This window comes from Janthinobacterium sp., assembly GCF_031995485.1.
Classification (GTDB): Bacteria; Pseudomonadota; Gammaproteobacteria; order Burkholderiales; family Burkholderiaceae_D; genus Janthinobacterium.
The window spans coordinates 1-55,026 of sequence record NZ_DAMAGB010000029.1; the positions used below are offsets into that span (position 1 = coordinate 1).

56 protein-coding genes and 1 pseudogene (1 of these 57 only partly in view) are annotated in these 55,026 nt (G+C 63.4%); 34 read left to right on the plus strand and 23 right to left on the minus strand.

Going from position 1 to position 55,026, the window contains the following annotated elements:
* Positions 1 to 266: 266 nt before the first annotated feature.
* Entirely contained in the window at positions 267 to 971 is a 705-nt protein-coding gene (locus RTQ46_RS16145; RefSeq protein WP_312438095.1) for an energy transducer TonB, read from the minus strand.
* A gap of 21 nt (positions 972 to 992) precedes the next feature.
* Entirely contained in the window at positions 993 to 1,217 is a 225-nt protein-coding gene (locus RTQ46_RS16150; protein ID WP_312438096.1) for a (2Fe-2S)-binding protein, read from the minus strand.
* 351 nt (positions 1,218 to 1,568) lie between these two features.
* On the opposite strand from RTQ46_RS16150, the gene RTQ46_RS16155 reads away from it, so the two are divergent.
* From RTQ46_RS16155 to RTQ46_RS16170, 4 genes are all read left to right on the plus strand, one after another.
* The gene (locus RTQ46_RS16155; protein ID WP_312438097.1) at positions 1,569 to 1,844 is read left to right on the plus strand and encodes a FeoA family protein; all 276 of its coding nucleotides are present in this window, start codon (positions 1,569 to 1,571) and stop codon (positions 1,842 to 1,844) included.
* Between the two features lie 11 nt (positions 1,845 to 1,855).
* Positions 1,856 to 3,757, plus strand: a complete 1,902-nt coding sequence (locus RTQ46_RS16160; protein ID WP_312438099.1) for a ferrous iron transporter B — start codon at positions 1,856 to 1,858, stop codon at positions 3,755 to 3,757.
* Between the two features lie 10 nt (positions 3,758 to 3,767).
* Positions 3,768 to 4,046, plus strand: coding sequence for a DUF6587 family protein (locus tag RTQ46_RS16165; protein ID WP_312438100.1), 279 nt, complete (start codon positions 3,768 to 3,770; stop codon positions 4,044 to 4,046).
* Positions 4,047 to 4,118: 72 nt separating this feature from the next.
* Positions 4,119 to 4,280, plus strand: a complete 162-nt coding sequence (locus RTQ46_RS16170) for a hypothetical protein (RefSeq protein WP_312438102.1) — start codon at positions 4,119 to 4,121, stop codon at positions 4,278 to 4,280.
* Between the two features lie 186 nt (positions 4,281 to 4,466).
* Here the strand turns inward: RTQ46_RS16170 and nagZ are convergent, their stop codons facing one another.
* From nagZ to RTQ46_RS16190, 4 genes are all read right to left on the minus strand, one after another.
* Positions 4,467 to 5,996, minus strand: a complete 1,530-nt coding sequence (gene nagZ / locus RTQ46_RS16175; RefSeq protein WP_312438103.1) for a beta-N-acetylhexosaminidase — start codon at positions 5,994 to 5,996, stop codon at positions 4,467 to 4,469.
* A 105-nt stretch (positions 5,997 to 6,101) separates the two neighbouring features.
* Complete coding sequence (locus RTQ46_RS16180) at positions 6,102 to 7,712, minus strand: FMN-binding glutamate synthase family protein (protein WP_312438105.1); 1,611 nt, start codon at positions 7,710 to 7,712, stop codon at positions 6,102 to 6,104.
* Between the two features lie 87 nt (positions 7,713 to 7,799).
* On the minus strand, positions 7,800 to 8,786 hold the full coding sequence (locus RTQ46_RS16185) for a M48 family metallopeptidase (protein ID WP_312438107.1): 987 nt from the start codon (positions 8,784 to 8,786) through the stop codon (positions 7,800 to 7,802).
* Positions 8,786 to 9,838, minus strand: coding sequence for a YjgN family protein (locus tag RTQ46_RS16190; RefSeq protein ID WP_312438108.1), 1,053 nt, complete (start codon positions 9,836 to 9,838; stop codon positions 8,786 to 8,788). The genes RTQ46_RS16185 and RTQ46_RS16190 overlap by 1 nt, the downstream gene beginning before the upstream one ends.
* Positions 9,839 to 10,002: 164 nt before the next feature.
* Between RTQ46_RS16190 and RTQ46_RS16195 the strand changes: the two genes are divergently transcribed.
* The 3 genes from RTQ46_RS16195 to RTQ46_RS16205 are packed head-to-tail and all read left to right on the plus strand — an operon-like array spanning position 10,003 to position 11,965.
* On the plus strand, positions 10,003 to 10,674 hold the full coding sequence (locus RTQ46_RS16195; RefSeq protein ID WP_312438110.1) for a glutathione S-transferase: 672 nt from the start codon (positions 10,003 to 10,005) through the stop codon (positions 10,672 to 10,674).
* A gap of 60 nt (positions 10,675 to 10,734) precedes the next feature.
* The gene (locus RTQ46_RS16200; RefSeq protein WP_312438111.1) at positions 10,735 to 11,508 is read left to right on the plus strand and encodes a 5'-3' exonuclease H3TH domain-containing protein; all 774 of its coding nucleotides are present in this window, start codon (positions 10,735 to 10,737) and stop codon (positions 11,506 to 11,508) included.
* Between the two features lie 43 nt (positions 11,509 to 11,551).
* Positions 11,552 to 11,965, plus strand: a complete 414-nt coding sequence (locus RTQ46_RS16205) for a response regulator (protein WP_312438197.1) — start codon at positions 11,552 to 11,554, stop codon at positions 11,963 to 11,965.
* On the opposite strand, the gene mnmA is transcribed toward RTQ46_RS16205, so the two are convergent.
* Complete coding sequence (gene mnmA / locus RTQ46_RS16210; RefSeq protein ID WP_312438113.1) at positions 11,948 to 13,063, minus strand: tRNA 2-thiouridine(34) synthase MnmA; 1,116 nt, start codon at positions 13,061 to 13,063, stop codon at positions 11,948 to 11,950. The two genes, RTQ46_RS16205 and mnmA, sit on opposite strands and share 18 nt — an antisense overlap.
* A 29-nt stretch (positions 13,064 to 13,092) precedes the next feature.
* Positions 13,093 to 13,578, minus strand: a complete 486-nt coding sequence (locus tag RTQ46_RS16215) for an NUDIX hydrolase (RefSeq protein WP_312438116.1) — start codon at positions 13,576 to 13,578, stop codon at positions 13,093 to 13,095.
* Positions 13,579 to 13,988: 410 nt separating this feature from the next.
* On the opposite strand from RTQ46_RS16215, the gene RTQ46_RS16220 reads away from it, so the two are divergent.
* The 3 genes from RTQ46_RS16220 to RTQ46_RS16230 are packed head-to-tail and all read left to right on the plus strand — an operon-like array spanning position 13,989 to position 16,939.
* Positions 13,989 to 15,101 carry a Re/Si-specific NAD(P)(+) transhydrogenase subunit alpha gene (locus RTQ46_RS16220; RefSeq protein WP_312438118.1) on the plus strand — a complete coding sequence of 371 codons (1,113 nt, stop codon included), beginning with the start codon at positions 13,989 to 13,991 and terminating at the stop codon, positions 15,099 to 15,101.
* Positions 15,102 to 15,149: 48 nt separating this feature from the next.
* Positions 15,150 to 15,473, plus strand: coding sequence for an NAD(P) transhydrogenase subunit alpha (locus RTQ46_RS16225; RefSeq protein WP_312438119.1), 324 nt, complete (start codon positions 15,150 to 15,152; stop codon positions 15,471 to 15,473).
* A gap of 11 nt (positions 15,474 to 15,484) precedes the next feature.
* Complete coding sequence (locus tag RTQ46_RS16230; RefSeq protein WP_312438120.1) at positions 15,485 to 16,939, plus strand: NAD(P)(+) transhydrogenase (Re/Si-specific) subunit beta; 1,455 nt, start codon at positions 15,485 to 15,487, stop codon at positions 16,937 to 16,939.
* A 192-nt stretch (positions 16,940 to 17,131) separates the two neighbouring features.
* On the opposite strand, the gene RTQ46_RS16235 is transcribed toward RTQ46_RS16230, so the two are convergent.
* From RTQ46_RS16235 to RTQ46_RS16255, 5 genes are all read right to left on the minus strand, one after another.
* Positions 17,132 to 18,073 carry a sensor domain-containing diguanylate cyclase gene (locus tag RTQ46_RS16235; protein WP_312438122.1) on the minus strand — a complete coding sequence of 314 codons (942 nt, stop codon included), beginning with the start codon at positions 18,071 to 18,073 and terminating at the stop codon, positions 17,132 to 17,134.
* A gap of 199 nt (positions 18,074 to 18,272) precedes the next feature.
* Positions 18,273 to 19,415, minus strand: a complete 1,143-nt coding sequence (locus tag RTQ46_RS16240) for an FAD-dependent monooxygenase (RefSeq protein ID WP_312438124.1) — start codon at positions 19,413 to 19,415, stop codon at positions 18,273 to 18,275.
* Positions 19,416 to 19,424: 9 nt separating this feature from the next.
* Complete coding sequence (locus tag RTQ46_RS16245; RefSeq protein ID WP_312438126.1) at positions 19,425 to 20,750, minus strand: aminopeptidase P N-terminal domain-containing protein; 1,326 nt, start codon at positions 20,748 to 20,750, stop codon at positions 19,425 to 19,427.
* Complete coding sequence (gene murU, locus RTQ46_RS16250) at positions 20,747 to 21,466, minus strand: N-acetylmuramate alpha-1-phosphate uridylyltransferase MurU (RefSeq protein WP_312438128.1); 720 nt, start codon at positions 21,464 to 21,466, stop codon at positions 20,747 to 20,749. The genes RTQ46_RS16245 and murU overlap by 4 nt, the downstream gene beginning before the upstream one ends.
* A gap of 31 nt (positions 21,467 to 21,497) precedes the next feature.
* The gene (locus RTQ46_RS16255; protein WP_312438130.1) at positions 21,498 to 22,565 is read right to left on the minus strand and encodes a phosphotransferase; all 1,068 of its coding nucleotides are present in this window, start codon (positions 22,563 to 22,565) and stop codon (positions 21,498 to 21,500) included.
* A gap of 99 nt (positions 22,566 to 22,664) precedes the next feature.
* On the opposite strand from RTQ46_RS16255, the gene RTQ46_RS16260 reads away from it, so the two are divergent.
* The 4 genes from RTQ46_RS16260 to rsmA all read left to right on the plus strand — a co-directional run bounded on the left by RTQ46_RS16260 (position 22,665) and on the right by rsmA (position 28,381).
* Positions 22,665 to 24,956 (plus strand): LPS-assembly protein LptD, encoded by a 2,292-nt coding sequence (locus tag RTQ46_RS16260; RefSeq protein ID WP_312438131.1) that lies wholly within the window; start codon positions 22,665 to 22,667, stop codon positions 24,954 to 24,956.
* Between the two features lie 103 nt (positions 24,957 to 25,059).
* Entirely contained in the window at positions 25,060 to 26,451 is a 1,392-nt protein-coding gene (locus RTQ46_RS16265; RefSeq protein ID WP_312438133.1) for a peptidylprolyl isomerase, read from the plus strand.
* Positions 26,451 to 27,503 (plus strand): 4-hydroxythreonine-4-phosphate dehydrogenase PdxA, encoded by a 1,053-nt coding sequence (gene pdxA, locus RTQ46_RS16270; RefSeq protein WP_312438134.1) that lies wholly within the window; start codon positions 26,451 to 26,453, stop codon positions 27,501 to 27,503. Before RTQ46_RS16265 ends, pdxA begins: the two co-directional genes overlap by 1 nt.
* Positions 27,504 to 27,595: 92 nt before the next feature.
* Positions 27,596 to 28,381, plus strand: coding sequence for a 16S rRNA (adenine(1518)-N(6)/adenine(1519)-N(6))-dimethyltransferase RsmA (gene rsmA, locus RTQ46_RS16275; protein ID WP_312438136.1), 786 nt, complete (start codon positions 27,596 to 27,598; stop codon positions 28,379 to 28,381).
* 181 nt (positions 28,382 to 28,562) lie between these two features.
* Here the strand turns inward: rsmA and RTQ46_RS16280 are convergent, their stop codons facing one another.
* Positions 28,563 to 29,216, minus strand: a complete 654-nt coding sequence (locus RTQ46_RS16280) for a LysR family transcriptional regulator substrate-binding protein (protein ID WP_409518346.1) — start codon at positions 29,214 to 29,216, stop codon at positions 28,563 to 28,565.
* On the opposite strand from RTQ46_RS16280, the gene RTQ46_RS27140 reads away from it, so the two are divergent.
* Positions 29,176 to 29,262 carry a hypothetical protein gene (locus tag RTQ46_RS27140; RefSeq protein ID WP_409518347.1) on the plus strand — a complete coding sequence of 29 codons (87 nt, stop codon included), beginning with the start codon at positions 29,176 to 29,178 and terminating at the stop codon, positions 29,260 to 29,262. The genes RTQ46_RS16280 and RTQ46_RS27140 overlap by 41 nt on opposite strands.
* A 71-nt stretch (positions 29,263 to 29,333) precedes the next feature.
* On the opposite strand, the pseudogene RTQ46_RS27145 reads toward RTQ46_RS27140, so the two are convergent.
* Positions 29,334 to 29,480: pseudogene (locus tag RTQ46_RS27145) on the minus strand (LysR family transcriptional regulator); the annotation flags it as partial.
* A gap of 225 nt (positions 29,481 to 29,705) precedes the next feature.
* On the opposite strand from RTQ46_RS27145, the gene RTQ46_RS16285 reads away from it, so the two are divergent.
* Genes RTQ46_RS16285 through RTQ46_RS16315 form a run of 7 tightly spaced genes read left to right on the plus strand, consistent with a single transcriptional unit; the run spans position 29,706 to position 36,598 of the window.
* Entirely contained in the window at positions 29,706 to 30,821 is a 1,116-nt protein-coding gene (locus RTQ46_RS16285) for a porin (protein ID WP_312438139.1), read from the plus strand.
* 58 nt (positions 30,822 to 30,879) lie between these two features.
* Positions 30,880 to 31,902, plus strand: coding sequence for an ABC transporter substrate-binding protein (locus RTQ46_RS16290; protein ID WP_312438140.1), 1,023 nt, complete (start codon positions 30,880 to 30,882; stop codon positions 31,900 to 31,902).
* Positions 31,878 to 32,741 (plus strand): ABC transporter permease, encoded by an 864-nt coding sequence (locus RTQ46_RS16295; RefSeq protein ID WP_312438141.1) that lies wholly within the window; start codon positions 31,878 to 31,880, stop codon positions 32,739 to 32,741. Before RTQ46_RS16290 ends, RTQ46_RS16295 begins: the two co-directional genes overlap by 25 nt.
* Entirely contained in the window at positions 32,738 to 33,517 is a 780-nt protein-coding gene (locus RTQ46_RS16300; RefSeq protein ID WP_312438142.1) for an ABC transporter permease, read from the plus strand. The genes RTQ46_RS16295 and RTQ46_RS16300 overlap by 4 nt, the downstream gene beginning before the upstream one ends.
* Before the next feature lie 10 nt (positions 33,518 to 33,527).
* A complete protein-coding gene (locus RTQ46_RS16305) occupies positions 33,528 to 34,559 on the plus strand; it encodes an ABC transporter ATP-binding protein (protein WP_312438143.1) in 1,032 nt (343 codons plus the stop codon).
* Between the two features lie 11 nt (positions 34,560 to 34,570).
* Positions 34,571 to 35,515 carry a nucleoside hydrolase gene (locus tag RTQ46_RS16310; RefSeq protein WP_312438144.1) on the plus strand — a complete coding sequence of 315 codons (945 nt, stop codon included), beginning with the start codon at positions 34,571 to 34,573 and terminating at the stop codon, positions 35,513 to 35,515.
* 27 nt (positions 35,516 to 35,542) lie between these two features.
* Entirely contained in the window at positions 35,543 to 36,598 is a 1,056-nt protein-coding gene (locus RTQ46_RS16315) for an adenosine deaminase (RefSeq protein WP_312438145.1), read from the plus strand.
* A gap of 331 nt (positions 36,599 to 36,929) precedes the next feature.
* Here RTQ46_RS16315 and RTQ46_RS16320 read toward each other — a convergent pair whose 3' ends face one another.
* Positions 36,930 to 38,321, minus strand: coding sequence for a short-chain fatty acyl-CoA regulator family protein (locus RTQ46_RS16320; RefSeq protein WP_312438147.1), 1,392 nt, complete (start codon positions 38,319 to 38,321; stop codon positions 36,930 to 36,932).
* A 147-nt stretch (positions 38,322 to 38,468) separates the two neighbouring features.
* Here RTQ46_RS16320 and RTQ46_RS16325 point away from each other — a divergent pair, with 147 nt between their 5' ends.
* Genes RTQ46_RS16325 through mmsB form a run of 5 tightly spaced genes read left to right on the plus strand, consistent with a single transcriptional unit; the run spans position 38,469 to position 43,999 of the window.
* Positions 38,469 to 39,986 (plus strand): CoA-acylating methylmalonate-semialdehyde dehydrogenase, encoded by a 1,518-nt coding sequence (locus tag RTQ46_RS16325; protein WP_312438149.1) that lies wholly within the window; start codon positions 38,469 to 38,471, stop codon positions 39,984 to 39,986.
* A gap of 10 nt (positions 39,987 to 39,996) precedes the next feature.
* Positions 39,997 to 41,157: an acyl-CoA dehydrogenase family protein gene (locus RTQ46_RS16330; RefSeq protein WP_312438150.1), complete on the plus strand. Its 1,161-nt coding sequence runs from the start codon at positions 39,997 to 39,999 to the stop codon at positions 41,155 to 41,157.
* Positions 41,154 to 41,951 carry an enoyl-CoA hydratase gene (locus RTQ46_RS16335; RefSeq protein ID WP_312438151.1) on the plus strand — a complete coding sequence of 266 codons (798 nt, stop codon included), beginning with the start codon at positions 41,154 to 41,156 and terminating at the stop codon, positions 41,949 to 41,951. Before RTQ46_RS16330 ends, RTQ46_RS16335 begins: the two co-directional genes overlap by 4 nt.
* Positions 41,944 to 43,074, plus strand: a complete 1,131-nt coding sequence (locus tag RTQ46_RS16340; RefSeq protein WP_312438152.1) for an enoyl-CoA hydratase/isomerase family protein — start codon at positions 41,944 to 41,946, stop codon at positions 43,072 to 43,074. Before RTQ46_RS16335 ends, RTQ46_RS16340 begins: the two co-directional genes overlap by 8 nt.
* Entirely contained in the window at positions 43,052 to 43,999 is a 948-nt protein-coding gene (gene mmsB, locus RTQ46_RS16345; protein ID WP_409518348.1) for a 3-hydroxyisobutyrate dehydrogenase, read from the plus strand. The genes RTQ46_RS16340 and mmsB overlap by 23 nt, the downstream gene beginning before the upstream one ends.
* A gap of 180 nt (positions 44,000 to 44,179) precedes the next feature.
* On the opposite strand, the gene RTQ46_RS16350 is transcribed toward mmsB, so the two are convergent.
* Positions 44,180 to 44,794 (minus strand): hypothetical protein, encoded by a 615-nt coding sequence (locus tag RTQ46_RS16350; RefSeq protein WP_312438154.1) that lies wholly within the window; start codon positions 44,792 to 44,794, stop codon positions 44,180 to 44,182.
* A 36-nt stretch (positions 44,795 to 44,830) separates the two neighbouring features.
* On the minus strand, positions 44,831 to 45,409 hold the full coding sequence (locus tag RTQ46_RS16355; RefSeq protein WP_312438156.1) for a hypothetical protein: 579 nt from the start codon (positions 45,407 to 45,409) through the stop codon (positions 44,831 to 44,833).
* A gap of 233 nt (positions 45,410 to 45,642) precedes the next feature.
* Between RTQ46_RS16355 and RTQ46_RS16360 the strand changes: the two genes are divergently transcribed.
* Positions 45,643 to 46,368, plus strand: coding sequence for an HAD family hydrolase (locus RTQ46_RS16360; RefSeq protein WP_312438157.1), 726 nt, complete (start codon positions 45,643 to 45,645; stop codon positions 46,366 to 46,368).
* 103 nt (positions 46,369 to 46,471) lie between these two features.
* Entirely contained in the window at positions 46,472 to 47,488 is a 1,017-nt protein-coding gene (gene hrcA / locus RTQ46_RS16365) for a heat-inducible transcriptional repressor HrcA (protein WP_312438159.1), read from the plus strand.
* 18 nt (positions 47,489 to 47,506) lie between these two features.
* Here hrcA and fur read toward each other — a convergent pair whose 3' ends face one another.
* A complete protein-coding gene (fur, locus tag RTQ46_RS16370) occupies positions 47,507 to 47,938 on the minus strand; it encodes a ferric iron uptake transcriptional regulator (protein ID WP_308924116.1) in 432 nt (143 codons plus the stop codon).
* 214 nt (positions 47,939 to 48,152) lie between these two features.
* Here fur and bamE point away from each other — a divergent pair, with 214 nt between their 5' ends.
* From bamE to RTQ46_RS16385, 3 genes are read left to right on the plus strand one after another with little or no spacing between them, the layout of a single operon-like run.
* Positions 48,153 to 48,746, plus strand: a complete 594-nt coding sequence (gene bamE / locus RTQ46_RS16375; protein WP_409518344.1) for an outer membrane protein assembly factor BamE — start codon at positions 48,153 to 48,155, stop codon at positions 48,744 to 48,746.
* A 19-nt stretch (positions 48,747 to 48,765) separates the two neighbouring features.
* Positions 48,766 to 49,575: a 4-hydroxy-tetrahydrodipicolinate reductase gene (dapB, locus tag RTQ46_RS16380; RefSeq protein ID WP_312438161.1), complete on the plus strand. Its 810-nt coding sequence runs from the start codon at positions 48,766 to 48,768 to the stop codon at positions 49,573 to 49,575.
* Between the two features lie 7 nt (positions 49,576 to 49,582).
* Complete coding sequence (locus tag RTQ46_RS16385) at positions 49,583 to 49,909, plus strand: barstar family protein (protein ID WP_312438163.1); 327 nt, start codon at positions 49,583 to 49,585, stop codon at positions 49,907 to 49,909.
* A gap of 79 nt (positions 49,910 to 49,988) precedes the next feature.
* Here the strand turns inward: RTQ46_RS16385 and RTQ46_RS16390 are convergent, their stop codons facing one another.
* Both RTQ46_RS16390 and RTQ46_RS16395 read right to left on the minus strand, forming a co-directional pair.
* Complete coding sequence (locus tag RTQ46_RS16390) at positions 49,989 to 51,236, minus strand: CaiB/BaiF CoA-transferase family protein (protein ID WP_312438164.1); 1,248 nt, start codon at positions 51,234 to 51,236, stop codon at positions 49,989 to 49,991.
* Complete coding sequence (locus tag RTQ46_RS16395; RefSeq protein WP_312438166.1) at positions 51,236 to 52,417, minus strand: acyl-CoA dehydrogenase; 1,182 nt, start codon at positions 52,415 to 52,417, stop codon at positions 51,236 to 51,238. Before RTQ46_RS16395 ends, RTQ46_RS16390 begins: the two co-directional genes overlap by 1 nt.
* A 165-nt stretch (positions 52,418 to 52,582) precedes the next feature.
* Between RTQ46_RS16395 and RTQ46_RS16400 the strand changes: the two genes are divergently transcribed.
* Positions 52,583 to 53,476 carry a LysR substrate-binding domain-containing protein gene (locus tag RTQ46_RS16400; protein WP_312438168.1) on the plus strand — a complete coding sequence of 298 codons (894 nt, stop codon included), beginning with the start codon at positions 52,583 to 52,585 and terminating at the stop codon, positions 53,474 to 53,476.
* Between the two features lie 5 nt (positions 53,477 to 53,481).
* Here RTQ46_RS16400 and RTQ46_RS16405 read toward each other — a convergent pair whose 3' ends face one another.
* Positions 53,482 to 53,847: a VOC family protein gene (locus RTQ46_RS16405; protein WP_312438169.1), complete on the minus strand. Its 366-nt coding sequence runs from the start codon at positions 53,845 to 53,847 to the stop codon at positions 53,482 to 53,484.
* A 76-nt stretch (positions 53,848 to 53,923) separates the two neighbouring features.
* Positions 53,924 to 54,688 carry a helix-turn-helix domain-containing protein gene (locus RTQ46_RS16410; protein ID WP_312438171.1) on the minus strand — a complete coding sequence of 255 codons (765 nt, stop codon included), beginning with the start codon at positions 54,686 to 54,688 and terminating at the stop codon, positions 53,924 to 53,926.
* Positions 54,689 to 54,852: 164 nt separating this feature from the next.
* Between RTQ46_RS16410 and leuS the strand changes: the two genes are divergently transcribed.
* Positions 54,853 to 55,026, plus strand: the 5' end (the start) of a protein-coding gene (leuS, locus tag RTQ46_RS16415; protein WP_312438173.1) for a leucine--tRNA ligase. 2,466 nt of this gene lie beyond the right edge of the window; the window shows 174 of its 2,640 coding nt (coding positions 1-174); the start codon lies at positions 54,853 to 54,855; its stop codon lies beyond the right edge, outside the window.

Genomic DNA, 55,026 nt, shown 5'->3' on the forward strand with positions numbered 1-55,026 from the left:
CTGTCTTCGTCGCTGCGCCTTGCCCTCGACATTTTTCAGGCTCGCTTGGCCCGTAGCGCCTGTGCTGAGGACGGGAGTTTTAATACGCTTACTGGCGTTCTGGGCCAAAAAAAAGTCTGCCGGGCCCGGGGATGTAGGCTGGCAGACTCAACAAGCAAATCGCTTGATTAAAAAGGGGCGCAAAAAAGCAAGCAGAGCACGGCGTGCGATGCTTGCCTGGCTGGCGGCGGCATGACGCCGCAGGATGCTGGCTCGGTTGGCTCAGGTCAGCTGAGTTGGAAGGTCAGGGGCACCAGTACATACACCGGCACCGGCTTGCCGTTTTCGATCATCGGCTTGAACAGCGCGCGCATGGCGGCCTGGCGGCCCGCTTCATCGAGGTTGCTGTAGCCGGTCGACTTGTGCACGAGGATCTGCTCGGGCAGGCCTTTTTCATTGATCAGGATGCGCAGCACCACGGTGCCGCTTTCGCCCAGGCGGCGCGACATGTTCGGATACACCAGCTGCGGCGCCTTGATGTATTCGACGCTGCTGACGGTGCGCGGCGTGGCTGGCGCCGGTGGCGACGGGGCCGGTGTCGATGGCGCGGTCGGCGCGCTGGTCGCCACCTGTGGCGCCGCTTCGGCGCGGGTCGGCTGGGGCGGCGTGATGGTCGGTTCGGTCGGCGCCACGGCGATCAGCGGCAGCGGCGGGATCACGGCGCGCGGCATCGGCGCGCTCAGCTCCACGGTTTTCGGCACGGACGGCGTCGGCGGTTTCGGCGGCGCCGGCGGAGCGATGATGCTGACGGTCATGATGGCCGGCATGGCAGCGGTCACGACACGGCTCAGCAGGCCGCTCTGGATCGCATAGAAAGCGCCCAGATGCAACACGAGGATGAGCGTCAGCGGCACGAATTTGCTGCGCTTCTTCTCGAAGACGGCAAATTGTTCCACAGCCTGCACCGTAATGGGCGGGGGCATCATCGTCATGGCGTTCATCGCTTTCTTGTTTTAGTTGGTAAAGGCCGGGACCTCGGTACGCGAGATGACGGTTTCACGCATGGAGGCAGTGGCGTCCAGGTGCGTGCTCAGCACTTCGCGTGCGCAGGTATGGCATTTGCCGCAGCAGGTGGCGACGCCCAGGTCACGGCGCAGTTCGGCCATGGTGGACAGGCCGAGGTCGACGGCTTGACGGATTTCACGATCAGATATGTTGTTGCAGACACATACAATCATTGATGCACCTTCTGGCTAGATGGACTGAAAGAGTTAGTGCCGCTGGACACTGTTGCTAACGTTTTAATGAGAATCATTATCATTAAGTTTCAATTGTCTCGCAATGGCGCAAACTTTGCAAGCGATTTGATGCAGAGTGTTGACCTGGGCGGCGTGGCGCCTGGCCGCTGTCCGCTGGCTTGCCATGGCGCGCAAGGCCTCCCCAAGGGCTAAATAAAAACAATTCGCATTCATGCTTATAATGCTGGTATTGTCTCGGACGGTCGGCGCCTGCCCTCTTTTTCAGGCCCCGGTTGTCGGCATTTCACAACATACGTGTGATCTGCCTTACTACTAGAACGGAATTTGCTCATGACCTTAGTTCCACCCCTGATGACGCTCGATGCGCTGGCAGTCGGCCAGAGCGGTACTGTGTTGCATATCACGCCCTTGCCGGCCGACGAGATGGAGGACGGCATCGACCTTGCCCGCCGACTGATGGAGCTGGGCTTCGTGCCCGGCGAACGGATCCGCATGCTCAAGCGCGGCATGCCCGGCGGCGATCCGCTGGCCATCAAGGTGGGTAACGCCACGTTCGCCCTGCGCCGCTTCGAAGCCGCGCTGATCACGATTCAACCGCTGACCTGACCGGAATAACCATGGGTGCCGTAGAAAACATCACCGGCGCCGGCTTGCACAAGCCGGCCCACCAGCCTCAAATCGCCCTGCTGGGCAATCCGAACTGCGGCAAGACTGCCCTGTTCAACCGTCTGACCGGCTCGCGCCAGAAAGTGGCGAACTACGCCGGCGTGACCATCGAACGCAAGGAAGGCCATTTCACTTCGCCTGCCGGCAAGCCGGTGCGCATTCTCGATTTGCCGGGGGCTTACAGCCTGTCGCCGACCACCCCCGACGAAGCCATCACGCGCGACGTGGTCGGCGGCCTGCGCCCGGGCGACCCGCGGCCGGACGCCATCATCTGCGTGGTCGACGCCACCAATCTGCGCCTTAACCTGCGGCTGGTACTGGAAGTCAAGCGCCTGGGCCTGCCGATGCTGCTGTCGCTGAACATGACCGACGTGGCGAAAAAGCGCGGCATGCTGATCGACGCGGCGAAGCTGTCGCAAGAACTGGGCATGCCGGTGGTCGAAACCATCGCCGTGCAGCAGGACGGCGAACGCGCGCTGCTCGACGCGATCGACGCCATGCTGCCGCTGCCGGCCGCCACGCCGCAGCCGTTATCCAACATCGACAGCGTGTCGGTGGAAGAGACCCAGCGCGAAGTGCGCCGTATCCTGGCCGCCGTCTGCAACGACACCGGCGACAGCGGCAACCTGACGGAAAAAATCGACAACGTGGTGCTGCACCCGGTGTTCGGCCCGATCATCCTGGCCGTGCTGATGTTTTTGATCTTCCAGGCCGTGTTTGCCTGGGCCGCCACGCCGATGGAAATGATCACCGGCGGCGTCGAGCAGCTGGGCGCCTTGCTGACGGCGAACATGCCCGATGGCCACCTGAAAAGCCTGCTGGTCGAAGGCGTGATCGGCGGCGTTGGCAGCGTGCTGGTCTTCTTGCCGCAGATCCTGATCCTGTTCTTCTTCATCCTCAGCCTGGAAGACTGCGGCTACCTGCCGCGCGCGGCATTTTTGCTCGACCGCATGATGGGCGGCGTGGGTCTGTCGGGCCGCGCCTTCATTCCGCTGCTGTCGAGCTTTGCCTGCGCGATTCCCGGCGTGATGGCGGCACGCACCATCCAGAATCCGCGCGACCGCCTGGTCACCATCATGATCGCGCCGCTGATGACGTGCTCGGCGCGCCTGCCCGTGTATGCGCTGATTATCGCCGCCTTCATTCCCGAGCAGCAGGTATGGGGCATCCTCAGCCTGCAGGGCCTGGTGCTGTTTACGCTGTACTTTGCCGGCATCATCTCGGCCATGATCGTGGCCTGGGTCATGAAGCGCGGCATGGGCGTGAAAAGCAAGCAGGCGCTGTTGCTGGAGCTGCCAAGCTATCACTGGCCGCACCTGCGCAACCTGGCCGTCAGCCTGTGGGAGCGCGCCAAGATCTTCCTGACCCGCGTCGGTACCATCATCCTGACGCTGATGATCATCCTGTGGTTCCTCAGCACCTTCCCCGGCCCGCCGGACAACGCGATCCATCCGCCGATCTACTACAGCCTGGCCGGCATCCTGGGCCGCGGCCTGGAAGTGATCTTCGCGCCGATCGGCTTCAACTGGCAGATCTGCATCGCGCTGGTGCCGGGCATGGCCGCGCGTGAAGTGGCTGTCGGCGCGCTGGGCACCGTGTACGCACTGTCGCAAAGCGGCGATGCGCTGGCTTCGACGCTGGAGCCCCTGATCGCCCATTCATGGTCGATGGCGACCGCGCTGTCGCTGCTGGCCTGGTATGTGTTCGCGCCGCAGTGCCTGTCCACCCTGTCGGTGGTCAAACGCGAAACGGGCGGCTGGCGCTATCCGCTGCTGATGGCCGGCTACATGTTCGCGCTGGCCTATATCGCATCGTTCATCACCTACCGCGTTGCCCTGTTGCTGGGGGCTTGAGGAGAGTCACATGTGGCAAACCATTATCGTCGCCCTGATTGTCGCCGCCGCCGTGCTGCACTTTTCGACCCGCTACCTGCCGGCCGCCATGCGCCGCGCCATCGTGCGTGGCCTGGTGCGCTGCGGCCTGAGTGAAGAAAAGATGGCGAAGGTATTCAAGGTCGCGCCGGGCTGCGGCAGCGGCTGCGGTTCCTGCGGCTCGTGCGACACGCCCGCGCCGCCATCGAACACGCCGCCGGCCGACGGCAGCGGCACCAAGCGCGTGATCATGATGCAGGTGCAGCGCTAGGCACGCGGTGGTGGCGCAGGCTTGTTGCCTGTGCTACCTTCAGGCTGGTCAACCTGGTGAGAGGAACGGCAAATGGCAATCCTGTTGATGTTCATGTTCCTGTTTGCGCTGGCCACCTGGCAGCTGGCCAGCCGGCGCGGCCGCCACGGCGGCCTGTGGTTCGGCATCGGCCTGTTCCTCGGGCCATTTGCCTTGCTGGCGGTGGCGGCGTTGCCGCCGGTGCCCCGACAATGAGCAAGCAACCCGCGCCTCGCGGGTTTTTTTACGTCCACAGGAATGACGCAGGTCGGATTGGCGCTCAAGCGCGTAATCCGACAACATTGTTGGCGTCGGTGGTGTTGTCGGATTACGCATGTGCGCAATCGGCAGGTCGGGTTAGCCGGAATGGCGTAACCCGAGATGCAACGCAAGATAAGACCATCAAGCCTTGCCGGCCAGTTTGTCCACCACCGGCGCCAGCGCGGCCGGGCGGCAGCCAAACGCCGCCAGGCGGCCCTGCGCCTCTGGTACCAGGTCCAGGTCGTACGGCAGGCGCCCCGCCACCAGCCACAGCCTGTCGTGCGGCAGCGCGGCGGCCAGGCGGCGCTGGCCGTCGACGAACAGCGCGTTATAGGTCTGCAACACGATCTGCTGCGCGCCTTGCGCAAAGGCGATGGCGGCATCGACTTCCTCTTCCTCGGCCTGGGCCGACAGCGCATATTCGCGCACGTCGAAACCGGCCGCCAGCAGCGCCGGCAGCATCGAGCTGCGCGCTTCCTTGTTGCGGCCCAGCGCCACTTCATCGATCTCGCTGCGCGAGCGCACTTCCACCGTGATCAGGGTCACCGGCAGGCTGGCGGCTAGCGGGCGAAATGGCCCGTCCACGCGCAGCGCGGCCTGCTGCACCTGCCGCGCCAGCGCCATGCTTGCCGGCTGCATCAGCGAGGCCGGCTCCACCGCGCGTTCGCGCCAGTCCTGCACCGCGCGCACGCGCTTGAGGGCCGCCACGCGCGCCACCGCTTCATCGATGCGCGCCATGGGAATTGCGCCGTATTCCACTGCGGCCACTACCGCCTCGATGGCGGCATGCTGCTGCGCCTCGCGGTGCGAGATCAGCACGATGTCGGCGCCCGCCTGCAGGGTGGCGATCGCGCCCTGCGTGATGCCGATGCCGTCGGCAATCGCCGCCATCTCCAGGCAGTCGGAAATGACCACGCCGTCGTATTTCATTTCACCGCGCAGCAGATCGGTCAGCACGCCTTTCGACAAGGTGGCCGGCACGCTGGTGTCGCTCTCGAAGGCGGGGAACACCACATGCGCCGTCATGATGGCGTCCACGCCGGCCGCGATCGCGGCGCGGAACGGCGCCAGTTCCACCGCGTGCAGACGCTCCTTGTCGTGGGCTACCTTCGCCATCGCGTAATGGGTGTCGGTGGCCGTGTCGCCATGGCCGGGGAAGTGCTTGGCGGTGACCGCCACGCCGCTCGACTGCTGGCCGCGCATGGCCGCCATGCCGTAGCTGATCACGGTATCGGCGTCTTCGCCATACGCACGAACGCCGATCACCGGATTGCTGCGGTTGTTGTTTACGTCCAGCACGGGCGCGAGCAGCATGTTGATGCCAACCTGGCGCATTTCGCCGCCGCTGACCCGGTTCAGGCGTTCGCAGTCTTCCACCGAGCCGGCCGCCTGGAACGCCATCGCGGCGGGAATCGGTGTCACGCCCTGTTCGATGCGCATCACCATGCCGCCTTCCTGGTCGATCGAGATCAGCAGCGGAATATCGGACACTTCGGCATTGATGTCCTGCAGTTCGCGGCACAGGCGCGACACCTGCGCCGGCGTATGCACGTTGCGGCGAAACAGGATCACGCCGCCGACTTTTTTCTGCCGGATCAGGGTCCTGATATGGTCGTTGGCTTCCAGGGCGTCGAAGCCCACCATGAACAGCTGTCCTATTTTCTCGCGCAAGCCCTGCTCCATTGCCATTCTCCGGTCGTGATTGTGCTGGTGGTACATCGTCTGGTTGGTATTGTATTGGATTCGAAATAATCTGCAAGTGGTTATTAATTGGTATTAGTCCAGTGATTTGAACGATTCCGCCTGTGCCTTCGGCCAGTACAGGCCGAATACGGGCGGCAGTTTCGACAGCTGGTCCGGGTCCAGCAACTGGCCCGGTTCCAGGAACGGCAGCAGGGCCGACGCGAGGCGCACCTGGTTCGGCGAGATGCGCCGCACCAGGTGATGCGGGCGCAGTTCCTGCGGGTGCGCCAGGCCGGCCGCGGCGATCAGTTCGGCCAGCGCCTTCAGGGTGTTCTGATGGAAGTGCGCCACGCGTTCGATCTTGTCGGGCACCACCAGCGCGCGCTGGCGCTGAGGATCTTGCGTCGCCACGCCGGTCGGGCAGCGGTCGGTATGGCAGCTTTGCGACTGGATGCAGCCCAGCGCAAACATGAAGCCGCGCGCCGAGTTGCACCAGTCGGCACCCAGCGCCAGCAGGCGCGCGATGTCGAAGGCCGTGATGATCTTGCCCGAGCAGCCGATCTTGATTTTCTCGCGCAGGTTGGCGCCGACCAGCGTGTTATGCACCAGTACCAGCGCTTCCTGCAGGGGCGTGCCGACATGGTCGGTAAATTCCAGCGGCGCCGCGCCCGTGCCCCCTTCGCTGCCATCGACCACGATGAAGTCGGGCGTGATGCCGGTGGCCAGCATGGCCTTGACGATGGCGAAGAACTCCCACGGATGGCCGATGGCCAGCTTGAAGCCGGTCGGCTTGCCGCCCGACAGATTGCGCAGGCGCTCGATGAAAAGCAGCATCTCGACCGGCGTGGAAAAGGCGCTGTGGCTGGCCGGCGAAATGCAGTCCTCGCCGACCGCCACGCCGCGCGTGACGGCGATTTCGATCGTCACTTTCGGCCCCGGCAGCACGCCGCCATGGCCCGGCTTGGCGCCCTGCGACATTTTGAGCTCGATCATCTTTACCTGCTCCGAGCTGGCATTGGCGACAAAGCGCTCTTCCGAAAAGGTGCCGTCCGGATTGCGGCAGCCGAAATAGCCGGAGCCGATTTCCCATACCAGGTCGCCGCCGTTGGCGCGGTGATGGGGGCTGATGCTGCCTTCGCCCGTATCGTGCATGAAGCCGCCGCGGCGCGCGCCGCCGTTCAGGGCCAGGATGGCGTTGGCCGACAGCGCGCCAAAGCTCATCGCCGAGATATTGAACACGCTGGCCGAATACGGCTGGGCGCGCGGGCAATCGGGGTGGTTGCCGATCTCGATGCGGAAATCGTGGCCGTTGACGGCGGCCGGCGCGATCGAGTGGTTGATCCACTCATAGCCGGCCTGGTACATGTCGAGCTGGGTGCCGAACGGGCGCTTGTCGGTTTCCTGCTTGGCCCGCTGGTAGACGATGCTGCGCTGGTTGCGCGAGAACGGCGTTGCCTCGCTGTCGCTTTCCAGGAAATACTGGCGGATCTCGGGACGCACGCTTTCGAAGGTATAGCGGAAGTGCGCGAGGATAGGATAGTTGCGGCGCAGCGCGTGCTTCGTCTGCAGCAGGTCGCTGATGCCCAGCAAAGTCAGCGCGCCGGCCAGCAGCGGCAGCCAGTAGTGATCGTAGAAAAACAGGGACAACGCAAAAATGGCTGCTGCCACAAACAAGGTCAGGTAGCGGATGGAAACGAGCTGCATGGGCACTCCGGTGGGATCGCGAATAGCCGCAGAGTGTACCGGTGATTTGAAAAGGCCGTGGCGAGGCTGCCGCCACGGCCGGTCAGGCTATTGCGCGGCGCGGATGCGTGCCACGCGTTCGGCGCTGGCCGGATGGCTCGACAGATACGGCGTGCCGTGATCGAGCTTGCCCAATGCGACGAATACCTGCGCCAGGTGTTCCAGCGCGATGCCGTTATGGCGCAGCATGGCGATCGCATAATCGTCCGCTTCGCGCTCGACGTCGCGCGAGTATTTGAGGTCCAGCAGCAGCGGCGGCAGGGCCGCCACGGCGGTCGAGACGTCGCCGAACAGCAACGCCGCGCCGGCACCCACGGCCGAGGTCTGGATGATGCGGCGCGTCAGGTGGCGCCGCTGCAAATGGCCCAGCTCATGCGCCAGCACGCCCATGACGGCCTGGTCGTCGGGCATCAGCTCCACCATCTCGTCGGTCAGCACGATATCGCCCGAAGGCAGGGCAAATGCGTTCGGCCCGATCTTGCTTTTCCTGAAGATGATGCGGTGTTCGAGCCGGTTGCCATCCGGCGTGGCCAGGCGGGCGAACTGCGCGCGCAGGCCATCCTGGCGCGCGGCGGCCAGCTCGCTGGGGTCGAATACATGGCTGTCCAGCAGGTCGAGCACGCCCTGGCCCAGCTGCCGCTCGACGGCCGGCGGCAGCGCGTAGGCCAGGGCCTTGGCGGCCAGCGGCAGCACGTACTGGTAGCACAGGAACAGCGCCAGCACCGTGGCGACAGTGGCCAGCAGGGCACCGCGCCAGCTTTGCTGCAGCTTGACCACCCAGGTGTCGCGGTGGCCGCTGGCATGCAGCAGCTGGTTGAAGGCCGCCTGGTCGGCGATCTCCAGGTAGGCGCCGTCGGGAAAGCTGACCTTGCGCACGGCGTGGCTGCTGCGCTCGGACACATGCAGCTCGGCCAATGGACAGCGCCGTTCGATATCGCCGGCCAGCACTGCCTGGTCGCCGTCCACGCCGAGCGTGACGTGGTACAGGCGCGAAGTCTGGCCGTCGAAATAGCGCGCGGAGACAGTGTCGGTCATTACATCGACAGGTCGAAATCCAGCAGGTCGACCATGCCTTCGCCGGTGGCCGAGACCTGCTCGCCGGTGGCGGCGACGAATTCGTCCAGGCTGCCATGCGCCAGCAGCGCGGTCGCTTCCAGGCGGTATTTCAGCCAGCGCACGTGGGCGAATGGCGTAAACAAACCCAGCGTGATGACGATGCCCAGCAGGTTGGTCAGCATGATGAAAGTGGTGCGTCCCCAGGTCAGCTGGGACTGGAACTGGTGCTGCTGCAAACGCGTATGGTTCCAGATCAGGTTCTGGATCATGGTCAGGAACAGCGGCAGCACGGTAAACATCCACAGGTAGATCGCGCCGATGGCCAGCAGTATGCTGCCGACCTTCGATGGGTCATTGGCGTTGGCGGCAAACGAGGCGAACACGCTGCCAAAGCCGACCACGATCAGCGCCACCAGGCCGGCCACCAGGATCGCAAAGAACAGCAAATAGGTCTTGTAGAAGCTGCCGACACTGGCGTCAAAACTGAAGTGGGCGCTGCCGAAACGGCTTTCCGTATGCTGGAAGCGCTTCAGGCGCTGGTGCAGGAATGGCGTCATCAGGCCGCCCGTGAAGGCATTCAGGATCGGCAGCCACAGGAAGTATTTGTAGGCCTGTTTCGCGCTGCCGTCAAAGCCGAAGCGAATGCCGCGGTAGCTGGTGTTGTACAGCTTGAACTGCAGGCTTTTCCATACCAGCCAGGGCAGGATGGCGGCCATCAGCAGGAACATGATGAAGCCGATGAAGGGCGAGATCTGGAAGGCGATGTTGTAGCCGGCGATCAGCACCACCGCGGCGATGCGGCCTTTCAGGATGGCGATGGCGTTGCCATGGTATTCAAAGCTGCTGCCCGCCAGATGGGTGCTGGAATAAAAATAGCGGTTGCGGCGCACCTTGGCCCAGGCCGAGTAGATGCCGAGCGTCACGATGCTCAGCAGCAGGTTGACGATCCAGATGCGGAAGTATTCGCTGCCGGTGGCGCTGAAGGTAATGGCTTCGCGCTTGATGCCAGGGGGAGTGGGGTCGGTATGCACGCCAGGGTTCCTTGCTATTAAAAAATAAACAAGATGCCGCAGTAGCAAGATATTGTCAATTGAAATATTGTTCATTTGCAATAAATTTATGCCCGCAAGCGTGCGCGGCCATGCCAGCGCGCGGCGGCTATACTGGCAGTTACCTTATCGCTGACGGGAATACCATGATCGTTGTCCACCATCTCAATAACTCGCGCTCGCAGCGCGTGCTCTGGCTGCTCGAAGAACTGGGCCTGGAATATGAAGTCAAGCGCTACCAGCGCGACCCGAAAACCATGCTGGCGCCGGCCGCGCTGAAAGCCGTGCATCCACTGGGCAAGTCGCCCGTGATCACCGACGGCGCCAATACGGTGGCCGAATCGGGCGCCATCATCGACTACCTGGTCGAGCGCTACGGCAATGGCCGCCTGGTACCGGCCGCCGGCGCGCCCGAGAAGCTGCGCTGGACCTACTGGCTGCACTTCGCGGAAGGCTCGGCCATGTCGCCGCTGCTGATGAAACTGGTATTCGACAAGGTCGAGTCCGGGCCAATGCCGTTTTTCGTCAAACCGATCGCGCGCGGGATTGCGCAAAAAGTCAAAAGCACCTTCGTGCAGCCGAATATCGACAGCCAGCTGGCCTATATGGAAGCGGAACTGGAGAAGACCAAATGGTTTGCCGGCAATGAATTCTCGGCCGCCGATATCCAGATGAGCTTCCCGCTGGAAGCGGCCGCCTCGCGCGGCGGGCTCGACGCGCGCTTTCCGAAACTGACGGCATTCCTGCAGCGCATCCATGCGCGGCCGGCGTACCAGCGTGCGCTTGAGAAGGGCGGGCCTTACGCCTACGCCAAGTAATCGGTCTGCCCGGGCCACGCTACGGTAAAATGATCGATTCAACCAGCATCAACTTACCGCATGGCCCGACTCCTCGCTATCGACGGCTTGAATATCGTACGCCGCGTCTACGAAGCCAGTCCCGAACCCGATTCCGACCTCAAGGCGGAGATCGCGCTGCGCCATGCGCTATCGTCGTTCCGTACCCTGATCAACGACCACGAACCGACGCACATCCTGCCCGCCTTCGACTATGGCGGCCCGACCTGGCGCCATGCGCTGTATGCGGGCTACCGCGAAGGGCGCCAGCCGATGCCGCAGGTGCTGCGCGACGCCTTGCCCGGCTTTTACAATACGCTGGCCGGCTTCGGCCTGCATGTGGTCAGCATTCCCGAAGTGGAGGCCGACGATGTGATCGGCACGGCCGTCATGCGCTGGCTGAACGAAGGGCGTGGTGCGGCCGTCATTGCCACCACCGACAAGGACTTGCACGGCCTGATCGCGCACGGCGCGCTGGTGTGGGACCATTTCAAGGGCGTCTGGCACGACCATGCCTGGGTCGAGAAGAAATTCGGCGTGCCGCCCGAACTGCTGCCCGACCTGCTGGCGCTGATGGGCGACGTCACCGACTCGATCCCCGGCGTGGCGAAGATCGGCCTGAAAACCGGCGCCAAGCTGTTGCGCGCTTACGGCAATATCGACGCGGTGATGGCCGGCGCCGGCATTTTGCCGGGCACGCTGGGTGAAAGCCTGCGGAAGGAGCGCGAAATACTGTATCTTTCAAGAAAGCTCGTGGAACTGAAAACCGACGTCAGGCTCGGTGTGACATGGAATATGCTGGCCTGGGACAAATAGCCGCAGGCCAGGCAAGAACAATCAAGCAAGGGAAGCAATCATGATGTTAAAGGCAGTCCTGATCGACAGCAGCGCCGTGGCGCGCGGCCTGCTCAATACGGTCCTGACCGATGGCGGCTACGATGTGTGCGGCCAGACCCATACCAGCGCGCTGGGGCTGGCGCTGCTGGTCAAGCACCGCCCGCACTTCGTGTGCATCGCGCGCGAACAGGTGGAAGACGGCAGCGACGTGGTGCAGACCATCCGCGAGCAGTATCCGAAAACGCTGATCTTCATGATCTCGGGCGGCATCGACGCCGCCTCGCTGCAAAAGGCGCACGCGATGGGCGTGTCGGGCTTTATCGTGAAACCCTTCATGGCCGACACGGTGCTCAAAACCGTGCGCAACACGGTCATTGCCATGGTGCGCAAGCAGCAGGCCTTGGCCGCCGCGCAGGCGTCAAGCCAGGCCGGTTGAGCTGGCGATAATCCCGCCGCCCAGGCACACGTCGCCGTCATACAGCACCGCCGACTGGCCCGGCGTGACGGCCCATTGGGCCTGGTCGAAGGCCAGGCCGAACAGCTCATTCCCGTCCGGCAGCAGCTGGCAGGCCACGTCGGCCTGGCGATAGCGTGTCTTGGCGGACAGCGCGCCCGCTTGCGGCGCGCTGCCGGCGATCCAGCTGGCCTGGTCGGCCGACAGGGCCGGCGACAGCAGCCACGGATGATCGTGGCCCTGCACCACGTACAGGGTGTTGCTGGCGATATCCTTGCGCGCCACATACCAGGCGTCGCTGCTGCCGTCGGCGTTCTGGTACGACTTCACGCCGCCGATGCCGATGCCCTTGCGCTGGCCCAGCGTATAAAAACTCAGGCCCACATGTTCGCCCACGGTCTTGCCATCGGCCGTCTTCATCGGCCCCGGCTTGTATGACAGGTAGCGGTTCAAAAATTCGCGGAACGGGCGCTCGCCGATAAAGCAGATGCCGGTCGAATCCTTCTTCTGCGCGTTCGGCAGCGCCAGCTTTTCGGCGATCTTGCGCACTTCCGTCTTCGGGATTTCGCCCAGCGGGAACAGGGTTTTCGACAACTGCGCCTGGTTCAGGCGGTGCAGGAAATAGCTTTGGTCCTTGCTGGCATCGACCGCTTTCATCAGCTCGTAGCGGCCGGCGTCCGTGGGGGCCTGGCGCACGCGCGCATAGTGGCCGGTGGCGATCAGGTCGGCGCCCAGCGTCATCGCGTGGTCGAGGAAAGCCTTGAACTTGATCTCGGCGTTGCACAGCACGTCGGGGTTCGGCGTGCGGCCGGCCTGGTATTCGCGCAGGAAGTCGGCGAACACGCGGTCCTTGTATTCGGAGGCAAAATTGACGGCCTCGATATCGACGCCGATCACGTCGGCCACGCTGGCCGCGTCGATCCAGTCCTGGCGCGTCGAGCAGTATTCCGAATCGTCGTCGTCTTCCCAGTTTTTCATGAACAGGCCGATCACTTCATAGCCCTGTTCCTTCAGCATCCATGCGGCGACCGAGGAATCGACCCCGCCGGACATGCCGATCACGACTTTCTTCTTGCTCATCTTGCTTTCCAATTACTTAAATAAGCACGCTACGCCTTGTCTCCATTGAAGACCGAGGCATGCGTGTGCAGCAGGGCCAGCGGCGCGCGCCGGCCTTCCAGGTATTCGTCGACGCATTGCAGCACCAGCGGGCTGCGGTGGCGCTCCTGGCAGGCCGCCAGTTCGTCGCGCGTCATCCACATGGTGCGGATGATGCCTTCGTCGAGCGGACGGTCATGCTCGGCGCCGGCGGTGCCGCAAAACGTGAAGCGCAGATACGTGACGTCCTCGCCGGTGCGCACCGACTGGTAGCGCGACATGTACATGCCGACCAGGCCCGTGGGGATGAAATCGTACGCCGCTTCTTCCAGCGTTTCGCGGATCACCGCCTGTTCCAGCGACTCGAACGGGTCGAGGTGGCCGGCCGGTTGATTGATCTTGATGCCTTCGCTGGTCTCTTCTTCAATCAGTAAAAACAGGCCGTCGCGCTCGACGATGGCGGCAACGGTGACAGAGGGTTTCCAGATTCTCGGCATGGTTCCATCCTTGAAAGAGCCGACATTTTATCTTGTTCTGCGCGCGCGGTTTGAACCCGGCCTTCTTTGCGCGGACATATTGATAAAAGACAACGTTTTAGTAAATAGCAGGGAGAGGCACTTACATCATGCCGGTGGCGCGCACTAGCATGGGCAAGTTGACGGCAGGTTGACGGCAAGGCGCCCGGTGCGCCCGTCAATATAGGCGCTCTGCCGGGCCAAAACAAGCGCGCACGCATGGTTTCTTGTGGCGAAATTGACACAAATTTCCTGTCTCGCTGTTCCTGCCCGATGGTGCGGGGCAAGGCCATGAATTAGTGCCATGCGCCTAGAAGTTGCTGGATCACAAATGTTTAAGGCCAAGGTTTCCGTGTTAGATTCTAGTCAGTTTAATAATTTCTGGAGGCATCATGAGGATAGGCATCCCGGCCGAAACGCGGCCAGGCGAGACCCGGGTGGCGGCAACGCCCGAGACCGTCAAGAAACTGGCGGCCAAGCACCAGATCGTCGTGCAGGCGGGCGCCGGCATGCAGGCGTCGATTCCCGACGAGGCTTATGCCGCCGCCGGCGCGCAGATCGGCAGCGCCCAGGAAGCCCATGGCTGCGCCATCATATTGAAAGTGCGCGCGCCCGATGCCGCCGAACGCGCCTTGATGACCAGTGGCACGGTGCTGATCGGCATGCTCAACCCTTTCGACGCCGACAATATCGCCGCCATGGCGGGCGCCGGCCTGTCCGCGTTTGCGCTCGAGGCCGTGCCGCGCATCACGCGCGCGCAATCGATGGACGTGCTGTCGTCGCAGGCCAATATCGCCGGCTACAAGGCGGTGCTGGTGGCGGCCAACACCTATCAGCGCTTCATGCCGATGCTGATGACGGCCGCCGGCACCGTCAAGGCGGCGCGCGTGCTGATCATGGGGGTCGGCGTAGCCGGCCTGCAGGCGATCGCCACGGCCAAGCGCCTGGGCGCCGTGATCGAGGCGTCCGACGTGCGCCCGCCCGTCAAGGAGCAGGTCGAATCGCTGGGCGCCAAATTCCTCGACGTGCCGTTCCTGACCGACGAAGAAAAGGAAATCGCCAAAGGCTCCGGCGGCTATGCGCGCGCGATGCCGGCCGACTGGATGCGGCGCCAGGCCGAACTGGTGCACGAACGGGCGAAACTGGCCGACATCATCATCACCACCGCGCTGATCCCGGGCCGTCCGGCGCCGGTGCTCATTTCCGAAGAGACGGTGAAAGCCATGAAGCCCGGTTCCGTGATCGTCGACCTGGCGGTGGAGCAGGGCGGCAACTGCCCGCTGTCGGAACTGGGCAAGACGGTGGTCAAGCACGGCGTGCATATCGTCGGCGAACCGAACCTGGCCACGCTGGTGGCGGCCGATGCCTCGGCCCTGTATGCGCGCAACGTGCTCGACTTCCTGAAGCTGATCTTCGACAAGGACGACCAGCTGCTGATCGACCGCGAGGATGAAATCATCAAGGCCAGCCTGGTGTGCTCGGGTGGCGAAGTGCTACGCAAATAAACTGCGCAAACAAGTTCAAAAATAACCGGGATCTGGGAGAACGGCATCATGGATATCAGTCACACCATCACCAACCTTATCATCTTCGTGCTGGCCATTTACGTGGGCTACCACGTGGTCTGGACCGTCACGCCGGCGCTGCATACGCCGCTCATGGCCGTCACCAACGCCATTTCCGCCATCATCATCGTCGGCGCCATGCTGGCTGCGGGCCTGACGCAAGGTCCGCTGGCGCAGGCGGCCGGCACGCTGGCCGTGGCGCTGGCGGCAGTCAATGTGTTCGGCGGCTTCATGGTCACCCAGCGCATGCTCGAGATGTTCCGCAAAAAGGAACCGAAGGCCAGGCCGGCTGACAAGCAGGGGGACAAATAATGAATCACGCCATGAGCTTCGTTACCATGAACCTGGTGACGATGATGTACCTGATCGCCTCGGTGTGCTTTATCCAGGCCCTGAAGGGGCTGTCGTCGCCGGCCACGGCACGCCGCGGCAATGCCTTCGGCATTTCCGGCATGGCGATCGCCGCCGTCACCACCGTGGCATTGATCCTGAAACTGAAGGAGCAGCAGACCGGCGGCATGGGCCTGACCCTGGTCATCATCGGCATCGTGACGGGCGGCGCGATCGGCGCCTACCTGGCGAAAACTGTGGAAATGACCAAGATGCCGGAACTGGTGGCGGCCATGCATTCGCTGATCGGTCTTGCCGCTGTCTGCATCGCGGTGGCCGCCGTGTCGGAACCTTGGGCCTTCAATATCGCCGAGCAGGGCCAGGCGCTGCCGATCGGTAACCGCTTCGAGCTGTTTATCGGCACCTTTGTCGGCGCGATCACGTTTTCCGGTTCCGTCATTGCGTTCGGCAAGCTGTCGGGCAAATACAAATTCCGCCTGTTCCAGGGCGCGCCCGTCAGCTTCAAGGGCCAGCACCTGCTCAACCTGGTGCTGGCGCTGGTGATGATCGGCCTGGGCCTGGCCTTCTGCTTTGCCGATGGTGTCGAGCCGGCCTGGACGCCGTTCGTCATCATGGCCGCCATCGCGTTTGTGCTTGGCGTATTGATCATTATCCCGATCGGCGGCGCCGACATGCCGGTGGTAGTGTCGATGCTGAACAGTTATTCCGGCTGGGCCGCGGCCGGCATCGGCTTTTCGCTGAATAACTCGATGCTGATCATCGCGGGCTCCCTGGTCGGTTCGTCGGGCGCGATCCTGTCGTACATCATGTGCAAGGCGATGAACCGCTCGTTCTTCAACGTGATTTTGGGCGGCTTCGGCGGCGATGCGTCGGCGGCAGGCAGCGCAGGCGCGCAGGAGCAGCGGCCCGTAAAATCGGGGTCGGCCGACGACGCCGCCTTTATCATGGGCAATGCGGAAACCGTGATCATCGTGCCCGGCTACGGCCTGGCCGTGGCGCGCGCCCAGCATTCGCTGAAGGAGCTGGTGGAAAAGCTGACCCACAAGGGCGTCACCGTCAAGTATGCGATCCACCCGGTGGCCGGACGCATGCCGGGCCACATGAACGTGCTGCTGGCCGAAGCGGAAGTGCCGTACGACCAGGTGTTCGAGATGGAGGACATCAACGGCGAATTCGGCCAGACCGACGTGGTGCTGGTGCTGGGCGCGAACGACGTGGTCAACCCGGCGGCAAAAGATCCGAAGTCGCCGATCGCCGGCATGCCGATCCTGGAAGCGTATAAAGCCAAGAGCATCATCGTCAACAAGCGTTCGATGGCCTCCGGCTATGCGGGCCTGGACAACGACCTGTTCTACCAGGCCAATACGATGATGGTGTTTGGCGATGCGAAGAAGGTGATCGAGGATATGCTGAAAGCGGTGGAATAAACCGGTGCCAACCATGCTGTCGGCTTGCGGCCCCGGCTGATCCGACCTGCATGTATTGCCAGCGTAGGTCGGATTGGCGCGCAAGCGCGTAATCCGACACCATCGTTCACGCCAACCATGTGGTCGGATTACGGCCTTCGGCCTGATCCGACCTGCATGTTACGCATGTGTTGCGTGAATGCGCCACCACCATTACGCGGCCACCACCTGGTTGCGGCCCTGGTGCTTGGCCTGGTACAGCGCGCGGTCGGCGTCCGACATGGCCGCGTCGAGCGTGGCGCCGGGGGCCAGCATGGCCACGCCGATGCTCATCGTCACGTGCAGGTCCGTGCCGCCGGGCAGCCGGGTCGGCGCGGCAGCGACTGCCACGCGGATGCGCTCGGCCACCTTGGCTGCCTGCGCCAGCGTGGCGTCAGGGAACAGCAGGCCGAATTCCTCGCCGCCCAGGCGCGCCGCGACGTCGGTCACGCGGCCCGTGTCGCACAGCACCTGCGCCACCGTGCGCAACACGGCGTCGCCGACGGCATGTCCGTGGCGGTCGTTGATTTTCTTGAAGTGATCGAGGTCGGCCACGCCGACTGCCAGCATGCCGCCGCTGCGCGCTGCGCGCGCCATCGCCTGTTCGGCCTGCGCTTCATAGGCCCGCCGGTTCGGCAGCGACGTCAGCGCATCCTGCAGCGCCTGCTGTTCCAGCTGCGCCAGCAGGCTGGCGTTTTTTGCCGCCAGCTCGCGCCGTTCGCGCACGTCGAGCAGGAAGGCGCCGAAGTAGCGCATGCCGTCGACCATGCCCAGGTCCAGCGCCTTCATTTCGATCGGGATCATCTGCGCATTGCGGTGGCGGATGGCAAACTCGCGTATCTTGCCCAGCACGCTTGAGGTGCGCGAGCTGCGGATATAGGCAAGCACCATGTCGTCGTGCTGCGCCGCCACTGCATCGGGCAGCAGGCCGTTCAGGGTCTGGCCCAGCAGCTCGCCGCTGGCATAGCCCGACAGAGTTTGCATGGCGCCATTGATGTAGCAGATGCGGCATTGCTCGTCGATGATGATGACGGCGTCGAGCGCGTCTTCCAGCAGGCGGGAAAACAGCACTTCGGGAAGTGCGGCAGGGGGAACAGCGGGCAATGCTTCTGTCATGGCGACTGGGATCCGGTTGAACCCCATTGTCGCATCGACCGGCGGTTTACTCCATGCCGGAGTTGCCGGCTGTTACTTTTTCGCCCGTCCCCGTAATTTACCGGGGGAGGCACAAAAGTTCAGGGCCAGGCGCCTTGCCGAAGACAGTACACATGGTACGGCGAGGCAAGGCAACGCCGCCATGGGCTTTTGTGCGCCCTCAGCGGCGGCCGTACATCATCAGTTGTGCCAGCGACTTCCTTGCCGGATTGATCATGTCCAGCACGCCCAGCGACAGCCCCAGCACGCCCTGCAGCGGCGCCGATCCCGTAAAGATGCGCGCCATGGTGTCGGTCACGCGCACGGTGGTGCCGCGGTCGGCCTGGCGCAGTTTCGCGTATTGGATCAAGCCTGCGGGACTGCTGTCCTGCGCCAGCACGCGCGCCAGCACGGCGGCGTCGCGCAGGCCCAGGTTCAGGCCCTGGCCAGCTACCGGGTGCAGCGTTTGCGCCGCATTGCCGATGGCCACCGTGCGCGCGGTTCCAGGCGCTTGCGCGTTCAGTCCCAGCGGATAAGCCAAACGCGCCGTGGTGTGCGTAAAGCGCCCCAGGCGGCCGCCAAAAGCGTCGCCCAGGCGTGCCAGAAAAGCCCCATCGTCCAGCGCCAGCAGCTGTTCGGCGCGCGTCGGCGGCACGCACCACACCAGCGCATAGCCGTCGTCCTGGGGCAGCAGCGCCAGCGGGCCGTCGTCGGTAAAGCGTTCATAGGCGCGGTGCGCGACCGGCGCATCCACCGTGACCCAGGAAATAATGGCGCTTTGGCCATAGTCGCGGCTGACGGCGCGCTCCAGCTGCTGGCCAAACAAGCCGCCTTCGGCCTGCACCAGCAGCTGCGCCCGGATATCGGACACCACGCCATTCTGTTCCAGTGCCACGCTCACGCCGTCGCCATCTTCGGCGCTGCCGGTGACCAGTGCCGGGCGCAAGGTAGCGATGCCCAGGCGCTGGCAGAGCTCCGACAGCACGGCCACCACATCGCCGTAGCGGGCCACGTAGCCGAGCGCATCGACGCCATGCTCGCTGCGCTCCATCAGGCTGCGCCCAAACCGGCCGCGGCGCGACACATGGATTTCATGGATGGGCGTGGCGGCCACCGGCCAGGCACCTGCCTCTTCGAGGATCTGCCGGCTGCCGTACGACAGCGCGATGGTGCGCGGGTCGCGCCTGGCCTGCTCGATCGACTTGGCGTCGACCAGGGCGATGCCGGAGGAGGAAACGCCGCGTTGCACCAGCAGCGCGGCCAGCGCCATGCCGACCGGGCCGGCGCCACAGATGGCGAGATCAAACGAAGGCGGTGTATGCATGCGGTAGCTTCAATCCTGTGACATCAGTTGTTCGATTTCAGCCACGCTTTTCGGCGCCGTGCTGAAGATTTCATGGCCTTGCGGCGTGACCAGCACGTCGTCCTCGATGCGGATGCCCGTATTCCAGAACTGTTCCGGCACGCCAGGGCCCGGACGCACGTAGATGCCCGGTTCCACCGTCAGCACCATGCCCGCTTCGAGCTGCCGCCATGGCTTGCCGTCGGCCTGCGTGTCGCGGTAGGCGCCCACGTCGTGCACGTCCATGCCCAGCCAGTGGCTGGTGCCGTGCATGTAGAACGGCATGTAGGCCTTGTCGGCGATCACGTCCTGCAGGCTGCCGCACTGTTGCCGGTCCAGCAGCTTCAGGTCCAGCATGCCCTGCGCCAGCACCTGCAGCGCCGCTTCGTGGATCAGGCTTTGCTGCAGGCCGGGGCGCACCATGTCGAGCGAGGCCTGCTGCGCCGCCAGCACCAATTCATACAGGGCGCGCTGGGGCGCGGAAAAGCGCCCGCTGACGGGCCAGGTGCGCGTGATGTCGGACGCATAGCCATCGAGTTCGCAGCCGGCGTCGACCAGGAGCAAGTCGCCATCGTTCAGTATCGCGTCGTTGGCGCTGTAGTGCAGGATGCAGGCGTTGGCGCCGCCGGCCACGATGGACGAATAGGCAGGGAACTGCGCGCCGCTGCGGCGAAACTCGTACAGCAGTTCCGCCTCGATCGCGTATTCGTGCAGGCCGGGGCGCGTGGCGCGCATGGCGCGCACATGGGCCGCGCTGGAGATGGCGGCGGCGCGCCGCATCACGTCCTGTTCTTGCGGGTCTTTCAGCAGGCGCATGGCGTCGAGCATGCCGGTGATGTCGTGCGCGCTGGCCGGCGGCGTGACGCCGCTGCGCGCTTTTTGCCGCACATTGTGGCGCCACAGCCTGACCTGCGTATCGAGGCTGCCACCCATGGGGTAATAGATGGCCGGGACGTCCGTCAGCAGGCGCGTCATCTCGACGTCCAGTTCCTCGATCGGGAAGGCCGCATCGAAACCGAAAGCGGCGCGTGCCGCCTCGGGGCCATGGCGAAAGCCGTCCCAGATTTCGCGCTCGGTATTCTTGGCGCGGCAAAACAGGATGGCGCGCGCCGGGCCCGTGCTGCTCCCTGCCACCAGCGCCACCGCGCTGTCCGGTTCCGTAAAGCCGGTCAGATAATAAAACGCGCTGTCGTGGCGGTACGGATAGTCGCAGTCGCTGTTGCGGGGCACCTCGGGCGCGGTGGCCAGGATGGCCACGCTGCCGGGCGCCATCTGCGCCAGAACGGCCGCGCGCCGCGCCGCGTAATGGGCGATCATGCGGGCTGTGCTCCGGGCTTGACGCCATTCAGGGCGTCAAGCTGGGCCGGCGTGCCGACATTGGTCCATTCGCCCGGATAGACTTCGCCGCCGATGCGGCCCAGTTCGGCGTACTTGCGCAGCAGGTCGCCCAGGCCCGCATGGCTGCCGGGGGCGATGCCGTCGAACATTTCAGGACGGTACACACCGATATTGGCAAACGTCCATTTCGGCTCGCCCGTATTGTTGATCGCATACAAGGTCAGGCCGAAGTCGCCGTTCGGGTGGAAGTCGGGATTGGGCACCAGATAGGTCCAGGCGATATCGCGTTCGTCCTGCGGATAGGGCGTGCCCAGCACATCCTTGTCGGCCAGCACGTCGAGTACCTGCTTGAAGTCGAAGTACGGGCAATAGATATCGCCGGAGATGGCGAGAAAAGGTTCCTCGCCCAGCAGATGGCGCGCCTGGGCGATGCCGCCGGCCGTCTCCAGCGGCGTGCTTTCCGGGGAATACGCAATGCGCGCCCCAAACTGGCTGCCGTCGCCCAGGGTTTCCTCGATCAGGTGGCCCAGGTGCGAATGGTTGATGACGATCTCGGTGATGCCGGCGCGCACCAGGTTCAGTACATGCCAGACAATCAGCGGACGGCCGCGCACTTTCAGCAGCGGTTTGGGGCAGGTGTCGGTGAGCGGACGCATCCGTTCACCGCGGCCTGCGGCGAAGATCATGGCTTTCATGGGGTTTCTTTTTCGGTATCGGTCAGTCGGCTCAGAACGTATAGCCGACTTGCGGCGTTTTATTCTCCAGGGCGTCGAGCAGACGCACCAGCGGTTTCAATTCCGTATAGCGGTTGGCCGTCTTGCGCACGTAGTCGAGCACGGTCGGCAGGTCGCCCATGTACAGCGACTTGCCGTCGCGGTAGTTCAGGCGCGCGAACAGGCCGAGGATTTTCAGGTGGCGCTGCAGGGCCGTGAATTCGAAATCGCGGTAGAACGCGTCGATATCGGGATTGACGGGCAGGCCCAGCTGCTTGGCGCGCTGCCAGTAGCGGATTACCCAGTCGAGCACCAGTTCTTCATCCCACTGGATATACGCGTCGCGCAGCAGCGAGGCGATGTCGTAGGTGATGGGGCCGAACACGGCGTCCTGGAAGTCGAGAATGCCGGGATTGGGCAGGGAACCGTCGTTCACGTGCATCAGGTTGCGCGAATGGTAATCGCGGTGCATGAATACTTGTTGCTGCGACAAGATGTTGGCCGTAATCGCTTCGAACACCTTGTTCAGCTGGGTCTCCTGCACGTCGGTCAGGGTGGCGCCCAGGTGCTTGCCGATAAACCATTCCGGGAACAGATTCATTTCGCGCAAAATAAAGGCGCGGTCGAATTCGGGCAGCACGCCCGGTTCGCTGGCCTGCTGGATTTTCATCAGCGATTCGAGCGCTTCGGCGTACAGCACGGCGGCGTTGTCGTGGTTCAGCGCGTCGAGGTAGGTGGTGGTACCCAGGTCGGACAGCAGCAGGAAACCGTTGTCCAGGTCCTGCGCCAGGATTTCGGGCACCGACACGCCGGCGCCTTTCAGCAGGCCGGCCACCTTGACAAAGGCCGGCACGTTTTCGCGCTCGGGCGGCGCATCCATGGCGATCAGGGTAGCGCCCGGCACGCTGGCGGCGCCCGGCAGCACGTCGAGCCGGTAGTAGCGGCGGAAGCTGGCGTCGCTGGACGCGGGGCGGGCGGAATCGGGCGCGACGAGGTTCAGCGTGGTCAACCAGGCTTTCAACAGGGACAGGCGAGCGTCGGCCGGTGCCGGCGCAGTGGGGGAATTGGAAGAGAATGACATTAAGCGGCCTGTGGAATCGGGTTGGTCGTGCGGATTCCCATATAATAAGGGATTCAAATCAAAAAATCGCCTGTCAATGGTGCTTGACCCTTCGAATTCATGAGCTGGTTTTCGGCCTCCCCCTCTTCACAGCGCTGGGCTTTTGCCATCAGCGCGCTCGTCACCGCCACCGCGGTGCCTGCCCACGCCCAGAAACCGCCCCGCCCGCATGTGGAGAAAGCGCCTCGTCCGGTACATGTGGAAGACCCGGATGCGCCCACCGTCATGACGGCCGACAGCATGAGCGGGCGGCCGGAACGTGAGCTCAATCTGAACAAGAATGTGGTGATCGAGCGCGGATTGACCACCAAAATGACGGCTGATACAGCTTGTTACAAACAAGTTGAAGACGAGTTCGACGCCGAGGGCCAGATCAAGATGTGGCGTTTCGGCGACTATTACACGGGCGACGTGATGAAGCTGAACATGGAAACCGGCAAGGGTTTCCTGCTCAATCCCACTTATCGCTTTGAAGTGGGCAATGGCCGCGGCAAGGCCGAGCGCGTCGACTTCATCAACCAGGACGAAGCGGTCGTCATCGACGGCACCTACAGTACCTGCGAGGGGCCGAACCCCGACTGGTATCTGAAATCGAGCACCCTGAACCTCGATTCGGGGCGCGACGTGGGCACCGGCAGCAAGACCATCATCTATTTCAAGGACGTGCCGATCCTGGGCACGCCCGGCATCTCGTTTTCGCTGTCGGGCGCACGCCGCTCGGGCTGGCTGGCGCCAACGCCGGGCTTCAACTCGAAAAACGGTTTCGAGCTGCTGGTGCCGTACTACCTGAATATCGCGCCGAACCGCGACCTGACCCTGTACCCGAAATATATCCAGCGGCGCGGCATCCAGCTGGGCGCCGTCGGGCGCTACCTGGGCGAGACCGATGCCGGCCTGTACAGCGGTGAAACGTCGATCGAGTATCTGCCGAACGACAAGCAAACCAAGACCGACCGCTACCTGATCAAGTCCAGGCATGAACAGGCGCTGGCTGTGGGCTGGACCTATGGCTGGGATGTACGCGATGCGTCCGACAATAATTATCCGAACGACTTTTCGAAAAACGTGGCCGGCGCCACCGAGCGCCAGCTGCTGCGCGAATTGCGCACCGACTACCGTACCGAAGACTGGACCCTGACGGCGCGCGTGCAGAATTACCAGGTGCTGCAGGATCCGGCCGCCGAGACCGATCCGTCCCTGAAAGTCACGCGTCCGTATGACCGTTTGCCGTCGGTTAATTTCCATGCCGGCAAGTATGATGTGTGGGGCGGATTCGACTGGACGCTCGACAGCGAAGTAACGCGCTTCGCGCACCCGACCCTGGTGGAGGGGTCGCGCATGGTGGTGGTGCCGCAGGTGAGTTTCCCGATCGTCCGTCCCGGCTACTTCATCACGCCCAAGCTGATGCTCAACGCCAGCGCATACCAGCTCGACAACAATGCCACTACCAAGGCGTCGTTTCCGAACACCTCGTTTACCCGCGCGATTCCGACCATTTCGGTCGACAGCGGCCTGATATTCGAGCGCGACAGCAATCTGTTCGGCGGCAAGGACGCCAAGGGCGGCACGCAGACGCTCGAGCCGCGCCTGTTCTATGTCTACACGCCGTACCGCGACCAGTCGCAGTTGCCGAATTTCGATACGGCTGACGGCACCTTCAGCCTGACGCAGATCTTTACGGAAAACCGCTTTGTCGGCAACGACCGCATCGCCGACGCCAACCAGGTGACGGCTGCCGTGGTGTCGCGCTTCCTGCAGGCCAACGGTACCGAGCGCATGCGCCTGACGTTCGGCCAGCGTTTCTACTTTGCCGACCAGCGCGTGCAGCTCAATTCGACCACGCCGGTCAACCAGGCGCGCTCGGATATCCTGCTGGCCGCTACCGGCAGCGTGTCCGATACCTGGACCGTCGACAGCCTGGTACAGTACAACCCCAGCGACAGCCAACTGGTCACTTCGAGCTATTCGGTACGCTATCAGCCAGGGCCGAAAAAAGTGCTGAACGTGAGCAGCCGTTTCCAGCGTGGCGATAGTAGCGGCTTCCGCAATGCCGAAGTGTCGACCCAATGGCCATTGACCGAGCGCCTGTATGGCGTGGGCCGCATCAGCTATTCGCTGCGCGACCGCCGCCTGCTCGAAGGCCTGGTCGGCCTGGAATACAAGGGCGATTGCTGGGTATTCCGCATGGGCGCACAGCGTTTCGTGACTTCGGCCAAGAAAACCTCGACTCCGGTCTTCTTCCAGCTGGAACTGACCGGCCTGTCGAACGGCCTGGGCCTGGGCGCGAATGGCCTGGAAACTTTTACAAAAACGATCCCTGGCTATCAGGCATTGAACCCGCCTATCCGTTAAGATGGGCGCTGCTGCCGCCGCCGGCGTTCCCGGCGCTGGCGCAAACCGGTTTTTTTATTCACTTGAACTCATGAGCGCTCTACACATTATGCGTAATGCCAGTATGCACCAACTCAAAATTGCCGCGGTCCTGATGTGCGCCATTTCCGGCGCCACGACCAGTAGTGTCTGGGCGCAACAAGCTGCTCCTGCCGTGGCCGCCACTCCTGCTGCCAAACCGGCGCCCGTCAAGGGCTTTACGCCACCGGCATCGACCAGCGGCCAGACCATCGATGCGATCGCCGTTGTCGTCAACGACGATGTAATCACCCGCAATGAAGTGGCGGCGCGCATCAAGAGTGTGGAGCAGCGCATGAAGGCGCAGAACGTGCCCCTGCCCGATCCTGCCGACCTGCGCCGCCAGTTGTTGGAGCGCATGATCGTCGAACGCGCGCAGATGCAGCTGGCCAAGGAAATGGGCGTGCGCGTCGATGACCAGACGCTGGACCGCGCCATCGGCCGCATCGCCGAACAGCAAAAAATGACCATCCAGGACTTGCGCAACCAGATGGAAAAGGAAGGCACGCCCTACGCGACCTTCCGCGAGGAAATCCGTGACGAGATCATCATGCAGCGCCTGCGCGAGCATGAAGTCGACGCCAAGATCCAGATTTCGGATTCCGAAGTGGACAACTTCCTGGCTGCGGAAAAAGCCGCCGCCAGCGAGCAGGTCGAGCTGAACCTGGCGCAGATCCTGGTGCGCATCCCGGAAAACTCCAGCCCGGAACAGATCGCCGCGCGCCGCGCGCGTGCCGAGGAAGTGAGCCGCCAGCTGCGCACGGGCGGCGATTTTGCCAAGATGGCCGCCACTTATTCCGACGCCAGCGACGCGCTGAGCGGCGGCGAGATCGGCTGGCGCAACAGCGACCGGCTGCCGCCGCTGTTCACCGAACAATTGCTGAAACTGAAACCTGGCCAGATCACGCCGATTATCAAGAGCAACACCGGTTTCCATATCCTGAAACTGGTGGACCGCCGCAGCGCCGCCGAAGCACAGGCCGTGGCCGCCGTGCAGCAGACGCATGCGCGCCATATCCTGCTGAAAGTGACGCCGACCCTGTCGGCCGCCGAAGCCAAGCGCAAGCTGCTGGAACTGAAGGAGCGCCTCGACAACAAGGCCGCCACGTTCGAAGAACTGGCGCGCCTGTTCGGCACCGACAGCACCGCCAGCAAGGGTGGCGACCTGGGCTGGCTGTATCCGGGCGATACCGTGCCGGAATTCGAAACGGCGATGAATGCGCTGAAACCGGGCGAAGTGAGCCAGCCGGTCGAGTCGAGCTTCGGTTTCCACCTGATCGAAGTGCTGGAACGCAAGAGCGACGATGTCTCGAAAGAGAAGGAGCGCAATGCCGCCCGCAATGCGCTGCGTGAGCGCAAGCTGGAAGAAGCGACGGAAAGCTGGGCGCGCGAAGTGCGCGACCGTGCCTACGTTGAATTCCGCGCCGACGACCAGTAATGCTCACAACCAATACACGCCGCCCGGCCATCGCCATCACCTGTGGCGAACCGGCCGGCGTCGGTCCTGAAATTTCGATCCGCGCGGCCTGGGCCATGCGCAACGAAGCGAACTGCATCCTGCTGGGCGACGCCGCCTTCCTGGCGCTGACGGCCAGCCTGATCGATCCCGAAATCCGCCTGGCGGCCCTGTCGCTGCAGGCGGTGCGCAACAGCGGCCTGCCGAACTTCGGCCCAGGTCGCCTGGCGGTGATCGATATCCCGACCGTCAACAATGTCATCCCTGGCGTACTGGACAAGGACAATGGCCGGGCCGTGCTCGATACGCTCGATACCGCGGTCGAGGGCATCGCCGCCGGCTGGTTCGGCGCGATGGTCACGGCGCCGCTGCAGAAAAGCACCATCAACGACGCCGGCATCGCGTTTACGGGCCACACCGAATACCTGGCCGACAAGACCGGCACCAAACAGGTGGTGATGATGCTGGCCGGCGACCCCGGCCATGGCCAGCCGGTGCTGCGCGTGGCGCTGGCCACCACGCACCTGCCTCTGAAAGACGTGCCGGCCGCGATCACGCTCGACAGCCTGGCCACCACGCTGGACATTATCCACGCCGATCTGCAGAACAAATTCGGCATCGCCGCGCCGCGCATCCTGGTCACCGGCCTGAACCCGCATGCGGGCGAGGGTGGCTACCTGGGCCGTGAAGAGATCGATGTGATCATCCCGGCGATTGCGGCGGCGCGCGCGCGCGGCATCGATGCGCAGGGCCCGTATCCGGCCGACACCCTGTTCCAGCAGAAATACCTGGCCCATGCCGACTGCGTGCTGGCCATGTACCACGACCAGGGCTTGCCGGTGCTGAAGTACGCCACGTTTGGCCGCGGCATCAATGTCACGCTGGGCCTGCCGTTGATCCGCACCTCGGTCGACCATGGCACGGCGCTGGACCTGGCCGCGCAGGGGCTGGGCCTGGCCGATGTCGGCAGCATGGAGCAGGCCTTGCGCACCGCGCGCGACATGCTGCAGGCAAGTACCCCGATCCGAGCGTAGGTCGGGTTAGCCGTCAGGCGTAACCCGACACTGCCCGCTCAACCCATCCCGCCGGCCCGTGCCGGCTTTACCGCATTGATAGAAAACAGATTATGAAACACGTTGCCCGCAAACGCTTTGGCCAGAACTTCCTGCATGACCGCTTCGTCCTCGACGACATCACGGCTGCCATCGCGCCGCAGCCGGACGACGCCATGGTCGAGATCGGCCCCGGCCTGGGCGCGATGACCGAGCAGCTGCTGCGCCATCTGAAGCAGATGCATGTGGTGGAGCTGGACCGCGACCTGATCGTGCGCCTGGAAAAAACCTTCAATCCGGCCAAGCTGACGATCCACTCGGGCGACGCGCTGAAATTCGATTTCGCGCAGATCCCGGTGCCGGAAGGACAAAAACTGCGCATCGTCGGCAACCTGCCGTACAACATCTCCAGCCCGCTGCTATTCCACCTGGCGGACTTTGCGCCGCTGGTGCTGGACCAGCATTTCATGCTGCAGAAGGAAGTGGTCGAGCGCATGGTGGCCGAACCGGGCAGCAAGGCCTATGGCCGCCTGTCGGTGATGCTGCAATGGCGCTACAAGATGTCGCTGCTGTTCATCGTGCCGCCGACCGCCTTCGATCCGCCGCCGAAAGTGGAGTCCGCCATCGTGCGCATGATTCCCGTTGAACAACGTTTGCCGTGCGACCAGGAAACCCTGGAAGCGGTGGTCATGAAGGCGTTCTCGCAGCGCCGCAAGGTGATCCGCAACTGCCTGGCCGGCATGTTTACGGAAGAGCAGATCATCGCCGCCGGCATCGACCCGACCAAACGGCCGGAAACCGTGGGGCTGGAGCAGTATGTGGCGTTGGCGAACCTTTTGAAAGAAGGCGTAAAAGCGTAAAAATGGCGGGCCGGAGACGCGAGCCTGAGAAAATGCCGATGGCGGCGTTGCAGCTTCTCGCCGTACATGCGTACTGTCTTCGTCGCTGCGCCTTGCCCTCGACATTTTTCAGGCCCGCTTGGCCCGGAACGCCTGTGCCGAGTGATGTGGCTTTAATATGCTTTGCTGGTGTGCTGGCAATTCAAAACCACTGGTCGACCTGCTTCAGATCCTGTTTTAACGCCAGAAAGCAGTCATCGACATGGTGGTTGCGGCTGATCTCGTTGCGCCGCATCAGCGCGATCTTGCGCTTGCAGGTGGGCTGGCGCAGTGGCGCCACGTGCAGGTCGTCGTCGTTCAAAAAGGTGGTGTACAGGCTGGGCATCACGCCCACCGCAATGCCGGCGCGCACCACGCCGTACAGCGATTCGCTGTGCACCATCTGATACAGGCTGGACGGATTCAGGCCGTGCTGGCGCAGCGCGCTCGACGCAAACTCCCAGATACTGCCTTTGGTAAATACCACGATCTCCTGGCCCGCCAGCTGGTCCCAGCGCACTTCCTGCAGCGGCGCCAGCACATGGCTGCGCGCCGTGACCAGCACCAGTTCATCCTCGAACAGCCCCACCGTTTCCAGCGACACGGCGCCCGGTACTTCGATGCCCACGCAAAAGTCGAGCTGGCCCGAATGCAGCGCGTGCAGCAGGCCATCGTTGGGCATGTCGGTCAGCATGATCTCCACTTCCTCGCCATGCTGTTCGTTGTAGCGCGCCACCACCACCGCCGTCATGGCCATCGCCGACGGAATCGCGCCGATGCGGATACGATGCCGTCCGCTGCCGATCGCACGCTGGATATCGGCAAAGGTATTGCTGGCCGTATTTAACAAATGGATGGTGTAATCGAGCGCCAGCCGGCCTTCGCGCGTCAGTTCCAGCTGGTGGGTTGTGCGATTAAACAACTTGTTGCCGAGCTGATTTTCCAACAGCTTGATCGAGGCGCTCAGCGCCGGCTGCGTCACGCACAATTCTTGTGCAGCCTTGCTGAAGCTGTTTACACGGGCTAGCGTGGCAAAAGCTTGTAAATGACGTAAGGAAATTTTTTTGTTCAGCTCGTGCATGGATCTGTTTATCAAAAAAAGTAATGGATTTATAAAAATAAACAAATTTTCTTATCCTGCAATTTACCATATTCTGGATTGGTCTTGGCTTGTTATGAAAGCAACATTTTCCTGCAAGCGACAGAATTGCGGTGCCGACACCATCGGCGGTGAGCGTTCCGGGAAGACATTGGTGGTACATAAAAATTCATAAAACTAGTGGATAACTTGAACAGGGCGGCGGCAATGAACAAATGGATGGCGGGAACGATGGTAATGGGTGGCTTGCTGGCGGCGCATGGCGCGGCGCAGGCGCAAAGCAGCGTGCAGGTGTATGGCCTGATCTCGGCCGGCATCGGCTACACCTCGAATGAAAACGGGCGCGACATCACCCATGCGCTGAGCGGCACCAACCAGAATCCGCGCATCGGCTTCCGCGGCCAGGAAGACCTGGGCGACGGCACCAAGGCCTTGTTCGTGCTGGAAAACGGCTTCAATGTCATGACCGGCACGGCGGCGCAAAGCGGGCGGCTGTTCGGCCGCCAGTCGTATGTGGGCCTGTCGAGCAACGACAAGGGCACCCTGACCCTGGGCCGCCAGTACGAAGCGATCAAGGATCTGCTGGGCCCGGTGGTGATCGCCAGTAACGGCGTGCATATCGGCGACAACGACAATGGCTACAACAACCTGCGCGTGCAGAATGCCGTCAAGTATGTCAGCCCGACCATCAACAAGTTCTCGTTCACGGGCCTGTACGGCTTCAGCGAAAACCCGGAAAGCTCGAGCCGCAACCGCGTCTACAGCGCCGGCGCGCAGTACAAGGCCGACGCCTTCAGCTGGGCGCTGGCCTACTCGAAACTCGATCACCCGAACGCGGCCGAATCGCCGAACGGCGCCATCGCCAACGACTACGGCAGCTCGCTGCTGATCTTCAACAAGAGCGCCGTCAAGGGCGTGGGCGTGGACAGCCAGGCCATCGCCGGCACCGGCGGCTTCTATAATGTCGGCAAGACCAAGTTCGGCGCGCTGTACACCAATGTCCGCTACCACTATATGGATCAGAGCAATCTGACCCTGCAGAACGTGGACATCAACCTGAACCACAAGCTGACGGACGCACTGAACCTGGGCGCCTCGTATTTCTTCACCACCGGCAAGTACGACGTGATCAACAAGACGCCGAAATGGCATCAGGTCAACTTCCAGGCCGACTACTTCCTGTCCAAGCGCACGGACGTGGCTATCACCTGGAGCTACCAGAAAGCGGCCGGCGACGCGACGTTTGCGCGCGTGTTCGGTTTCGGCGCTTCGTCGAGCAAGTCGCAGAGCGTGCTGATCCTTGGCATGCGGCATTACTTCTGACATCTGTTTCATCTTTACCGGCGCTGACCGCCAGCGCCGTTCCCTGAAAGGAAGCATCTTGAAAAAATCCCTCATGCTGGCATTGAGCCTCGGCCTTGCCGCGAACGCCGCCCACGCGGAAAAACGCGAGCTGGTCATCTCGGCCTATCCGATAGCCCAGCCCTTGTTCATGAAGTATGTGTACGAGCCGTTCAAGGCCAAATGCGGTTGCGACATCAAGGTGGAAACAGGGAACAACGCCGACCGCATCGCCAAGCTGGTGGTCCACCGCAACAACCCGGTGATCGACCTGGTGCTGCTGTCGGACTCCGGCATGCTGGAAGCGGCGCAAAAGGGCGTGATCCAGAAGATGGATTATGCAAAATTGACCAATTACGGCCAGCTGTACGATGCGGCGAAAAACCCGATCGGCGGCAATTTCGCCGTCGGCTACACGCTGTACTCGGTGGGCCTGGTGTACCGCACCGACAAGGTGGCCCCGCTGACGTCGTGGAAGGACCTGTGGCGCCCCGAATTGAAGGGCCGCGTGGCCCTGCCCGACGTGAGCACCACGCAAGGCCCGCTGATGCTGCGCATGGCCGATGCGGCCTGGGGCGGCAAGACCGACGACTACGCGACCGGCTTTGCCAAGATCGTCGGCCTGAAGGGCAATGTGGTGACGTTCTCGAAAAACAGCGCGCAGCTGGCCGCGCTGTTTGCCCAGGATGAAATCTGGGCCGCGCCGGTGGCGCGCTTTACCTGGTCGCAGATGCTCAAGACGGGCCTGCCGCTGAAGTGGAGCATTCCGGCCGAAGGCCAGGCGGCCGGCATGAACGTGATGGGCATCGTGGCCGGCTCGAAGAACGCCGACCTGGCCTACCAGCTGATGGACTTCTGGCTGTCCAAGGAAGTGCAGACGCAGCTGGCGACCAACCTGGTCGACTCGCCGGTCAACAAGGACGTGCGCCTGTCGGTGGCGGCCGCGCAGTTCAATACCTACGGCCAGGACCAGATCAATTCGCTCAAATTCGTCAAGCCCGAGACCATCCTCAAGCAGCGCTCCGGCTGGATGGAGCAGTGGAACAAGGCCATGAGCAAGTGATGCTGGCTGATCCGAAAAAACGCACCGGCTTGCTGCTGGTGCTGCCGGCGCTGATCTTCATCGTCGTCTGCTTCCTGCTGCCGGTGCTGGCGCTGCTGGTCGACGCCTTCCGCGTTGGCGACGGCCTGCACTGGGGCGTGGACCGCTTTGTCGACTTCTTCTCGCAGGAATTCAACCGCACCATTTTCTGGCGCACCCTGCGCATCGCCGCGCTGGTCACGCTCGCTTCCATCATCCTGGGCTATCCGGCCGCGCAGGCGGTGGCGCGCGTGTCGCCCAAGTGGCGCGGGCTGGTGGTGGGCATGATGATTTTGCCGCTGATGGTCTCGCCGATCGCGCGCACCTATGCGTGGATCGTACTGCTGGGGCGCAATGGCGCCGTCAATGCGGCGCTGGTCAACATGGGTTTTACCGATGAGCCGCTGCGCCTGCTGTTCAGCGAATTTGCCGTGTTTGTCGGCCTGCTGCAGCTGCTGCTGCCGCTGATGCTGATGTCGCTGGCCGGCGCGCTGGAAAACCTGCCGCGCGACGTCGAACCGGCTGCGGCCACCCTGGGCGCCAACCCGTGGCAGGTGTTCTGCAAGGTCACCCTGCCGCTGACGCAGGAAGGCCTGGTGGTCGGCGGCACGCTGGTATTTACGGGCTGCGTGACGGCCTATGTGACGCCGGCCCTCTTGGGCGGCACCAAGGTGCTGATGCTCGAAACCCTGCTCTACCAGAAGGTCAGCGTGGAGAGCGACTTCGGCGCGGCCAATGTGATCGCCGTGATCCTGGTCGCCATGACCCTGGCTGTCAACGCCGGCCTTAAACGTATTTCTTCGAGTCGGAGTTCGGTATGAAAGAAAGCTATTTTTCCCGCGCGGTGTTATGGCTGGTGTTCCTGTTCCTGCTGGGACCCTTCGCCATCGTGCTGCTGGCCGGTTTCTCCGGCGGCGAGACGCTGGCTTTCCCGCCCGAGTCCTACTCGCTGCGCTGGATCCAGGAAGTGTGGGCCGCGCCCGAGTTTCGCCGCGCCTTCCAGACCAGCCTGGAAATCGGCCTGATCGCCACCGTGATCGCGCTGCTGCTGGGCATCCCGGTCGCCTACGCGTTTTCGCGCATGCCGCCACCCGGCATCGGCGTGATCCGCCAGGTGCTCACCTCGCCGCTGATCATTCCCGCCATCCTGGTCGGCCTGGGCCTGCTGCACCATCTGGTACTGACCATCAATGCGCCCGTGTATGCGGGCCTCCTGATCGGCCATATCGCGCTCCTGATTCCGTACTCGGTGCGCGTGGTGTACGCCAGCCTGGTCAACCTGCGCGTGGACATTGAAGACGCCGCCATCACGCTGGGTGCGTCGCGCCTGCGCGCCTTCTTCATGATCGTGCTGCCGAATATCCGCAACGCCGTGATCGCCGCCTTCTTCCTCGCCTTTGTCACCTCGTTCAACCAGGTGCCCGTGTCGCTGTTCCTTACGGGTCCCGGCATCAGCACCTTGCCGATCGAGATGCTGGGCCATATGGAAAACAGTTTCGATCCGTCGATCGCCGCCCTGTCGACCCTGCTGGTCCTGTTCACCATGGCCTTCGTGATGGTGACCGAGAAGGTCCTGGGCATTTCAAAATACATGTAAGGCACATACCATGAGTTATCTGGAACTGCACAAGCTGAACCTCGGCTACGCGAAGAACACGACCTCCGTGAAAGACCTGGACCTGCAGGTGGAGCAGGGCGAACTGATTTCGCTCTTGGGCCCCAGCGGCTGCGGCAAGACCACCACCATGCGCGCGATCGCCGGCCTGATGCCGCTGCAGTCGGGCCGCATCGTGCTCGACGGGCGCGAGATCGGCAAGCTGGCGCCGAACAAACGCAATATCGGCATGGTATTCCAGTCGTATGCGCTGTTCCCGCACCTGAACGTGTACGACAATATCGCCTTCGGCCTGCGCCTGCGCAAGGTCGCGCCAGCGCAGATCAGGAGCAAGGTGGAGGCGGTGATCGCCGCCGTCGGCCTGACCGGTTTCGAGACGCGCCTGCCGGCGCAGATGTCCGGTGGGCAGCAGCAGCGCGTGGCGCTGGCGCGCGCCATCGTGGTCGAACCGGCCCTGCTGCTGCTGGACGAGCCGCTGTCGAACCTGGACGCCAAGCTGCGCGTGCAGATGCGCGCCGAGCTGCGCCGCATCCAGCGCGAGCTGGGCATCACCATGCTGTACGTCACCCACGACCAGGAAGAAGCGCTGGCGCTGTCCGACCGCATCGTCGTCATGAACGGCGGGCGCATCGAGCAGCTGGCCGCACCGGAGGCCGTGTTCAACACGCCGTCGACGCGCTTTGTGGCCAACTTCATGGGCTTTGAAAACCTGTTCGACTACCGCGACGGCGCGCTGCACCACGCCGGCGCCAGCCTGCCGTACACGGCGCCCGTAAGCACCGGCACCACGGTGCTGGGCTGGCGTCCGGACCGCGTGCGCGTCTGTGCGGCCGACGATGCCGCCGGTACCTATCCCGGCACCGTGCTGGCACGGGGTTTTTTGGGTGACACCGTCGAATACCTGCTGCAAACCCCGCTGGGTCCCGTCAAGGGCATCTGCGCGGCCCATGGCGCGGCCTGGCGCGAAGGCACGGCCGTGTCGTTCGTGCTGCCGTCAGACAGCGCGCTGTGCCTGGCCGCGTAAAAGGAAAAAACATGCACAAGGCCCTGAAAAAAATCTGGCTCGACACCGACCCCGGCTTCGACGACTGGCTGACCATGCTGCTGCTGGGCAGCAACCCGGAGATCGACTGGCTGGGCGTGAGCATCGTCACCGGCAATGCGCCGGTTGATATCACCTACGACAATGCGCTGCGCATCAAGGCGCATGACGGCCTGAGCGTACCGATCTACCGCGGCTGCGAACAGCCGCTGGCCGGCGCCATCGAAACGGCGCAGCGCATTCTCGGCGACAGCGGCATGCCGACCACCGGCGACATCCTGCCACCGGGCGCGGCGAGCGATGCACCCGGCCATGCGGTCGATGCGCTGATCGCCGCCGTGCGCGCCCATCCGGGCGAGATCACGCTGATCGCGATCGCGCCGATGACCAATATCGCCACCGCGCTGGCAAAGGCGCCCGATATCGCCGGCAAGATTGTCGAGATCATCCTGATGGGCGGCTCGACCGACCAGGGCAACCATACGGCGGCGGCCGAATTCAATATCTATGCCGATCCGGAAGCGGCCGACGTGGTATTCAGGGCCGGCATCCCGCTGCGCATGTTCGGGTTGAACCTGTGCCGCCAGCTGCTGGTCACCAGCGTGGAAGTGGAGCGCCTGCGCGCGCTCGGCACGCCGCGCGCCACCATGCTGGCCGGCTACCTGGAAGCGTATGTGCGCATCAGGAGCGTTGATGGTTCCGTGCCGATGCCGATGTACGACCCGGTGGTGGCTTTGTTCCTGGAAGCGCCGCACCTGTTCCAGTTTTTGCCGGCCCACGTGGCCATCGAACTGAAAGGCGAGCTGACGCGCGGCATGACGGTGTGCGAGTTCCGCGTGCCGCGCCGTGCGCCCGTGACCACCCAGGTGGCGCACCTGGCCGACGGCCCGGCCGCGATCGAACTGCTGATGCAACGCCTGTCGGCCATCCTCGCCTGACCGGCTAACCTTTATACGAAACGAGTCATGTCGAATTCTCCCCTGAGCCTCGAACAGTTTGTCCGCGCCATTCCCAAGGTGGAGCTGCATTGCCATCTGTTCGGCACGGTGCGCCAGGATACCTTCCGCGCGCTGGCCGCCAAGACGAATAACGTCGTCACGCCCGAAGAGATCGATGCGTTCTATACGCGCGGCGAGAAGCCGGTGGGCGTGCTGCGCGTGCTGCGCGCGCTCGACGCGCATCTGATCGTGGCGCCGGCCGACCTGTATTGCCTGACCTACGAATACCTGGAAGACGCGCACAGCCACGGCGTGCGCTATGCGGAGTTTTTCTGGAACCCGACCGGCACCGTGCGCGTGTCGGGCATCCGCTACGAGGCAGCGCAGGACGCCATCGTGGCGGCGATCCGCGACGCCCGGCGCGACTTCGGCGTGATCGGCCGGCTGATCCCCAGCATCGACCGCGAAGCGCCGCCCGAGGAAGCGCTGCAGATGGTGGAATGGATGAAGGAATTCCGCGCGCCGGAAGTGATCGGCATCGGCATCGACTACCGTGAAAACGACAGGCCGCCGGAACTGTTCCTGCAAGCCTACCGCGCCGCGCGCGAAGCCGGCTTCAAGTGCACCGCGCATGCGGGTGAATTCGGCATGCCGTGGATGAACGTGGCCACCGCCGTCGATGCACTGAAGGTGGACCGGGTCGACCACGGCTACACCATCGTCGACAACCCGGAGCTGGCGCGCCAGTATGCCGAACGTGGCCTGGTATTTACGGTGGTGCCGACCAATTCCTACTACCTGCGCACGCTGGCGCCCGAGCGCTGGGCGCTCGACCATCCGATCCGCGCGATGGCGAAACTGGGCCTGAAACTGCACCCGAATACGGACGATCCGACCCTGCACCACGTGACGCCAACCGGCGCCTGGCTGATGATGCGCGAGTTCGGTTTCGGCATCGACGACATGCGCGCTTTCATGCTCAACGGCCTCGATGGCGCGTGGATCGACGAGGCCACGCGGCAGGCCTGGCGCACCGAGTTTGCCGCCACCTTCGATGCACTGCGCGCGCGCCTGGTGGAGTAACTGAAGACGTTCTGCGGGCGGAGCATGTCGGATTACGCCTTCGGCTAATCCGACCTGCGGTCCATTCACCCGAACGGTGAACATCGTGGGGCGGGGCATGCCCGCGCACCCGGACATCGAACATGGTGGGGCGGTGCATGCCCGTGCACGCGGACATTGAACATTGTGAGGCGGGGCATGCCCGTGCACCCGGACATCGAACATTGTGAGGCGGCGTAGGTCGGATTAGGTGCGAAGCACCGTAATCCGACAACATCGTTGACGCATGCAAGGCCGAATCAGGTGCGAAGCACCGTAATCCGACAACATCGTCGACGCATGCATGCTCGCATCACGCCGATGGCGCGGGCCTGGGCGCCAGCAGCGACGGAAACGCGCGCTGCGGGCAGGCCTGGCGCTCGCACACCTTGCAGCCGGTGCCGATCGGCGTGGCGCCCTGCGGGTCGTGCAGGTCGAGTCCTTTCGAGTAGATCAGCCGGTGCGCCTGGGAGATATCGCAGCCCAGCGCCACGGCGAAGGTCTTGCCCGGCGCCCGGAAACCCGGCGCGCCGGTGCTGACCTGGCGCGCAATCCACAGATACGTGCAGCCGTCCGGCATGCTGGCCACCTGCGTCAGCACCTGGCCCGGGTGGCTGAAGGCGTCGTAGACGATCCACAGCGGACAGGTGCCGCCGACCCGTGAAAAGTGAAAATCGGTGGCCGACTGGCGCTTTGACACATTGCCGGCCCGGTCGACGCGCACGAAAAAGAATGGCAGTCCCGCCGCCCCGGGGCGCTGCAGGGTACTGAGGCGATGGCAGACGGCCTCGAAGCCCACGCCGAACTGGTGCGCCAGGCGTTCGATATCCCAGGCGCGGCTTTCGGCCGCCTGCAGGAAGCGCTGGTACGGCATCAAGAGAGCGCCGGCAAAATAATTCGAGAACGCCAGCCGCGCGCTGCTCTGCGCGCCGGCGCCGGAAAACCCGGCCGCCAGCACCAGCGCGTCGATCAGCGAGCTGTGTTCGAGCAGGCTGATTTGCGCCGCCATCTGGAACGCGCGCTGGCCACCCGTCAGGGTATCGGGCAGCCACAGGATTTTCTGCTGCGCGTCGTAGCGGTGCTTGCGCACCATGCCGGCGTCGCCATCGGTCAGCTGCACGCGGATGCCGTGCCGTTCTTGCAGGCGTGCCTGCAGCGCGTCGCGCGTGCGCAGCCGGGGATCGAGTTCTTCCGACACCAGTTCCGCCGCCTGGTCCAGTTCATCGATATAGTTCTGGCGCCGGTTCAGGTATTCGCGCACCTCCTCATCGGTCGATGGCGCCAGCGCCAGGGTGCTGTCGCCGCGGCTGCCATCGTCGAGGCGCGCGGCCAGCGTATCGGCCCGCTCCGCCATCACGCGGTAGCGCCGCTGCAGCAGCAGGATAGAGCGCGCCAGTTCCGGCATATTCTCCACCAGCATTTTCAGTTCCGCCATCGAGGTCGGCGGCGCGTCCGGCAGTTCGCCGAATACATCGCGCACGTCGGCCACAAGGCTGGCGCTGTCGTGCTCGGAAAAGATTTGCGGATCGACGCCCAGCACGGTGCCGATACGCAGCAAAATCGGCACCGTCAGCGGGCGCTGGTTGCGCTCCATCTGGTTCAGGTAGCTGGGCGAGATGCCCAGCGACTTGGCCAGCGCCACCTGCGTCATGCGCCGTTCCTCGCGCAGCCGCTGCAGGCGCACGCCCATGAATACCTTGGCCACTGTTGTCTCCTGTGGAATCTGCAAATTTGCAATCTTTGCAGATTAACAGAACTGGCTTGGCAATATCTCGCATTTTCACGCCTTGTACGGCCACGTCAATGTGCGAATAATGCAAACACGAACTTCCCATAAAACCAGGAGACACGCGTGACCCAAGCAACTGCCGCAGCAAGCATTCCAACCGTCCCCCTTTTGATCAATGGCGAGTGGGTGGAATCAAACACCACCGTCTGGCGCGATGTCGTCAATCCGGCCACCCAGGAAGTGCTGGCCCGCGTGCCGTTCGCCACGCCCGATGAAGTCAACGCGGCGATTGCCTCGGCCCAGCGCGCTTTCAAAACCTGGCGCAAGACGCCGATCGGCGCGCGCGCCCGCATCTTCCTGAAACTGCAGCAGCTGATCCGCGAAAACATGGCGGAGCTGGCCGCGACCCTGACGATGGAACAGGGCAAGACCCTGCTCGACGCCGAAGGCGATGTATTCCGCGGCCTGGAGGTGGTGGAACACGCGGCCAATATCGGCACGCTGCAGATGGGCGAATATGCGCAGAACGTGGCCGGCGGCGTCGACACCTATAGCGTGCTGCAGCCACTGGGCGTGTGCGCCGGCATTACCCCGTTCAACTTCCCCGCCATGATCCCGCTGTGGATGTTCCCGATGGCGATCGCCTGCGGCAATACCTTCGTGTTGAAGCCATCCGAGCAGGACCCGCTGGTAACGGAAAAACTGGTGCGCCTGGCGCTGCAGGCCGGCATTCCGGCTGGCGTGCTGAACGTCATTCATGGCGGCGAAGACGTGGTCAACGCGCTGTGCGACCACCCCGATATCAAGGCGATCTCGTTTGTCGGTTCCAGCAAGGTCGGCACCCATGTGTACCAGCGCGCCAGCCTCAATGGCAAGCGCGCGCAGTGCATGATGGGCGCCAAGAACCACGCCGTGGTGCTGCCGGATGCCAACAAGGAGCAGACCCTGAACCAATTGCTGGGCGCCGGCTTCGGCGCGGCTGGCCAGCGCTGCATGGCGGCCTCGGTGGCCGTGCTGGTGGGCGAGGCGCGCGACTGGCTGCCGGAACTGTCCGCCAAGGCGCAGACCCTGACGGTGGGCGCCGGCAAGGACAATCCCGACCTCGGTCCCGTGATCTCGTGCGCGGCAAAAGAGCGCGTGTTCGGCCTGATCGCCAAGGGCGTGGAGCAGGGCGCAACGCTGACGCTCGATGGGCGCGACGTGAAGGTCGATGGCTATCCGAACGGCAACTTTGTCGGACCCACGATTCTGTCGGGCGTCAAGCCCGGCATGATCGTGTATGACCAGGAAATCTTTGGCCCGGTGCTGATCGTGGTCGAAGTCGACACGCTCGACGAAGCGATTGAACTGGTCAACGCCAATCCGAACGGCAATGGCACGGCGCTGTTTACCCAGAGCGGCGCGGCCGCGCGCTACTTCCAGGAGGAGATCGACGTGGGGCAGGTGGGCATCAATGTGCCGATTCCCGTGCCGGTGCCGCTGTTCAGCTTTACTGGTTCGCGCGGCTCCAAGCTGGGCGACCTGGGCCCGTTCGGCAAGCAGGTGGTGCTGTTCTACACGCAGACGCAGACGATTACCCAGCGCTGGTTCACGGATTCGGCTTCGGTGGGCAAGGTCAACACCACCATCAGCCTCAAGTAAGGAGCGCCCCATGGACTTTGAACTGAGCGACGAGCAGCGCGAGTTCCAGGACGCCGCGCGTGCGTTTGCCGCCGGCGAACTGGCGCCGCATGCGGCGCACTGGGATGCGGAAGCGATCTTTCCCGTCGAGACGATCGCCAAAGCGGGCGAGATGGGATTTTGCGGCCTGTACACGCCGCAGCGCTGGGGCGGCCTGGGCCTGTCGCGCCAGGATGCGGCCATCGTGTTCGAGGAACTGGCCGGCGGCTGCACCTCGACCACCGCGTATATCACCATCCACAACATGGCCACCTGGATGCTGTCGCGCTGGGGCCAGGAAACGCTGTGCGACGAGTGGGTGCCGGCGCTGGCAGCTGGACAGAAGCTGGCCAGCTACTGCCTGACGGAGCCGCAGTCGGGGTCCGACGCGGCTTCGCTGCGTACCAGAGCGGTCAGGGAGGGCGACCAGTATGTTCTCAACGGCACGAAAGCATTCATCTCCGGCGCGGGCCAGACGCACATGCTGATCGTGATGGCGCGCACCGGCGGCGACGGCGCGGGCGGCATCTCGGCGTTTGCCGTGCCGGCCGACCTGCCCGGCATCGTGTACGGCAAGAAGGAAGAAAAGATGGGCTGGAACAGCCAGCCCACGCGCATCATCAGCTTCGATAACGTGCGCGTGCCGGCAGCAAATCTGCTGGGCGCCGAAGGCGAAGGCTTTGCGATTGCCATGAAGGGCATCGATGGCGGGCGCATCAATATTGCCGTGTGTTCGGTCGGCACGGCGCAGGCGGCCCTGACGCGCGCGCAGGGTTACATGCAGGAGCGCAAGCAGTTCGGCCGCGAGCTGGCGCAGTTCCAGGCGCTGCAGTTCAAGCTGGCCGACATGCTGACCGAACTGGTGGCGGCGCGCCAGATGGTGCGCCTGGCTGCCTGGAAACTCGACCAGCAAAGTCCCGATGCCTCCGCCTACTGCGCCATGGCCAAGCGCTTTGCCACCGATATCGGTTTCAATGTCTGCAACGAAGCGCTGCAGCTGCATGGCGGCTACGGCTACATACGCGAGTATCCGCTTGAGCGCCATGTGCGCGACACGCGGGTACACCAGATCCTGGAAGGGACCAATGAAATCATGCGCCTGATTATTGCGCGCGCGATCCTGAAAGACGGCGCCACGGAGACTTTACGATGACTAACGATACAAACAAGATTTATAGCAATTTAGTAGTGGAACGCCACAACCATGTGGTGCAGGTGACGCTGGACAATCCACCGGCCCATACCTGGACCCTGGCCAGCCTGCGCGCCCTGACCGAGCTGGTGGCCGACCTGAATGCGGACAACGATGTGTACGCGCTGGTGATCACGGGCGGCGGCGCGAAGTTCTTCTCGGCCGGCGCCGACCTGAAACTGTTTGCCGACGGCGACAAGGACATGGCCTTCAATATGGCGGCTGCGTTTGGCGAGGCGTTCGAGGCGCTGTCGGCGTATCGCGGCGTCAGCATTGCCGCCATCAATGGCTATGCGATGGGCGGCGGGCTCGAATGCGCACTGGCCTGCGATATCCGCATCGCCGAAGAGCATGCGCAGATGGCCTTGCCGGAAGCATCGGTGGGCCTGCTGCCGTGCGCGGGCGGCACGCAGATTTTGCCATGGCTGGTCGGCGAAGGCTGGGCCAAGCGCATGATTTTATGTGGCGAGCGGGTCGATGCGGCCAAAGCCCTGGCGATCGGCCTGGTCGAGGAAGTCGTGCCCACCGGCAAAGCATTGTCGACCGCGCTGGCGCTGGCGGCCAAAGTGGCGCGCCAGAGCCCGGGCAGCGTGGCGGCGTCCAAATCGCTGATCCAGGGCGCGCGCAGCAAACCTCTGGCGCAGTCGCTGCCCGATGAGCGCACGCTGTTCCTGGGCCTGTTCGAAACGCAGGACCAGAAAGAGGGCGTGCAGGCCTTTCTGGAAAAACGCACGGCGGAGTGGAAGAATGGTTGAAGCTATCCTGATTGACACTGTCAAAATTGAAGAGCGCGATTGCCCGGGCGGCATGAAGCTGGGCGTGATCACGCTCGACGCACCGAAGTCCTTGCATGCGCTGAACCTGGACATGATACGCGCCATCGACGGCGCGCTGCTGCGCTGGATGGATGACGCCAGCATCGCCTGCGTGGTGCTGCAGTCGTCGACCGACAAGGCGTTTTGCGCCGGCGGCGATGTGCGCAGCCTGCGCACGGCCGTGGCCGAGCAGCCTGGCGTGGTGCCGAACCCGCAGGCGCTGGCGTTTTTTGCCGAAGAGTACCGTCTCGATCATCGCATCCATACCTATGCGAAACCGCTGCTGGTGTGGGGCGGCGGCATCGTCATGGGCGGCGGCCTGGGGCTGATGGCGGGCGCCAGCCACCGCGTGGTAACGGAAACCACGCGCATCGCCATGCCGGAAATTACGATTGGCCTGTTCCCCGATGTGGGCGGCAGCTGGTTCCTGGGGCGCATGCCGGGCCGCAGCGGCCTGTTCCTGGGCCTGACGGGCGCGCCGATGAACGCGGCTGACGCGCTGTTTGCCGGCCTCGGCGATTATTTCCTGCAGCAGGACGCGCGCGAGCCGGTGCTGGACGCACTGGCGCAAGCCTCATGGCGGGCAGATCCGCAAGCGAACCGCCAGCAGCTCGACCGCCTGCTGCGCAGCTTTGCCGCGCCGGCATCCTTGCTGCCCGTGTCGGAAGTGCGCGCCAATTTCGACGCCATCGCCAGCCTGACGCAGGCGCCGACCTTGCAGGAAGTGGTGGCGGCGATTGCCGCCTATGCGGGCGATTCCGCCTGGCTGCAAAAGGCGGCCCATTCGCTGGCAAAAGGCGCTCCCAGTTCGGCCGCGCTGGTATGGGCCATGCGCGAGCGCACGCGCCACCTGAGCCTGGCGCAAGTATTCCAGCTGGAACTGATCGTCGCGGTGCAGTGCTGCGCGCATCCCGACTTTGCCGAAGGCGTGCGCGCGCTGCTGATCGACAAGGACGGTGCGCCGCAATGGCAGCCGGCCAGCCTGGGCGAGCTGGGCGAGCGCTATCTGAACGAATATTTCCAGGCGCCGTGGGCCACGCATCCGCTGGCCGACCTGGCATAACAAGACACGAGGAGACACCATGCAACATATCGCTTTTATTGGCCTGGGCAACATGGGGGCGCCGATGGCGCGCAACTTGGTGGCGGCCGGCTTTCATGTATCGGTATTCGACCTGGCCCCCGAGGCCGTCGCTTCGCTGGTCGAGGCGGGCGCCACCGCTGCGCCGTCCGCCAGCGCCGCCGTGCAGACGGCCGACGCCGTCATCACCATGCTGCCGGCCAACAAGCATGTGCAGGAGCTGTATCTGGCCGAGGGCGGCGTGCTCGATTCGGCCAGGGCGGGCGCACTGCTGATCGATTGCAGCACGATTGCCGCCGACGTGGCGCGCCAGGTGGCGCAGGCAGCTTCCGCGCGCGGCTTTGCCATGCTCGACGCACCGGTGTCGGGCGGCACGGCTGGCGCGCAAGCCGGCACGCTGACCTTTATCGTCGGCGGCAGCGCGGAGGCCTTGCTGCGGGCACGGCCGCTGCTGGAAAAAATGGGCAAGAATATCTTCCATGCGGGCGACGCTGGCGCTGGCCAGGTGGCCAAGATCTGCAACAACATGCTGCTGGGAGTCTTGATGGCCGGCACGGCCGAGGCCCTGAACCTGGGCGTGGCGCACGGGCTCGATCCGGCCGTGCTGTCCGATATCATGGCCAAGAGTTCGGGGCGCAACTGGACTCTGGAGGTGTATAACCCATGGCCGGGGGTGATGGAAAATGCGCCCGCGTCGCGCAACTACGCTGGCGGCTTCGGCACATCGCTGATGCTGAAAGACCTGGGACTGGCGCAGCAGGCCAGCCTGTCGGTGAGCGCCGCCACGCCCCTGGGCGGCCTGGTGCGCCAGCTGTATCAGCTGCATGCGCAGGCTGGTCATGGCCAGCAGGACTTTTCCAGCATCGTGCAGCTGTTCCAGCCGGAGACCGGTAAACACGCCGCCTGAATTCTGGGCAAAAAAAAGCCCGCTGGTAAAAGCGGGCTAAATCCAATTCTTGGAAGAGTTGGAGGAGACAGATGCAGTATGCTGCATCGCCACATATAACTCCAATTTATCTTTCAAATACCAAGTATACGATTTGGTGATGACTTGCCTGATACCGCAATGCGTACAGGCAAGTTCTTCTTACACAGCGGTACAGCTGATTTTCACCTTGGTCACTGCCGCTTCGCCCATCACGCCGACGCCAGTGGACAGGCCGGTAGCCGGGTCGGTATCAACCTTGCAAGACAGGCCAGCCGGATTGGTCACCACGTTGATGGTGTACGAACTGCCGTCTGCCACTTGGGCCGGCATGGTGAAGGTGCCTGGCGTAGTGGTGCTCTTGACCAGGGTCAGCTGGTTGGCATCGCTGCCGTTGGCCAATACCAGGCCGTCGACCGTCAGGCCGGTGATGGTGCCGCCGACCGTATAGGTGTTTTGCTGGCAGAGGACAAACGATTCGATGCTGACATAGTGGCCGGCCGAGCCGGAACCGCTCGACACGCTGCAGTTCATGTGGGCCGGTGGCGTCTTGACCGTAATGTTGTAGTCGGTGCCGTAATCGATGCGCTTTGGAAAGGTGAACGAGGTGGCGCCGACAGCAGGGCTGACGGTGTCGCCGCCATTGGCCAGTACCAGACCGCTATTGCTCAAGCCGCTGATGGTGCCGGTAACCTCGTACGAGGCTTTGCCGCCGCAGGCAGCAAGGCCGGCGATCAGCATCAGCGCAATCAGTGGGCGCAGGCAGGATGACTTCATGTATTTCTCCAGAATATAGGTAAGGGACCGTCAGGATCAGGCCGGTACGCAGGCAACGATCAGCGTGTCGTTGTTTTTCGATCCCATCGTGCCGACCGGATTGCTGATGGTGCAAGCCAGGCCGGGTGGATTCTTGAATACATTGACGGTATAGGTGGCGCCATCGCCTACGGTGGAGGCAAACACGAATTTGGTGCTGTTGGCCAGCGGGCTGATTTGCGACTGGCCATTGGCCAGGATCAGGCCGTCGGCCGTCAGGCCGCTGATGCTGCCACCCAGTGTATATTGATCGGTAATGCAACTGACCACGGCGTTTGACGCCGAATAGCTGTTGGCCTTGCCGGTACCACCGGTAATCGTGCACGTGGCACCTTTTGGTTGCGTCAGGATCTTGATGTCATAGCGGTCGTCGGCCTTGACCAGGTTGGGAAAATAAAAGGTGGTGGCACCGGACAGGACTTCCAGCTCGCTGTCGCCATTTTTCAGCACCAGGCCGCTTTTTGCCAGGCCGATCACGTTGCCGCCCAGATACAGATTGCCGCCGCTGCCGCCGCATGCCGCCAGTGTGGCAGCGCAAGCTGCCGCCAGCATCGAGCGCAGGTATACATTTTTCATACATTCTCCAAAACGAATTAGGTAGGGTAGCGCAATACGGACGCTGGCGCCGCATTGGAATGGCGCCTATTTTAGTCTATCTGGCAAGCCGATTGATCTTGCCTTGTATCACCCTGTAACAATTTTTCGGCCGCCAGGGCTGGCCCGGCCCCATTTGACAGCCAGCAAGGCAGGCTGCATGGCACGATCGGTGCGACAATATGGCAGCCCTTTCCTCTCTCTCGATTGGTTTCATGTCAACTACTTCTGCCCATGCCGCGGTACCGCCCAAGGCCATCCTGTTCGATCTCGACGATACCTTGTGGCCGATTGCGCCCGTGATTGCCGCCGCCGAAACCTTGCTGCACGACTGGCTGGCGCAGCACGCGCCCAAAGTGGCGCAGCAGTTTTCGATCGAAGCGCTGCGCCGGCACCGGCTCGACATGTTGAATCAGCAACCGCATTTCCATGGCAACCTGATCGAGCTGCGCCGCACCGGCCTGCTGACGGCCTTCGAGGCGGCCGGCGAGAATCCGGCCCTGGTCGATGAGGCAGTCCGGCAGTTCCTGGCCGCCCGCAACCGTGTCATTCCATATGACGATGTGCTGCCTGGCCTGGCCTGGATGCAGCAGCGGCTGCTGGTGGGATCGATCTCGAATGGCAACGCGGACCTTGAAATTATCGGCCTCGCACAGCATTTCAAGGTATCGATCGCCGCCAGCGAGTTTGGCGTGGCCAAGCCCGATGCGTCGATTTTCCTGGCCGGCTGCGCGGCGCTGGGCGTGGCGCCGCATGAAGCCGTGTATGTGGGCGACGATCTGTATTTTGATGTCACGGGAGCGCAGGACGCCGGCATGCGTGCCGTCTGGATGAACCGGCGCGGCAGCGACGCCCATCTGGAGGCCGGCGTGCAGCCGGACGCCATCTGCGCCAACTTTGATGAATTGCTGCTGTGGCTGCAAGGGCAACTGGAAGATTGATCGCCGCCTGGCGGGCGAACGTGCATAATAGCTGCTGTTGCTGCATCTCCGGCTCCCTTTGCCGCCCGTTGCATGCCAGCTTACTTGTTTAACTGAAAACACCATGCAACTCGAACTTCGTGCCCAAACACTGCTGAAAGCCCTGGTCGAGCGGTATATCGCCGACGGCCTGCCGGTCGGTTCGCGCGCCTTGTCGAAAATTTCCGGCCTCGACCTGTCGCCGGCCACCATCCGCAATATCATGGCCGACCTGGAAGAGCAGGGCTATGTGTCCAGTCCGCATACCTCGGCCGGCCGCATTCCCACGCCGCGCGGCTACCGCATCTTTGTCGACACCTTGCTGACAGTGAAACATCTGGACGAACACCTGGTTGAGTCGCGCATGCGCCTCGATATCCAGCAGCCGCAAAAGACCATCGCCAATGCGGCGCAGATGCTGTCGTCGCTGTCGCAGTTTGCCGGCGTGGTGCTCAGCCCGCGCCGCGAATCGGTGTTCCAGCAGATCGAATTCCTGCGCCTGTCCGAAAAACGCATCCTGCTGGTGATCGTCGGGCCGGGCGGCGACGTGCAGAACCGGCTGCTGCTGACCGAGGCGGACTATACGCCGTCGCAGCTGATCCAGTCGGCCAACTATATCAACCAGAATTATGGCGGCCTGTCATTCGACGCCGTGCGCGTGCGCCTGCAGGGCGAATTGCGCCAGCTGCGCGACGATATGGGCAGCCTGATGCAGGTGGCGGTCGAGGCCGGCAGCGAAGCGATGGCCGACCATAGCGACGACATGGTGATCTCGGGCGAGCGCAATCTGCTCAGCGTGAGCGACCTGTCATCGAACATGAGTTCGCTGCGTCAACTCTTCGACATGTTCGAGCAGAAAACGGGACTGATGCAGTTGCTCGATGTGTCGAGCAAGGCGACCGGCGTGCAGATTTTTATCGGTGGCGAATCGAATCTGGTGCCGATGGACGAGATGAGCGTGGTAACGGCGCCGTATGAAGTCAACGGCAAGATCGTGGGCACGCTGGGAGTGATCGGACCGACCCGCATGGCCTACGAGCGGGTCATTCCGATTGTCGATATTACGGCCAAGCTGCTGTCAAACGCCCTCAGCCATCATTAAGGCCGCAGCAGGATTGCGTCAGGCTGGCCGGTGCGGGCAGGCTGGCTTGATGCAATTGCCGTAGATGGCCAGCGCGTGCTCGGCAATCTTGAAGCCGCGTTCTTCGGCCACTTTCTGCTGGCGGATTTCGATCGACTCGTCGAAGAATTCTTCGACACGGCCGCAATCGAGGCAGACCAGGTGATCGTGGTGCGAGCCCTCGTTGAGCTCGAAAATGGCCTTGCCCGTTTCAAAATGGTTGCGGTTAAGCAATCCAGCTTGTTCGAACTGGGTCAGTACACGGTAGACAGTTGCCAGGCCGACGTCCATATTGTCGGCCAGAAGAATTTTATAGACGTCTTCCGCCGTCAGGTGGCGTACCGGGCTACTCTGGAAGATATCGAGTATCTTCAGCCGTGGCAGGGTGGCTTTCAGGCCGCTTGCCTTGAGATCACTAGGATTGTTACTCATGTTTGTTGCTCGTATGTGGGTCAGGTGCTTTATGATATAGCGTTTTGTCGGGGAGTGCCAAAATAAGCATTTTTTTGGCGAGCCAGTCACTCCTGGCGTTTTGTTCATCAAATTGAGGTCATTTATGCGCGTAACACCGGCAGTATTGCCAACTCTGCGGCACCGTATTTCATTTCGAGCACCAGTCGTGGCGGGCATGGTTTGCATCGCGCTGATGGCTTCTGGCTGCGCCAGCCGCGGCATCCTCGGTGAAAAACCGGCCATCACCCAGAAAGAAGGCGCGGAACTCGTGCCGGACAAGGGTGCGCAGACCACCACCATCACGCCGCTGCAGAAATTCATGTGGTTCTTCTCGCCTTACCGTCCTGACATTCAGCAAGGCAACTTTGTCTCCGAAGAGATGGTGTCGCAGCTGAAAGAAGGCATGACGCGCGACCAGGTGCGTTTCATCCTCGGCACGCCTTTGCTGACCGACATCTTCCACGCCGAGCGCTGGGACTATCCGTTCCGCCTGGCCCGTGGCAGTGGCGAAACCACCAGCAGCCGCGTAGTGGTGTTCTTTGACAAAGAGGGCAAGGTCGCCCGCTTCGAAGGCGGCAACCTGCCGACCGAAAAAGAATACATCGACCGCATCGCCGGCCCGTCGCCGTTCGCCAAGCTGGCCAAGGCCGGCGCACCTGCCGCCGTGGTGCCGTCGCCAGTGGCGCCGTCGGCCGTACCGTCGAATCCCGATAATACGCCGGCCATGATCCCCGTCACCAAGCCGGCCATTACTCCGGCCGAGCCAGCGCCTGAACCCACCAAATAAGTTGCTGTAAGAAATTAAAATGACTGAACTGAAAATTGCAATCGCCGGCGCCAGTGGCCGCATGGGCCATATCCTGATCGAAGCGGTCGGCAATGCGCCGGACGCCGTGCTCGCTGGCGCGCTTGACCGCGAAGGATCGCCCACCGTCGGCCAGGATGCCGCCGCGTTTCTGGGCAAGCCTGCCGGCGTGGTGATCGAGTCCGATCTGGCCAAAGGCCTGGCGAACGCCGATTACCTGATCGACTTCACGCGTCCGGAAGGCACGCTGCAGCATCTGGCCTATTGCGCCGAGCACGGCATCAAGATGATCATCGGCACCACCGGTTTCGATGATGCGGGCAAGGCGGCGATTGCCGCCGCCGCCGAAAAGACGGCCATCCTGTTTGCGCCGAACATGAGCGTGGGCGTGAACGTGACGCTGAAACTGCTGGAACTGGCCGCGAAAAGCTTGTCTGAAGGCTACGACATCGAAATCATCGAAGCGCACCACCGCCACAAGGTCGATGCGCCGTCCGGCACCGCGCTGCAGATGGGCGAAGTGGTGGCGGGGGCGCTGGGCCGCGATCTGAAGGAGTGCGCGATCTACGGGCGCGAAGGCGTGACGGGCGAGCGCGATCCGTCCACCATCGGCTTTGCCACCATCCGTGGCGGCGATATCGTCGGCGACCATACGGTGTTGTTTGCCGGCATTGGCGAGCGCATCGAGATCAGCCACAAGTCGAGCAGCCGCGTCACCTACGCCCACGGCGCCCTGCGCGCCGCGCGTTTCCTGGCCGACAAGCCAACCGGCCTGTACGACATGCAGGACGTGCTGTCGCTGAAGAACTGAGGAAGACATGGCCACTGCAATACTGAACGGCAAAGAGATCACCGACGAGGCGAGCTTTCACGCGCAATGCGTGCAGGTCTTCGGTTTTCCCGAGTTCTATGGCAACAGCATGGACGCCTGGGTCGATTGCCTCAGCTACCTGCGCGACGAAGACGGCATGAGCAAATTTCGTTTGAAGCCGAACGAAGTGCTGGACATCGTGGTGCAGGACGCCGACGCACTGAAGGCGCAGGCGCCGGATCTGCTGGAAGAAGTGACGTTCTGTATCGCCGGCATCAACGAGCGCTATGAGGATTATGGCGAGAAGCCGGCGTTGAAATTGACGTTGAAATAATTGTTGATCAACCCAACGGCGAAATGCCGGGGTCGGACCCTCAGGGTCCGACTCCAGCCGTTCCGCCGTTGGGGTTAAATCACACCACCTTGCGCTCGCGCAAACCCGCAATCTCCCCACTCTGCAATCCCAGCCACTGCCCCAACACCTCTTCCGTATGCTGCCCCAGCAACGGCGGCGGCAGCCGGTATTGCACCGGCGAGGCGGACAGGCGCACCGGATTGGCCACCAGCGCCACCGTACCGGCCGTCGGATGCGGCATCTGCACCTTCAAGCCGCGCGCCACCACTTGTGGATCGGCAAATACCTGGTCGATGCGGTTGACGGGACCGCAGGGCACGGCCGCCAGTTCGAACGCGGTGATCCATTCGTCTGTCGTGCGCATGACGGTGGCCTGGCGCAGCAGCGGAATCAATATCGCCCGGTGCGCCACGCGCTGCGGGTTGGTGGCGAAACGTTCATCCTGCGCCCATTCCGGATGGCCGGCAATGGTACAGAAGCGGGCGAACTGGCCGTCGTTGCCGATCGCCAGGATCATGTCGCCGTCGGCGGTGGGGAAATCCTGGTAGGGCACGATATTCGGATGGGCATTGCCCATGCGCTGCGGCACCTTGCCGCCGCACAGATAGTTGGCCGCCTGGTTGCCCAGCGCCGCCACCTGCACGTCGAGCAGGGCCAGGTCGATATGCTGGCCCAGGCCCGACCGAGTCCGTTCGGCCAGCGCCGCCTGCACGGCGATGGTCGCGTACAGCCCCGTCATGATATCGGTTTGCGCCACGCCCACTTTCTGCGGCCCGGCGCCCGGCTGTCCGTCGGGCACGCCGGTAATGCTCATCAGCCCGCCCATGCCCTGGATCAGGAAATCATAGCCGGCGCGCGCCGCATACGGCCCGTCCTGGCCGAAGCCCGTGATCGAGCAGTACACCAGGCGTGGATTGAGTTCGAGCAGGCTGGCCGCGTCGAGCCCGTACTGCTTCAGGCCGCCCAGCTTGAAGTTTTCCAGCAGCACATCGGCCTCCTGCGCCAGCCGGCGCACCAGCGCCTGGCCCTCTGGCGCGGCCAGGTCGATGCACAGCGAGCGCTTGTTGCGGTTGGCGCACTGGAAGTAGGCGGCCTCAAGAGTGTCGCGGCCGTCTTCGTCTTTTAAATAAGGTGGGCCCCAGGAGCGCGTATCGTCGCCGCGGCCCGGCTGCTCGACTTTCACCACGTCGGCGCCGAGGTCGGCCAGCAATTGTCCGGCCCATGGACCGGCCAGCACGCGCGACAGGTCCAGCACGCGCAGTCCTGTCAATGGCGCGGGCCGCAAGGTGGAAGCGAGGGCGTCCATCAGTTGCTGAAGGCGGCGATGCCGGTAATGGCGCGGCCGATGATCAGCGCGTGCACATCGTGCGTGCCTTCATAGGTGTTGACCACTTCCAGGTTGACCAGGTGGCGGATCACGCCGAACTCGTCGGAGATACCATTGCCGCCCATCATGTCGCGCGCCATGCGGGCGATATCGAGCGCCTTGCCGCAGCTGTTGCGTTTCATGATCGAGGTGATTTCCACCGCGGCCGAGCCTTCATCCTTCATGCGGCCCAGGCGCAGGCAGCCCTGCAGGCCCATGGTGATTTCGGTCAGCATGTCGGCCAGTTTCTTCTGTACCAGCTGGTTCGCGGCCAATGGGCGGCCGAACTGCTGGCGGTCCATGGTGTACTGGCGTGCCTTCAGGTAGCAGTCCTCGGCCGCGCCCAGCGCACCCCAAGCGATGCCGTAGCGCGCGCTGTTGAGGCAAGTGAACGGACCCTTCAGGCCGCGCACGTCCGGGAACGCATTTTCTTCGGGACAGAACACTTCGTCCATGACGATTTCGCCGGTAATGCTGGTGCGCAGTCCCACCTTGCCGTGGATTTCTGGCGCCGACAGGCCTTTCCAGCCTTTTTCCAGCACGAAGCCGCGGATCGCGCCTTCGTCGTCCTTGGCCCACACCACGAACACGTCGGCGATCGGGCTGTTGGTGATCCACATCTTGGCGCCCGACAGGCTGTAGCCGCCGGGAACTTTGCGCGCGCGCGTGACCATGCTGCCCGGATCGGAACCGTGGTTCGGCTCGGTCAGGCCGAAGCAGCCGATGAATTCGCCGGTCGCCAGCTTCGGCAGGTATTTCTGCTTGGTTTCTTCATTGCCGAAGGCGTTGATCGGCACCATCACCAGCGACGATTGCACGCTCATCATCGAGCGGTAGCCCGAATCGATGCGCTCGACTTCGCGCGCGGCCAGGCCGTAGCACACATAGTTCAGGCCGGCGCCACCGTATTCTTCGGGAATGGTCGAGCCCAGCAGGCCCAGTTCGCCCATCTCGCGGAAGATGGCGGCGTCGGTGCGGCCGTGGCGGAACGATTCGAGCACGCGCGGCGCCAGGCTGCCCTGGCAATAGTCGCGCGCCGCTTCCAGCACGGCGCGCTCGTCGCTCGTCAGCTGTTCGTCCAGCAGCAGGGGGGAATTCCAGTCGAATACGGTTTTGCTCATCACAGGCCTCGCAGGTGAGCGCCAGGCAATTAACAGCCGGCGCAAGATTGAATGGGACTCATGGTAGGTTGTCGCCGCGCCTCAGGCAAACGATTTTTATGCACCCAGATATGCGTACTCATCATATCTTGCGGCATACTGAGTCTTTTATTGCCGAGATCGTCCATGAGCCGCAAGATCCCCATGCTGCAGGCGCTGAACTGCTTTGAAGCGGCGGCGCGCCATCAAAGCTATACCCATGCGTCGCGCGAACTGTCGCTGACGCAAAGCGCCGTGTCGCGCCAGATTGCATCGCTGGAAAGTTTTTTAGGCGTGCAATTGTTCCAGCGCACGCGCCATGGCGTGGTGCTGACCAGCGCCGGCGCTTCGTATGCGCGCCAGATCGCCGCACGCCTGGACGGCTTGGAGCGCGACACGCTCGACACCATGGCGCGCCAGGGCGGGGGCGGCGCCCTGCAGCTGGCTTCGGTTCCCACGTTTGCCACGCGCTGGCTGATGCCGCGCCTGGCCAGCCTGGCCGCGCAGCAGCCCGAGATCGTGGTGCATATCGATGCATACACGAAACCGTTCATGTTTGCCGACACGGAATACGACGGCGCCCTGTATGCGGGCACGCCCGAGCAATTGGCGCGCTGGCCCGGCACGCGCGCCACCTTGCTGATGCATGAAGAGATCGTGCCCGTCGCCAGCCCGCGTTTGCTGAGCGCACGCAGCCTGTGGCAGCCGCAGCATCTGCTGGAGCTGACCTTGTTGCAGCAAAGCACGCGCCCCGGCGCCTGGCGCCAGTGGTTCGACGCCATGCAGGTGGAAGGCGAAGCCAGGTATGGCGCGCGCTATGAGCTGTTTTCCATGCTGGCCATGGCCGCCGTGCAGGGGCAGGGCGTGGTGTTGCTGCCGCGCATGCTGGTCGAAGCGGAGCTGGCGCGCGGCGAACTGCAGATCGTCTGCGAGCGCCCGCTGCGCGGCCAGCGCGCGTATTACCTGATCACGCCGGAAGCGGCGCATGAAAAGACCGCGCTGCAGCAGTTTCGCCTGTGGCTGCAGGGCGCTGCCGCATAAGTCACCTAAGCCACCTTGGCGGTATCGAAATGCGGATTGTCGATCAGGCCGATCTGGTTGCCGAACGGATCGAGCAATTCGACCGTGCGGATGCCGCCGCCCACATCCGTCAGGGGATGGTGCAAGGTGGCGCCCAGCGCGAGGAACCGTTCGATTTCCTGCTCGATGCCGTCCACGCCCCAGTAGGTAACGCTGCCCTGAGTGCCCGGCTGGCCGTCCGGCAGCAGGCCCAGCTCAAACCCGGCTATGCTGAACCCCACATAAAATGGCTGGTCGAAATACGGCTCGGTGCCGAACGCCTGGCTGTACCAGGCCTTGCCCTTTTCCAGGTCGGGGACGGGATAGGCTACGGTGCGCAAACCCTTGATCATGTTGTTTCTCCTGTGTGGTGAGTGGATGGCGCCAGCATGCCATGGCTGCCGGCGCTGCGATTGTAAAAATGGAAGCTCAGGCCCGGTGCCGCGCTGCCCAGGCGTCTGGCGTGCTGCGCGCAAAATCCTGGAAGTCGTGGATCAGGTGCGACTGGTCGAAATAGCCATATTGCAGGGCCACCTGCGCCCAGTCGGCCTGCGCCGGCAGGGTCTTGAGCGCGCCGTTGACCGCGCGAAAGCGGCTGATGCGGGCAAACAGTTTCGGATTGATGCCCACATGCTGGCGAAACTGCAGCGCCAGATGCTGGCGCGAGACACCGAGCTGCGCGGCGAGATGGTCGACGCGCACGGCGCCCTGCGTTGCGTCGATCAGCGCGATCGCGTGCCGGGCCAGATTGGCGTCGCGTGGCGGCGGGGCGTTTTTCAGCCGCAGCAGCAAAAAATCTTGCAGGATGGCGATGCGTTGCTGATTGGGCAGGGCATCGGTCCACAGCGCGTCGCCCAGGCGCGCGGCCAGCTCGCGGCCCCACAGCTGTTGCAGATCGGCACGGCCATCGTTCAGCTGGTACAAAGGCAGCTGGAAAAAGCGCGCGGCAGCGCCCGGCTTGAAGCGGGCGGCGACGGTCTGCACCAGGCCGCTGCTCACCACGCTGATCGGCGCCGTCATCATGCCGACCGCAAAGCTGGCGTCCTGCTGGTCCTGGCACAAAATGTCGATGCAATTGTCAGGCAGCACCTGGTGCGCCATGGGCGTCGCGCCTGCCTGCACGCGGCAGGTCCAGACGCACTCCAGCCAGGGCCGCAGGGCGGCGACGGGGGCATATTCCTGGTAGACGATCATGGCCGGTGGCGGGGTACGGGAAGATTGTCGAATAGTACACGCGAAATCGCGGCCTGTTGATGCGCCGGGAAAAATATGCGTGCCGGGGGCATTGCCCTGCCGCGCTATCGGGCGGCGACAACCAGTATAATGCTCGGTTCATATCCACTAATTGGCTGCACATCATGCAAGATAAATATAGTCCCGCCGACGTCGAACAAGCCGCCCAATCGCACTGGAAGGCGATCGACGCCTACAAAGCCGTCGAACACGACCCACGTTTCCCGAAAGGCAAGTACTACGCTTGTTCGATGCTGCCTTACCCTTCGGGCAAGCTGCACATGGGTCACGTGCGCAAC

Bases quoted from the DNA above. Each gene is read 5' to 3' on its own strand.
- RTQ46_RS16200 (WP_312438111.1), top strand. From the start codon at position 10,735: ATGGCCCGACTCCTCGCTATCGACGGCTTGAATATCGTACGCCGCGTC.
- mnmA (WP_312438113.1), bottom strand. From the start codon at position 13,063: ATGAGCAAGAAGAAAGTCGTGATCGGCATGTCCGGCGGGGTCGATTCC.
- RTQ46_RS16340 (WP_312438152.1), top strand. From the start codon at position 41,944: ATGGTTGAAGCTATCCTGATTGACACTGTCAAAATTGAAGAGCGCGAT.
- RTQ46_RS16310 (WP_312438144.1), top strand. From the start codon at position 34,571: ATGCACAAGGCCCTGAAAAAAATCTGGCTCGACACCGACCCCGGCTTC.
- dapB (WP_312438161.1), top strand. From the start codon at position 48,766: ATGACTGAACTGAAAATTGCAATCGCCGGCGCCAGTGGCCGCATGGGC.
- RTQ46_RS16265 (WP_312438133.1), top strand. From the start codon at position 25,060: ATGCACCAACTCAAAATTGCCGCGGTCCTGATGTGCGCCATTTCCGGC.
- RTQ46_RS16350 (WP_312438154.1), bottom strand. From the start codon at position 44,794: ATGAAGTCATCCTGCCTGCGCCCACTGATTGCGCTGATGCTGATCGCC.
- RTQ46_RS16145 (WP_312438095.1), bottom strand. From the start codon at position 971: ATGACGATGATGCCCCCGCCCATTACGGTGCAGGCTGTGGAACAATTT.
- RTQ46_RS16235 (WP_312438122.1), bottom strand. From the start codon at position 18,073: ATGACAGAAGCATTGCCCGCTGTTCCCCCTGCCGCACTTCCCGAAGTG.
- RTQ46_RS16195 (WP_312438110.1), top strand. From the start codon at position 10,003: ATGATCGTTGTCCACCATCTCAATAACTCGCGCTCGCAGCGCGTGCTC.
- pdxA (WP_312438134.1), top strand. From the start codon at position 26,451: ATGCTCACAACCAATACACGCCGCCCGGCCATCGCCATCACCTGTGGC.
- RTQ46_RS16170 (WP_312438102.1), top strand. From the start codon at position 4,119: ATGGCAATCCTGTTGATGTTCATGTTCCTGTTTGCGCTGGCCACCTGG.
- RTQ46_RS16390 (WP_312438164.1), bottom strand. From the start codon at position 51,236: ATGGACGCCCTCGCTTCCACCTTGCGGCCCGCGCCATTGACAGGACTG.
- bamE (WP_409518344.1), top strand. From the start codon at position 48,153: ATGGCTTCTGGCTGCGCCAGCCGCGGCATCCTCGGTGAAAAACCGGCC.
- RTQ46_RS16165 (WP_312438100.1), top strand. From the start codon at position 3,768: ATGTGGCAAACCATTATCGTCGCCCTGATTGTCGCCGCCGCCGTGCTG.
- RTQ46_RS16225 (WP_312438119.1), top strand. From the start codon at position 15,150: ATGGATATCAGTCACACCATCACCAACCTTATCATCTTCGTGCTGGCC.
- RTQ46_RS16180 (WP_312438105.1), bottom strand. From the start codon at position 7,712: ATGCAGCTCGTTTCCATCCGCTACCTGACCTTGTTTGTGGCAGCAGCC.
- RTQ46_RS16230 (WP_312438120.1), top strand. From the start codon at position 15,485: ATGAGCTTCGTTACCATGAACCTGGTGACGATGATGTACCTGATCGCC.
- RTQ46_RS16245 (WP_312438126.1), bottom strand. From the start codon at position 20,750: ATGATCGCCCATTACGCGGCGCGGCGCGCGGCCGTTCTGGCGCAGATG.
- RTQ46_RS16410 (WP_312438171.1), bottom strand. From the start codon at position 54,688: ATGATCGTCTACCAGGAATATGCCCCCGTCGCCGCCCTGCGGCCCTGG.
- RTQ46_RS16405 (WP_312438169.1), bottom strand. From the start codon at position 53,847: ATGATCAAGGGTTTGCGCACCGTAGCCTATCCCGTCCCCGACCTGGAA.
- hrcA (WP_312438159.1), top strand. From the start codon at position 46,472: ATGCAACTCGAACTTCGTGCCCAAACACTGCTGAAAGCCCTGGTCGAG.
- RTQ46_RS16395 (WP_312438166.1), bottom strand. From the start codon at position 52,417: ATGAGCAAAACCGTATTCGACTGGAATTCCCCCCTGCTGCTGGACGAA.
- RTQ46_RS16205 (WP_312438197.1), top strand. From the start codon at position 11,552: ATGTTAAAGGCAGTCCTGATCGACAGCAGCGCCGTGGCGCGCGGCCTG.
- RTQ46_RS16285 (WP_312438139.1), top strand. From the start codon at position 29,706: ATGAACAAATGGATGGCGGGAACGATGGTAATGGGTGGCTTGCTGGCG.
- RTQ46_RS16385 (WP_312438163.1), top strand. From the start codon at position 49,583: ATGGCCACTGCAATACTGAACGGCAAAGAGATCACCGACGAGGCGAGC.
- RTQ46_RS16150 (WP_312438096.1), bottom strand. From the start codon at position 1,217: ATGATTGTATGTGTCTGCAACAACATATCTGATCGTGAAATCCGTCAA.
- murU (WP_312438128.1), bottom strand. From the start codon at position 21,466: ATGAAAGCCATGATCTTCGCCGCAGGCCGCGGTGAACGGATGCGTCCG.
- RTQ46_RS16330 (WP_312438150.1), top strand. From the start codon at position 39,997: ATGGACTTTGAACTGAGCGACGAGCAGCGCGAGTTCCAGGACGCCGCG.
- RTQ46_RS27140 (WP_409518347.1), top strand. From the start codon at position 29,176: ATGCGGATACGATGCCGTCCGCTGCCGATCGCACGCTGGATATCGGCA.
- RTQ46_RS16255 (WP_312438130.1), bottom strand. From the start codon at position 22,565: ATGTCATTCTCTTCCAATTCCCCCACTGCGCCGGCACCGGCCGACGCT.
- RTQ46_RS16400 (WP_312438168.1), top strand. From the start codon at position 52,583: ATGAGCCGCAAGATCCCCATGCTGCAGGCGCTGAACTGCTTTGAAGCG.
- RTQ46_RS16215 (WP_312438116.1), bottom strand. From the start codon at position 13,578: ATGCCGAGAATCTGGAAACCCTCTGTCACCGTTGCCGCCATCGTCGAG.
- fur (WP_308924116.1), bottom strand. From the start codon at position 47,938: ATGAGTAACAATCCTAGTGATCTCAAGGCAAGCGGCCTGAAAGCCACC.
- RTQ46_RS16305 (WP_312438143.1), top strand. From the start codon at position 33,528: ATGAGTTATCTGGAACTGCACAAGCTGAACCTCGGCTACGCGAAGAAC.
- RTQ46_RS16160 (WP_312438099.1), top strand. From the start codon at position 1,856: ATGGGTGCCGTAGAAAACATCACCGGCGCCGGCTTGCACAAGCCGGCC.
- RTQ46_RS16360 (WP_312438157.1), top strand. From the start codon at position 45,643: ATGTCAACTACTTCTGCCCATGCCGCGGTACCGCCCAAGGCCATCCTG.
- RTQ46_RS16220 (WP_312438118.1), top strand. From the start codon at position 13,989: ATGAGGATAGGCATCCCGGCCGAAACGCGGCCAGGCGAGACCCGGGTG.
- RTQ46_RS16155 (WP_312438097.1), top strand. From the start codon at position 1,569: ATGACCTTAGTTCCACCCCTGATGACGCTCGATGCGCTGGCAGTCGGC.
- RTQ46_RS16300 (WP_312438142.1), top strand. From the start codon at position 32,738: ATGAAAGAAAGCTATTTTTCCCGCGCGGTGTTATGGCTGGTGTTCCTG.
- RTQ46_RS16260 (WP_312438131.1), top strand. From the start codon at position 22,665: ATGAGCTGGTTTTCGGCCTCCCCCTCTTCACAGCGCTGGGCTTTTGCC.
- RTQ46_RS16355 (WP_312438156.1), bottom strand. From the start codon at position 45,409: ATGAAAAATGTATACCTGCGCTCGATGCTGGCGGCAGCTTGCGCTGCC.
- RTQ46_RS16335 (WP_312438151.1), top strand. From the start codon at position 41,154: ATGACTAACGATACAAACAAGATTTATAGCAATTTAGTAGTGGAACGC.
- RTQ46_RS16185 (WP_312438107.1), bottom strand. From the start codon at position 8,786: ATGACCGACACTGTCTCCGCGCGCTATTTCGACGGCCAGACTTCGCGC.
- RTQ46_RS16315 (WP_312438145.1), top strand. From the start codon at position 35,543: ATGTCGAATTCTCCCCTGAGCCTCGAACAGTTTGTCCGCGCCATTCCC.
- RTQ46_RS16240 (WP_312438124.1), bottom strand. From the start codon at position 19,415: ATGCATACACCGCCTTCGTTTGATCTCGCCATCTGTGGCGCCGGCCCG.
- rsmA (WP_312438136.1), top strand. From the start codon at position 27,596: ATGAAACACGTTGCCCGCAAACGCTTTGGCCAGAACTTCCTGCATGAC.